Genomic DNA, 57,671 nt, shown 5'->3' with positions numbered 1-57,671 from the left:
TGCCTGCCACAGCAGGCAACCCCAGGGCCAACCCCCTGGCGGAGCTTGGCGCTTTTAAGCGCCCACAAGTCCTGCTGACCTTGCTGACAGGCGCTGTGGGTTTTGGAGGGATGTTTGGCATCTACACCTTCCTCACCACCGCCTTGGAAAACGTGACGGGACTGGGTGTTGGGGCAACCAGCCTGTGCCAGGTTCTGTGGGGTTTGGGGTTGGTGGCTGGCAATGGGGCTGCTGGCCCCTTGATTGACCGCAACCTGGACCAGACTGTGCTCCTTTCCCTGGGCGCAGGGGCAGTCCTGATGCTTAGCCTGACGCTGCTGCTACCCCATGCCGTGCCAACGGCTGTGCTGTGCCTGCTTATCCCAGCGGCCATCATCATGCTGAGCCCAGCGCTGCAAACGCGCTTGATGGATGTTGCAGGCGATGCCCAAACCATGGCCGCCGCCATGAACCATGCTGCCTTCAATGCCGCCAACGCGCTTGGTTCCTGGCTGGCCGCCCTGCTGGTTGGCGCAGGCTTTGGCTTGGGCAGCGTTGGGTGGAGCGGAGCGCTGCTCTCAAGTGGTGGGTTGCTTATCTACCTGCTGGCGTTGGGGCTGGCGCGGCGCCAAGGCGCGCCCCATGGCGGGCGGCTGGACTGAAGAAGCGGTGCCACACGCACCAACCCAGCACCAGCGCCGTCAGCCCCAGCCCTGAGGCCAGGCCGACCCAAAGCCCCGTCACCCCCCAGCCCTGCCGGAAGGCCAGCCAATGCCCAAAACCAAGGCCGAAGACGCCATAGGTGGCAATGCCCGTCAGCATGGGGCGGAGGACATCGCCACAGCCGCGCAGAATGCCTGTGCAAACAGCCTGGATGCCATCAACGATTTGGAACAATCCTGCAATGCGCAGCAGCACCACAGTGGCCGCCATGGTCCCTGCTGAAGCCGTGCCTGCAGAGTAGAACCAGTGCGCCACCACATGGGGGAAGGCCAGCAGAAGCCCCCCTGTGCAGCATGTCCACCCCACCACAAGCGCCAGGGCGGCCAGCGCGCTTTGGCCCGCTTCATGCTTGGTGCCAGCGCCAAGCCAGTAAGCCACCCTGATATTGGCAGCTTGGCTGATGGCCAAGCACACCATAAACAGCAGCGAAGCGGTGTTGAGCGCCACCTGGTGGGAGGCCAGGCTGTCCGTCCCCAGCTGGCCGGCCTCCAGGGTGGTGATTTGGAACATCAGGATCTCAGCCGCCGCTGAGGCCATCATGGGCAGGCCAAGCTTCAGAACAGCCTTGACGCTGTGCCAGCGCGGTAGGGTGGGCAGCATGACGGCGCGCAAGGGGGGGCGTGCTGCGCACAGCGCCATAAGCGCCAAGCTGATGGTCCAGCCTGTCAGCGTCGTGGCCGTGGCTGAACCAAAAAGCCCCATGCGCGGCAAGCCCCAGCGCCCATGGATGAGCGCGTCATTGAGGATGCCGTTGCACACTGCCATCATCGGCATGATCCACAGCAGCAGGCGTTCCGCCCCCAGGGCTGGCAGCGCCACGCGCCACAACCCGATAACGCAGATGTCAGGCAGGAGGGCGCGCAGCAGGATGTCGATGAAGTGGCTGCCTTGCGTGACCACGTCCGCTGGCTCATGAAGCCAGGCGAACAGGAGGCCAGACTGGCTGAGGATCCACCAGCAGGGCACGGTGATGAGAACAGCCACCGCCAAGCCAGCGCTCATCACGGCGCGCCCGTCATGCAAGGCCTCGCGCCCATGGTCAGCCGCACCCTTGCTGTGGGACAGCAGCACGCCAGCGCCCCCCAAGCACGACTGGAACGTGATCATGGTGCTCATGAAGAAGTTGTTAGAGATGCCACCCACAGCCAGCGCCGCCACACCGACACCGCCCAGAAGCATGGTGTCGGTCACGCCCATGGCCATTTCAGAAAGCTGCGACAGCGCCAGGGGCAGCGAAACGCGCACCACAGCCCCCAGATGACTGGCGAAATCTGGTGCTGGGGGTGTGTTTAGCGTGGTGGCGTTCATGGCCGTCCTCCTCTGCCCTTGGCTGGGCCTTCCCTTAAGGTTGCGACCACCGTTGGCCCGCCCCGCCTGGGGGTTGGCGTGGGCAGCGTTCCAAGATGCACCATGGCCACTGCCTGGCCCCTCATGTAAAAGACAAGGCAGCAGGACCAAGCGCCCTGGCCCACCAGGCGCACAAGGGCGCAGCCCTGAGCAGACGCGAAGGCGCCGGCCACTGCCCAGGCCCAAGGAGACGATGATGAGCACGCACGAAGCCAGCGCGGACAACGCGCTGAAACTGTGGAACACGGCCACGCGCCAGCGCGAGGTCTTCACCCCCCTCGACCCAGGCAATGTGCGTGTCTATTTTTGCGGGCCCACGGTTTATGACCGGGTTCACCTGGGCAATCTGCGTTCCATGCTGTGCGCGGACATGCTGGGCCGCGTGCTGCGGGCTTTCTACCCCCATGTGACGTTCGTGCGCAACATCACCGACATTGACGACAAGATCATCAACCGCGCCCGCGAAAACAACGAACCCATCGAGGCCCTGACGGCGCGCGCCACCAAGGCCTTCCATGAGGATTTGGTGGCGCTCAACATCATCCCCCCAGATGTGGAACCCCACGCCACAGACCACATCGCTGAGATGCTGGCGCTCATCGACCGCCTCATCCACAATGGCCACGCTTACGAAGCGGCAGGCCACGTCCTGTTTTCCGTCAGCGCTTTTGAGGGATACGGCGCCCTTTCAGGCCGCACGCCAGAGCAGCTGCTAGCAGGCGCACGGGTGGAGGTGGCTAGCTACAAGCGCGCCCCTGGCGATTTCGTCCTCTGGAAGCCTTCCCGCCCTGACGAACCTGGCTGGGAAAGCCCCTTTGGGCGCGGGCGCCCTGGCTGGCATATCGAATGCTCCGCCATGGCTGGGAAATATCTGGGGCGTAGTTTCGACATCCACGGTGGCGGCAATGACCTGATGTTCCCCCATCATGAGAATGAGCGCGCCCAGTCGCTTTGCGGCGATGGCGGCGATTTCGCCCGTTACTGGGTCCATGCCGGTATGCTGCGCGTCAATGGGGAGAAGATGTCCAAGTCCCTGGGCAATTTCCACACCATCCACGAGGCCCTTGAACGCGCCCCAGGCGAGGCCCTGCGCCTGCTTTACCTAGGCACCCATTACCAGGCCACGCTTGACTTCACTTGGGAGAAGCTGGCTGAAGCCCGCAAAACCATGGATCGCTTTTACCGCGCGCTTGACCATGCGGGCGCTGCAGGGGGTGCTGATGTGCCAAGTGACGTCATGGCGGCGCTGGCTGATGACCTCAACACCCCCTTGGCGCTGGCCAGGCTGCATGGCCTGGCTGACAAGGCCATGGGCGGCGACAGGGAAGCGGGTGCTGGCCTGCTAGCGGCTGGGAAGCTGATGGGCCTGTTCTCCATGACCCCGCAACAATGGTTCAAAGGCGATTTGGAGCAGGGTGCGGACAAAGGCGCAGAGCGCATTGAGGCCCTGGTGGCTGAGCGCACAGCAGCCAAGAAGGCCCGTGACTGGCAGCGTGCAGACGCCATCCGTGACGCCTTGGCGGCAGAGGGGGTGCTTCTTGAGGACGGCCCCCAGGGCACCACATGGCGCAAAGGCTGAAACCATGACAGGACGTGACGGCGGCGCCCCCCTCGCCCCCCTTGGGCCCCATGACCCTGTGGTCATCCTGGTGCGCCCTCAACTGGCGGAAAACATCGGTGCTGCGGCGCGCGCCATGGCCAATGGCGGGCTGTTCCACCTGCGTCTGGTGGCCCCGCGCGATGGCTGGCCGCAGGAGCGCGCCTGGCGGCTGGGCTCTGGCGCGCACCGCATCCTGGAGGAGGCCACCGTCTTCAACACGGTGGAGGAAGCCACCCAGGACCTCCAGCGGGTTTTCGCCACGTGCCCCAGGCCGCGCCATATCATCAAGCCTGTTCTGACGGCGCGCGCAGCAGCTGTGGAACTTGGCACGCTGGCCCAGCGCGGCCTGCGCAGCGGCATTCTGTTCGGGCCTGAGCGCGCCGGGCTGGATAGCGAGGACATGGCGCGCGCCGACACGCTGGTGCGCTACCCCCTCAACCCCGCCTTCATGTCGCTTAATCTAGCGCAGGCCGTAATGGTGATGGCTTATGAATGGTGGATGGCCCAGGAAAACCAGCCTGAGCGTGACCTCCAAACGCACGAGACCCGCGTGGCCACGAAGGGGGAGGTCAATAACTTCATCGCCCACTTGGTCCAGGACCTGGAGGGGACGCGCTTTTTCCGCAACGTTCAGAAAAAGCCAGGCATGACCCGCAACCTGCGCCACCTGTTCGCACGCGGCGAAATCACGGAGCAGGAGCTGCGCACCCTCCACGGCATCGTCTCCGCCTTGAAAGGGCCTGGGCAGCAAATCTCCTGCGCCCAGCCGGGGCCAGGCACACCGCTGGACCCAGGCACACCGCTGGACAATGAGAGCTGATGGACATGCACATGCCAGGCGGCAGACCCTCCTTCCACCTTCGTCACAGGCGCACAGCGTCCGCTTTGCTGACGCAAGAAAACGCCATCCCCAATGTGCGCAAGACCGGCATCCGCCACAGCTTCCTGGGGGACTTGTACCACCAGATGCTGGCCATGCGCTGGACGACCTTCATCGCCTTCATGGCGGGCATTTACCTGGCGCTGAATCTGTTCTTCGGCACAGCCTATTTCATCCTGGCGCCTGGGGGCATATCCAACATCACAGGCAACCGCGCGGCCGGGGACTTCTTCTTCAGCGTCCAGACGCTTTCCACAGTGGGTTACGGCACGGCCTCCCCCATTGGGTGGGTCGCCAACAGCATCATGACGGTGGAGGAGTTCAGCGGCATGATGTTCACCGCCGTGGCCACGGGGCTGGTGTTCGCGCGCTTCTCCCGTCCCACCGCCTGGGTGCGCTTCTCCCGCGATGTGGTAATGTGGGAGGAGCACGGCATGAAGCGCCTGGCGCTGCGCATCGGCAATCTGCGCTCCACAGCCCTGATAGACGTCACGGCCGTGATCGTCCTGGCGCGCACGGTGACCGACCCCAGCGGCAAAAAGGGCCTGGAGGTGGAGAACCTCATGCTGGAGCACGCCCATGTGCCCTTGCTGAACATCTGCCTGCCCATCATCCATGACGTGACCCCAGAAAGCCCCCTTTACGGCCTGACCATGAAGGACCTCCAGGCCCAGGACGCCGAATTCATCGTCACCCTTTCAGCCACAGACGAAGTCTCAGCGCAGACTGTGTTTGCCTGCCACACTTACAAGCCTGGCTCGCTGCGCGATGGCTATGTGTTTAAGGACATCCTGCGCCCTGGCCCAGGTGGGCACATCGTGGCTGATTTCAGGCTTTTCGACATGCTTGTGCCTGTGGAGGAGGCCAAGGCGGCCAAAACCCAGAAGGCCCGCGCCACCATCCTGCCAGACAGCGACCAGGATGCGCGTGATTTCAATGCCGGGGCGGAACTTGCCCGCGAAAGCCTGGAGCCAACCCAGTTGGAGGCCCCCCAGGCAGGCACCCCCAGCACCGTCCACCCAGAGGCCCTGCCTTCAGAGAGAAGCGGCCAGGACAGCACCAGCAGCGACCTCAGCCACCCTGAAGCTGAGGCCTGAACAAAGACCAAGCTACCTGCCCACACCCTGTGGCGCTTCAGGCTGGTGCTGGCATGGGGCCTCTTGGATCCTGCCAACACGCAAGCCTAGCCTAGGGGAGTGGTCCCAGGGGTGGTTGCCTGCCCCTTCAGCTGCGGCCAGCTTCACCAAGGCGCGCCAAAACCCGCGCACGCCCCATCAGGGGCAGGAGGGCGGCGAGCTCCGGACCGCTGTCCTCGCCTGTTAGCGCCAAGCGCAGGGGGTGGTAAAGCGCCTTGCCTTTGCGCCCGCTTTCAGCCTTGAGGGCCTCCGTCCATTCCCGCCACGTAGCGCCTGACCATGGCTCTGGCGGCAGAAGGGCTGCGGCGGCTTCCAGGAAGGGCTTCTCCCCCGCCATGGCTGGCGGCAGGAAAGCGCCTGAAACAACGTCATGCCAATGGAGGACGTCACTCTCCAGCTCCACATTGCCGCGCACAGCCAGCCAGAAATCCTCCCCAGCCCCTTCTGGCAGGAAAGCGCGCGCCGCATCATAATCAAGCGTGCGCAGCAAGTGGCGGTTGAGGCTGAGAAGCTGCCCCATGTCGAAACGCGCTGGCGAGCGTGAAATGCGGCTGATGTCGTACTGGTTTGCCAAGGCATCCTCTGGCAGCACCTGCGGGTCCACCGAACTACCAAGGGCGGCCAGGTAGTTCACCACCGCCAGGGGGGCCAGGCCGTCTTTGCGCAATGTGCCCAGCGAAAGGGCGCCTGCGCGCTTGGAGAGCTTGTGGCCCTCGCCATCCACTAGAAGCGGGAAATGACCGAAGGTGAAATGGCCTTCAGGCAGGCCCAGCGCCGCGGCGATGTCCAGCTGGACACCAGTGTTAGTCACGTGGTCCTCACCACGCAGAATATGGGTGACGGCAGTCTCCACATCATCCACCAAGGAAGCTAGGGTGTAGAGGATCGTGCCGTCAGCCCGCACCAGGATGGGGTCTGAAACAGCGGTAAGCTTCACCTGGCACGGGCCAAGGACCATGTCATCCCAGCGCCGCACAGCGCCGCTAAGCTTGAAGCGCCAGTGGGGTACCTTGCCGTTGGCTTCAGCACGGGCGCGCTGCTCTGGGGTGAGCGATAGCATCTCACGGTCATAAAGGGGCGGTTGGCCAGCCTTAAGGCGCCTTTCCCGCTTGATGGACAGTTCAAGTTCGCTCTCAAAGCAGGGGTAAAGCCTGCCTGAGGCTTTGAGGGCCTCAATCACGCGGCTGTAACGTTCAGCGCGTTCCGACTGGCGCAAGGTCTCGTCCCAATCAAGGCCAAGCCACTTCAAATCCTGCTCAATGGCGCGCACATGCGCCTCTTTCACGCGGGCGCTGTCCGTGTCATCAAAACGCAGCAGCAAACTGCCCTTGTGTTGGCGCGCGAACAACCAATTGGCCACAGCCAAACGGGCATTGCCTACATGAAGGGAGCCAGAGGGCGCAGGCGCGAAGCGCAGCTTCACGCCCTGGGCCGGACGTTCCTGGGTGCCGCTCATGGCTGGGCCTCCTTGCCTTCCTGCCCGCCAGCGCCTGCGCTGCCTGGGCGGTTATGGCGTATGATTTCAATCAGCTCGTCATCATCAAGGTCGTCTTCATCTGCCTGGCCGTCATCAGGGCCACCGGTGAAGGCTGAACGGGCGTCCACCTCGCGCTCGTCAACTAGGCGGCGCGGGTCCAGGGCGCGCCAGTCGCGCTCCATCGGGGTTGCTGGCTCCTTGGCGAAATCGTCCAGCTCCGAACTGGACTTCCAGCCATCATCGCCAGCGTTCTCCACCTCAGCGTTTTCGCCAAAGGCCATCCAGTTGCGCAAGGCCTCCTCAGCCGTGTTGCCAGGGGCGCGGCAGCGTTCCAGGCTGTCGCGCACATAGGCGCGGGCAAAGGCGTTGGCGTGGGCCAAATCGTGAAAGCCCTTAACCTCCTCCACCGTGTCATCATCGTCTGGGCTGCTGCCAGACTGGTCAATAATGCGTACTGTCCAGCCTTCAGGGGCGCCCTCCCCTTCATCAGGCGCTTTCATCTCTGAAAGGGGCAGGGGCATTTCAGGGGCCTGGGCTGCTTGGGTTGGTGGGTTGTCGCCAGCGCCAGCGGGGGTGGTGTCGGTTTTGTCGGTTGTCATGTCAATCCTGATTGCTGCCCTGGCGTGGCGCAGGGTGTTGTTTGGTTGGATGCTGCCCACGTGAAAGGCCAACCATGGAAGGCTAACAAGCCTGCCACCATTACGCCCCCATCCATGGGAAAAGCGGGAAAACGCAAAGCAAGGGGCAGGGCCTGTGGAGCACGCCTTGAGGCTATGGCGCCTTCAGCGTGCTGCTGAAAGCTTGTTGAGCAGGAACTCGCGCCCCTTTTTGACCAAAGGCCTGCCATCATAAGCCACCACATCAGCAGTAGCGTAGGTCTCCCCCCAGGTTTCTGGCAGGAAAGAGCCTGTACCCACCACGTCCAGGGGGGCTTTGGCATCGTTCATCACAACGCATTTGGCCACGGAAAAGCCACTGGAGGCAACGATCTTCACCGCCCCGAAGCCAGCTTCGTCAAGTACCTCACGCAGGCGCCAAATGGCTGCAGCTGAAACGCCAGCCCCCACCAGGTAGCGCAGCTCCTTTTCAGAGCGGTAGCGGCGCAGGGTGCCTGGTACGTGGCGTTCCAGAACCTCATAGGAGGTCTGGGGATCAAGCCCTTCAAAGTAGCGGCTGCCGTGCGTATCCAGGCGCACAGAGATCTGGCCAGCGCGCGCTTTGTCGGCAAAGCGGTTGCAGACAGCCAGGGCGTCTGTGGCTTCCTGGCCGAAATAATCAACCAGGATGGTCAGCGGCTGGTCGGGGAAGCGCTCAACAAACATCTCCGCTGCGCGCAGCGTGCTGCCTGCATAGCCCACAAGGGCGTGGGGCATAGTGCCTAACCCCTGGTTCAGCCCAAAAAAAGGCGCCGTCTGGTCGTTGGCGTTACCGATGAACCCCTTGGCCCCCTCCCGCTGAGCTGCGCGCGAACCAACAGCAGCCGCATAGGCCATCTGCTCCTGCATGGCAGCGCCAGTGCAATGGCGCGCATCCATGGCCAGGAAAGGCACATGCGGCAGGGCCATGGCCATTTGGTAGGCATTGTGGGCAGCAACGCAGGTAGGGCCTATTTTCTGCAGTAGAAGGGTCTCAAGCGGGGCGAGCTTTGAAAAACGCCCCTTGAGGTAGAACAAAGGTTCCCCAGCGCCCACCCAGGCGCCTTCTGAGTAAAGGTCGCGCACCTCCACCTGGAAGCCCTGCCGGCGCGACACGGCCTCCAGCCAACGGTGGGCCAGGCCGCACGCCGCCACCACAGGGCGGCGCAGGAACACGGCATAGGTGACATCACAATCGCCAAAGCGCTCCACGATCTCCCTGGTGCGGATGAAATAAGCATCCGTCAGGTCAAGAATGGCCTTATCGTCCTGGGCAACGGCGTTCAGCAGCGCATGGCCCGTTGGCAGGCTATCCAGCACGGGGGAGGGGGGGAAGGCCCCGTGCCCTGGGCTGCTGGAGGCGTTGGTGGAATGCGCCATCAGCTTTTCCCCCCGCTAGCCACCATGCTGGCCAAGGCCAGGGCCTGGGTGGCGTTCAGGCAAGGGTCGCAATGGCTTTCGTAACGCAGGCCAAGGTCGCTTTCCTGCAAGCCCTGCGGGCCGCCTGTGCATTCAGTGACGTCACGGCCCGTCATTTCCAGGTGGATGCCGCCAGCTGGCACACCGGCTTGGTCCAGAACGGCTTTGAAGCCTGACCACTCCTGGACGATGGCGTCAAAGGGGCGCGTCTTGACGCCACCTTGGGCAGAGATGGTGTTGGCGTGCATGGGGTCACATACCCACGTCACTGGCTGGCTAGAAGCTTTGACGGCCTCCACCAAGGAGGGCAGGAGATCGCGCACCCGCCCAGCCCCCATGCGGGCGATCAAGGTGATGCGCCCAGCCTTGCGGCCAGGGTTCAGGGTGCTGAGCAACGCCAGCAGGTCAGTGGCCGGTGTGGTTGGCCCCACTTTAATGCCAAGCGGGTTCACAAGCCCGCGCAGGAACGCCACATGGGCGCCGTCAGGTTGGCGCGTGCGGTCACCGATCCACAGGAAATGGCCGCTGGCGCCATAATAGGCACCCTGCGCCTGCCCAGGCGCCACGGGGCGGGCGAAAGCTTCCTCATAAGGCAGCAGGAGGGCCTCATGGGCGACAAAGAAACGGTCATCATTCTGGGCGCTAGCCAGGGCGCGGGCGTAGTTCATGGTCGCTGCAGCCTGGTCATAACCCTTCACCATGCGCAAGGGATCGTGGCGGCGCGCAGGCGCCTCAAAGCGGTGACTGTTGACGATGTCCCCCCGGTAGCTGGGCAGCTCCTGTCCATTGCGCCCCTCCACAGCTGAAGAGCGCGGCTTGGCGTACTGCCCAGCCAGGCGCGCCGTGCGCACCACTGGCTTGCCAAGGCCTTTTTCCACGATTTGGGCCATCTGGGCCAGCGTGTCGTAAAGGGCTCTGATGAAATCGGCGCTGAAGGCGTCAAAGCTTTCAGCGCAAGGCCCCCCCTGGAGCAGGAAGGCCTCGCCGCGCCCAGCAGCGGCGATGTGCCCTTCAAGCCGCGCGGCCTCCGGCGCCAGGACGATGGGCGGGCAGCGGCGCAGCTGCTCTTCCACCTCAGCCAGAAGGCGCTTGTCCTCATAATCTGGCACTTGCTTGACGGGGTGCGCGCGCCAGCTTCCAGGGTGCCAGGGCTGTGATGAATCGTGGTTGTTCTGTGCGTTCATGGAAGCTTCCTGAAAATTGCCTGAATTAAACTGTTCACTGCGCACGTCTGGGCATGTCTGGCGCGTGCGGTGGTTAATCGTGGTTGCAGTCAGTATAAGGTAACCCGCAACACATTACATCATTGCCAGCCAACACGCCTTACCCGCACTGTTTTCAGGAGCGCCCCATGATGCGACATCGTTTCTCTGCACCCACCCGCCTGCTGGGAACAGCTTTGCTGGGTGCTGTTTTCACCCTTCCCACTTTGCAGGGGGAAGCTGAAGCCCAGGAAGTGGAGTTCGGCGCCCCTGTGGACGCCACAGCCAACCAGCACGCCGGTGCGCCTGGCAACGCCACGGGCAACAAGCGCGGTGGTGGGGAGCACATTCATGCCCGCGGCCACAGGGCGCCCCCTAAAGGCTACCAGGAGGCCCCCTCCGTTGAGTTTGAGAACGGACCAGACCCAGACCATCTGGCCAAGCAGGAACATGACAAAATCACAGGCACTGACCTGACCCAGTTCGGCACGGCCTACACCAGCCACAACCCCATCCAGCAAGGCAATCTGGGCGATGCCACAGGCAATGGCTGGGTGGCGCCGCGCGGCAACGGCTGGTGAGGGAACGCCCCAGCCCCCGCTCTCGTGGAGTGCTGGGCCTGGTTCAGGCTGCGTTCTGCCAGCCACGCTCAGCCAGTCTGGGTTCAGTCTGCCACAACCTTGCCAGCGCTGATGAAGCGCTGGGGGGCGCGCATGGTCACGAACTCCTCAGCCATGGTGGGGTGCAGCGCCAGCACCCGGTCAAGCTGCGCCTTGGTCATTTGGTTGACCACAGCCATAGCCATGACCTGAATGATATCAGGCGAATCCTCTCCCACCATGTGCACCCCTACAATCGCCCCACTGCCTGCCAAGGCACCATCAGGGCTGCGGCCTGCTTTGACTATTAGTTTCATCAAGGCCTGGCCTGGGCGCTGGGGCACTGATTGGCTCAAGGGGGTGAAGCTTGACGTGAAAATGGCGTAATTACCGCCATCAGCTAGCGCCTCATCCTCACTTATACCCACAGTGGAGAGGGGCTCCTGGAAGAAAACGGCCTTGGGCACGGCTTTGAAATCGCGCTGGTCGCGTGGCCCAGGGCCATAGAGCGTCTCAGCCAGCATCTGCCCTTCCGCCACAGCAACAGGGGTGAGGTTGATGTGGTTGGTGACGTCGCCAATGGCGTAAATGCCAGGGACGCTGGTTTCAAAGCGCGCATTGGTGACGATGCGCCCGCGCTCCAGCGCCACGCCTGCACTTTCCAGGTTCAGCCCAGCCACGGCCGGGTGGCGGCCTGTGGCCATCAGCACACCGCCTGCCTCCAATTCAGTGCCATTGGCGAAATGCGTGACCAGCCCCGCGCCAGAGGAGGCGCGCTCAATGCGCACTGGCTCCAGCCCTGGATAAAGGGTCACGCCAGCCTGGGCCATCAGTTCCTCAAGGCGCCCCACCATTTGGCTGTCGAAGCCGCGCAGCACATGGTCCCTGCGAAAAGCCAGGGATGTTTTCACGCCAAAGCCTGCGAACACACCTGAAAACTCAACGCCTATGTAGCCAGCCCCCAAAACCAGCATGGAGGCTGGGCAGTCATCCATGGTGAACACCTGGTCTGAGGTCAGCGCCAAGTCAGCGCCGGGGATGGCCAGCCTGGTGGGGCTGCTGCCAGTGGCTACCACAACGCGCGCAGCACCGATCACCGTCACAGGGCGTTCAGGCGCAAGGGGGCTGGGGCCAACCTCAACGCGCCAACCACCACCCGCACGCGGGCCAGCCAAGGCAGCATCCCCCCTGAACAGCGCAACGCCGGCATTCTCCAGCAAACGCACATAAATCCCATCCAGGCGCTCAATCACCCTGTCTTTGGAGCGTTTGAAATCAGGCCAGCTGTGTTGCGGCAGCGTGACGTCCCAACCATAAGCGGGGCCATCTGCAATGGCTTTGCCCACCTGGACGCCATAGAACATCAGCTTTTTGGGCACGCAGCCCAGATTGACGCACGTCCCCCCCCAATGGGCGCGCTCCACAATGGCGACACGCGCCCCCAGGCTTGCGGCGATGCGCGCGCACCGCACACCACCAGAGCCTGCGCCGATGACGATGAGGTCAAACTCCCTCTCCAAAGTGGGGGTGGCGTCTGCCGCCTGACTGGAAAGCGTGCCGTTCATGGTGGTGCCTTTCACATGCTCCAAAGTGCCCCAGCCACGCGCCTTGTGCGGGGGCTGGCCTTCAGCGCTTACTCCCTAAGAGCGCCTACTCTCTAATGAGGATCTCAGCGTTCAGCGAAGGCCTTCTCAACAACGTAGGAGCCTTGCTGGCTCATATTGCCTTCCGTGAAGCCGCGCTTCTCCAGCAACGCCTTAGTGTCCGCCAGCATCTGGGGGGAGCCGCAAATCATGGCGCGGTCATGTTCGGGGTCAAGCTCTGGCAAGCCCAGGTCACGGCACATCTGGCCATTCTCAATCAGGGTGGTGATGCGGTCTTGGACAGGAAAGTCCTCACGCGTGACGGCGGGGTAGTATTTCAACTTGGCCGCCACTTCCTCCCCCAGGAACTCGTGGCGGGGCAGGTCGCTTTCAATGAAGCGGCGGTAAGCGAGCTCATCGCTTTCACGCACGGTATGGGTCAGGATGACATTGTCGTAGCGGTCGTAGCTTTCAGGATCCCTAATCAAGCTCATGAAAGGGGCCAGCCCTGTGCCCGTGGAAAACAAATAGAGGTTGCGCCCAGGCTTGAGGTTGTCCAGCAGCAAGGTGCCAACGGGCTTGCGCCCAATCAGGACGGTGTCGCCAGGCTTGACATGGCGCAGGCGTGACGTCAGCGGCCCATCCTCCACCGCGATGGAGAGGAACTCCATCTGCTCCTCATAATTGGCGGAGACGATGGAATAGGCCCGCAGCAGGGGTTTGCCGTCCACCTCAAGACCAATCATGGTGAACTGGCCGTTTTCAAAGCGCAGCCCTGAGTCGCGCGTGGTGGTGAAGCTGAACAGGCGCCGTGTCCAGTGGTGAACTTCCTTCACCGTGGCGGGGTAGAGGTGGCCATATTCCTTGGAGGGGCCAGCTAGGCGCCATTGCTTCCCGGCCTGCTCGCCCGCTTTCTCATGGTCGTGGGGCACAAGGCCCGTCAGCCCCCCGTCATGGGTGGGCATGGGGTGGGTGGAATGGGCCGGGAAAGTTCTCATGGGTGCTCTTGCAATTGCTCTGATAGCTGGGGTGTGGGGTTGGCATGGCCGCCCCATAAGCAAGGGGTGGGGGCGGTTGGGCCAGCTGAAGGGGCCCCATGATAGGCCATGACAGGCCATGCTGAAAGATAGAGGCTGAAAGGTAGGGGACTGAAAGGCGTGGGCTGACTAAGGTGCGGCGCCTTCCAGCCCCGCCGTGCCGTCATAGGCGCTTTGCCCCCGATCTTGCCCACCATGGCCTGGCTGCGCCTGTCAGGAGTTTTAATTGAAGCGTGCAGCCGAAACCTTTATTAAACCCCCATGAACACATTGACACCCCGCGCGCCACTCCACCTGGATGCTGGCAGCGCTGACAGCGAAAACAACAATAATAATGCCCCAGCGCCCCACGCTGAAGCGGCCCTGTCCAGCGCTGCCGCCCAGGCAGTGACTGACGCGGAGCAAGGCTTTGGGGGGCGCCTTGCTATCACCCCCCAGGAGCGGGATAGCCTGACCCAGATGGTCAAAGGCAACCTGCAGGGGCGCGCGGCCGCCCAGGACAGCGCAACGCCCCTGAAAGCCGTGGTGGAGGGGCCGGCCTTCCTGGACATGCTTTGCCGCGTCAGGCGGCGCGGTTGGGCCAATGACCTGCTGACCAACGCCCAGAAGCAGGGCGATGTCTGGGTGCGCCGCGCTGACGCTACAGCCGCTGCCAACCAGGTCAAGGACCCCTTGGCCACCCAGGCCGCCTTGGAGGACGCCTTGGCCGCTGTGGTGGAGAAGCGCTGGCGCACCCTTGGCGACACGCCAGAGGACGTCCAGCGTGAGGCGCGCGGTGAATTCAGCAGCATGGGCCTGTTCCTGACGGCCAAGCAGGGGGAGCGCCTGGCCCAAAGCATTGGACGCGCCTTCGGCGGGGTTGATGGCGGCCTGGCTGACGAAATGCTGGTCGCTGAGGAGAGGCGCGAGCGTGAACGCGCCGAAATCCGCCGCCGCGCTGAGGAACGCAAAGCGCAGGAGCTGGAGCGCCTGCGCCAGTGGGAAGCGACCCTGGTCGATTTTGACGCCCTGCCCGCCATCCTCCACTGTTCCCGCAGGGAGGCGCTGCGCTGGTTCGCTGAAAACCGCCTGCCCATCGCCCAGCGCGAAACCCTGCCTGATGGGCAGGAGGTCTTCCGCTTCGACCCAGCCGAGCTCAAATCCATCAAGCCGCTGGTGCGCCACTGGCGCGAAGGGCGCAACGGCCCAGCCCACGCCCCCATCACGGAGCCAGAGGCCGCCCAGCAGGTGGCAGGCGAAAGCGCCGTGGCCCTGGCTGACGCCGAAGCCAACGCCAGCTCCGCCCCAGCCAACGCGGCCATTGCGCGCGTGGCCTCCATGGACCGCTTCGCTGGCCACTTCACCACAGCGCGCTCCATGAAGCGCCGCATCACGCTGGTGACGGGGCCGACCAACTCAGGCAAGTCCCACACTGCCCTGACCACCCTGGCCAACGCTGAAAGCGGCGTGGCGCTGGCCCCGCTGCGCCTTTTGGCCCATGAATTCCGCGAGGCCCTGGTCAGCCGGGGGGTGCCTGCCTCCCTCACCACGGGGGAGGAGCGCATCATCGACCCAACCGCCAAGCACAACGCTGCAACGGTGGAGATGTGCGGCTTCAACCGTCCCGTTGACGTGGCCTTGATTGACGAAGCCCAGATGCTTTCAGACCAGGACCGCGGCGCCGCTTGGACGGCCGCCATCATGGGTGTTCCAGCGCGGCACATTTTCATCCTGGGCGCTGCTGACTGCATTCCTCACGTCAAGCGCATCGCGGCCTTGTGCGGTGACGAGGTGGACGAGATCCACTTAGAGCGCAAAAGCCCTCTCAAGGCTGGTGGCGCCCTGGCGCTGGAGGAGCTGACGACAGGCGATGCCCTCATCGCCTTCTCTAGGCGGGAGGTGCTGGACTTGCGCGCCCAGCTGATGGCGCAGGGCAAGAAGGTGGCCGTTATTTACGGCGCCCTCAGCCCAGAGGTGCGCCGGGCGGAGGCTGCACGCTTCAACAGTGGGGAGGCGGACGTTCTCATCGCCACGGACGCCATCGGCATGGGGCTGAACCTCTCCATCAAGCGGGTTGTGTTCAGCTCCCTCCAGAAGTTCGATGGGCGCAACACACGCACCTTGACCACGCAGGAGATCAAGCAGATCGGTGGGCGCGCCGGGCGCTACGGCATGCATGAGGAAGGGCTTGTATGCGTTCTGGAAGGCGCCGGCAGCCCGACCTATATCAAGAAGATGCTTGACGCCCCACCGGAACCGCAGGAGGAGCTGCGCCCCTACGTCCAGCCAGACGCCGACATCATCCAGGCCGTGGCGGACGAGATCGGCACAGACAGCCTCTATGGCGTGCTGGCGCGCATCAAGCGCGCCGTCCTGCGCCCGGACGACCCCAACTACCGCTTGGCCGACATGGATCAGTCTATGGAGATCGCCGCTGCGCTGGAGGGGATCGATGGCCTGGACCTGCAGACGCGCTGGACCTACGCCATGTGCCCCGTCAACACGCGCGACAACGACCTGCCCCTGCTGGTGGACTGGGCCGCCCAGCATGCGCGTGGCCAGAAGGTGCCGCCGCCTGGCATGGGCATGTTGCCCCGGCCGGAACTTGCCTCCAACGAGGAGCTTGGCAGGGCGGAGAAGCGCCACCGCCTGCTGGTGACGTGGCGCTGGTTGGCGCAGCGCTTCCCTGAAGTCTATGCCGACATTGAGGGGGCGGAAAAAACCGCAGCCGACCTCAATGAGTGGATTGAAGGCGTTCTGCGCAACCAGAGCCAGATGCGCGAAAGCTCCCGCCAGCGCCAAGGCTACCGCAGTGGCGGCCGTGGCCGCCCTGGTGCTGGTGGCGCTGGCCCCCGCCCAGGGCGTGGGCGCGGCAAGGATACGCCCAAGGCCAAAGGCACCAGCCCCCACCGTGGGCGGGCTGGCGCCGGCACAGGCAAGCGCCCCAAGCGCGGCAACAGTAAGCCCCGCAGCAGGGCCTAAGGGCCTAAAGGCAGCCGCCAGCCAGGCTGGGGCAGGTAGCCTACCAGCAAGGGCGCCTGTGCCCTTGTTGCGGTATCTTGGCCTGGAGGGTGGTGTGGGCCTGTCCTCTTCCTGGCCAGCCTTGGGCGCCTGAAAAGATGACCTGCCCGCAGTAGCTTTTAACGGCCTGGCCTTATCTTAATGGCCTTAATGACAGGCACGCCCTTGAAGCGTGCAGGGCGCAGCCTGAGCCCACAGGCAACATCGCTGTAAGGGGGATGGGGTCCAAGCCTCCCCCCTCTTCATTCTTCCTTCCTGTCCCACACAAAGCACTGTCTAAGGCGACTGCATAAGGCGCTGGCTGCTGGGCGGAGCTGGGCCTCACAAAACAACGCTGAAAGGCCGCATATCCCCCGCGCCAGCCGCACCAGGCACCAAAAAGGGAGGGGAAGGGCTGGGGCCTGCACAACGCGAGCCATGCGCCAAGGGCTTGCTTCGCCTGTCCAAAAGTTTAGGCACGCACTCTAAAAAAAGCTTTAGGGTGGTTGGGAAACATTCCGCCAGCGGTTCCATTGGCCCTGTGACCAGGGGGTTGCCGGCGTTGAATTCGCCCTCCTGAAGGTCTGAAAAGGATCTGCGCCCATGGCCACCGTGCCCCCCCTCCCCGCCTCCATCCTGCGTGCCCAGTCCCCCGAATACACATTCGACTTTGGCCTCAGCGACCCCACCACAGCGCTGAAGGGCCGCATCTCCCCCGCCCCCTATTCCTTCAGCGCCACCTTGGCTGACCAGCTCCAGGCGGAAAAGGGCGGCGATTACAACATCGCCAGCTTCCAGAACAGCTCTGAACGCCATGTCGCGCTCGACATCATGAGCTTCTGCGGCGTGCCAACCCTGACGTTGAAATACGGCTTCTGCACGGATGGGAAAATCACCGCAGGCACGGCCTCCATCCATGCTGACATCAAGCTTGTGGCGGGCTTTGGTCCCATGCTGCGCTCGCTTGACCTCATCTGGCCGTCAGGATTCGGGGCGGACAGCACAGGCACCACCTCCATCATCCCGCACGGCAAGAACGCCAAGCTGTTCACGCCCAATGCGGAAGGCGGCATTTTCAACGTCCCTGACGGCCAGACGCTCATCAACGCGCTGAAAGTCTCCAAAGACCTGGAGGGGTTCTCCCGCTTCAGCTCACGCAACCGCTCCATCACCACAGTGCGCGCCAAGGACAACGACCTGCTGATTGACGCAGCCCGCCGCGGTTCCGAATGCCATTACGCCTTCGCCTTCGGCAATGAGGAAGGCCGCCGCCTGTTCATTGAGATCGCTGACGCCATCTCAGGCAAGCGCTACATCCGCGTGGCCTTCTCTGAAGACGGCGTGCATTTCCATGGCTTCAAGGAAGACGGCAAAACGCTGGGCAGCCGTCTGTTCCTCTGCAACCAGGTGGATGACAACCGCTTCGGCAAAATGGACTTCTTCCCAGGCTGACCCACAGCCAAAGCGCAAAGGCCTGAGCGGCTAAAGTTGCTTTTCATGGGAATGTTTGGTTTAGGGAGGGTGATGATTCATCCTCCTTTTTGTTTGTTAGGAATGTTTAAATGGCAGTCAAAGAAATTGATTCAGTTATTGATTCTGTCGGCAAAGCGCTGGAGATTTGTAAAGAAATCCAGGGAGGAAATTATAGCACTGGTAAATTAAAGTTCGATCAATATAATCCTCTTTACTTTCGTGGCCAAAATAATGAAACATGGGAGCTAACACCTACTGTTTTTAGAGATAGATTTTTATACTATAATGAATCATTTATATATAATGAAGCTCTTTCAGCTCAGCCTGAAGAGTTTCGCGATGATCTCACCATTATTCAAAAATTGGTACGGATGCAGCACTTCAGTATACCCACTCGCTTACTTGACATCTCAGAAGATATGTTAATTGGACTTTATTTCGCTTGTTGCGATGACAATTCCGTAAATGGAAACTCATTTGTTTTTAATCCCAAAACAGATCATATTTGCTTTGAAAGTGACCCATACATCAATGCTCTATCATCATTAATTTTTTCCTCAACCGCGGATAAATTATTCGAAATTGATCCTGATTTTTTGGAGGATAAAATCCTTATTGAAGGATATAAAGAAATATTAATTGAAAAAAGAAGTGAGATTTTCAATAAGATGATTAAAAATAAAATAGGTGAATCTTATGATATTCCAACAAAGTTAAAAAAAGAAATAGATGCGTGCTTTAATAAGCACTTCCTCCTTAGACCCCGCCTTTCCAACAAAAGAATTGTAGCTCAAAAAGGGTCTTTCATCCTTTTTGGGCCTAAAAACAAATCCTTAGATGAAGATTACAGTTACTGGAAAATACCTGTTGCCAGCGCTGCCAAGGAACGAATCCTGGATGAACTGGATACGTTCTTTGGCATCAATGAAAGCACAGTTTTCCCGGATCTGGACCATCTGCGCTCTACGTTACAGAGAAAATATTCTAGCTATTTCTATAGGACTCCAAATTAATTCCCTTTTCAGCCCACTTTCTCCATTCCACCCATATAGGGGCGGAGGGGTTCGGGGATGGTGATGGTGCCGTCCGCGTTCTGGAAGTTTTCCATCACGGCGATCAGGACGCGCCCCACAGCCAGCCCAGAGCCATTGAGGGTATGGAGGAACTGCGGCTTGCCATCCGCCCCGCGGTAGCGCGCATTCATGCGGCGCGCCTGGAAGTCACGCGTGTTGGAGCAGGAGGAGACCTCCCGCCAAGCATCCTGGCCTGGCATCCAGGCTTCCAGGTCAAAGGTCTTAGCAGCGCCAAAGCCTGTGTCCCCAGCGCACAGAAGAACGCGGCGGTAAGGGATGCCCAGCCGCTCCAGGACGGTTTCGGCGGCGCGCGTCATGCGCTCATGCTCCGCCGCGCTGTCCTCAGGCGCCACGATGGAGACCAGCTCGCACTTGGTGAATTGGTGCTGGCGCAACATGCCGCGTACGTCCCGCCCAGCGGAGCCAGCCTCTGACCGGAAGCACTGCGAAAGGGTGGTGAGGCGCATCGGCAGCGCCTCCGCCGGCAGGATGTCCCCCATCACGGAAGCCGTCAGCGGCACTTCCCCTGTGGGGATGAGCCAGCGATCATCTGTGGTGCGGAATGAATCCTCAGCGAATTTGGGCAGCTTGTCCGTGCCCGTCATGGCTGCCGTGTTGACCAGGACAGGCACCGTGGTCTCCTGGTAGCCGAATTCCCCCGTGTGGGTGTCCAGCATGAACTGGCCCAGGGCGCGCTCCAGCCGCGCCAGCGCGCCTTTCAGCATCACGGCACGGCTGCCGGCGATTTTGGCGGCTGTGGGGAAGTCCATCAGCCCCAGCGCCTCCCCCAGCTCAAAATGCTGCTTGGGGGTGAAGGCGAAGTCAGGGCGCTTGCCAACCTGCTTGATTTCGACATTGTCCTGCTCATCGCGCCCATCAGGCACGGCGCTGTCCAGGACATTGGGCAACCGCATGAGGGTATCGTCAATTTCCGCCTGAATAGTGTTGGCGGTTTCCTCCAGCCCCGCGATGCGCTCGCGCAGGGCCACGGCCTCCCCCTCCAGCGCCGTGCTGTCCTGCTTGGCGCGCTTAGCCTGGCCAATCTCCTTGGCCAGGGTCTTGCGGCGCGCCTGAGCTTCCTGCAGTTCGGCCAGGGCCTGGCGGCGTTGGGCGTCTCTCTCCACCAGAAGGGTGGCCACAGGTTCCATGCCGCGGCGCTTCAAGGCCGCATCAAAAGCTTCAGGGGCGGCGCGCAGGGCTTTGATGTCATGCATGGGGTGGTTCCGGTCGGTTTAAACGGTGGGGCTAACTGGGCTGTTCAGGCGACTTCCTGGCCATCTCCGGCAGGGCTTGCGCCCTTGGCGCTGTCGCGCTGCACAAGGCTGGCTGCGATGATGGACACTTCATAAAGCGCCACCAGCGGAATGGCCAGGCTCAGCATGGTGATGGCGTCTGGCGGCGCGATGACGGCCGCCACAGCGAAGGCCGCCACATAAGCGTAACGCCTGAAGCGCTTCAACTGGGCTGTGGTCACCAAGCCGCAGCGCACAAGCAAGGTCAAAACGACAGGCAGTTCAAAGCATATCCCAAAACCCAGGATCATCTTGGTGACAAGGGTGAGGTATTCTGAAACCCGCGCCTGCAGCTCAATCCCCATGCTGCTGTCGCTGCCGCTCTGCTGGAAGGACAGGAAGAAGGCCCAAGCGTAAGGGAACACCACATAGTAGGCCAAGGCGGCGCCAGCCAGGAACAGGACGGGGGTAGCGACCAGGAAAGGCAGGAAGGCCCGTTTCTCGTTCCTGTAAAGGCCAGGGGCGATGAAGATCCAGGCCTGCGCCGCCACCATGGGGAAGGAAAGAAACATCGCGCCGAAAACAGCCACGCGCACATTGGTGAAGAAGGCTTCATAAAGGGCTGTGTAGATCAGGTGCGGCTGCTCGCCGCGCGCCTTCATGATGCGCGCCAGGGGGGCGGCCAGGAAGCGATAGATGTCGTCTGAGAAATGGTAGCAAACGGCAAAGGCCAGGACGAACGTCACCAAGCACCAAAGCAGGCGCCGGCGCAGCTCCACCAGATGGTCAAGCAAGGGCATGGCTTTGTCGCCTGGTGGCTCCCCCAGGAAGGAACGGGCTTGCTCCGCACCAGGTTCGGCAGGGCTTGGCGCGCTGTCTGTGCGCAGGTCAGGGTCGGGATGGTGGCCTGTGGTCGTCATGAAGGGGTGGCCCCTGTTGTTTCCGGATGGGCTGCGTCCTCAAGCCCCACCAGCACGCGCTTGCCATTGTGGTAGGTCACCTGGGGGGGAAGCATGGGGGGGCGGTGGCTTTGGGCGATCTCCCCAGCCAGGCGCTGCGCTGTGCGTGGTGGCAAAATGGTGGGAAGCGGCACAGGCGGCGTTGGCGTTCCGCGTTCCGCTGGCGGCTTAATGGGGGTGGCCCGGGCGTAATCCTCAGCCGCCATGGGTGCAGCGGGGGCGGGCTGCTGCAATGTGCGCAGCGGCGTTTCCGCAAAGGGGGCAGGGCTGTGGCCGCCACCCTCAAGCGCTGCCTCAGCAGGTGGTTGCGGCATGGCTGGCAAGGGCAGGTCCCCAGAAGGTTGGGAGGGCTGCTGGGCTGCCCCGGCGGCAGGGGGTGCCCACGGCGCGGCCGTGGGGCTGGAGGGTTTTGGTGGGGCGCCCGTCATGCTGTCCTTGAGGTCAGCAGCACGCACCAGTTCATCAAGATGTCCCTGGAATTCCGCAGCCAGGCGCCGCAACGCCGCCATGGCCTTGGCCAAGGCGCGCAGCGCGTGGGGCAGGTCCTTGGGGCCGATGAAAATCAGGGCAACGGCCACAAGGATGGCGATTTCCGCCCAGCTGAAGTCAAACATCGCTCCCCCCTGGGGCTGGGCTGGTCAGAAATTGGCCACAGCGCACGTCATGTGGCGCGCTGTGACGCTGGCACAGAACTGGCGCGCCCCCTCCTTAGAAAAGCCGCCCGTTCGCAGCCGCACAAACTGCCTGCCGCCGCGCGTGGTGGTTTGGTAGCGTGGCTCATGCCCAGCTAGGGCTGGGAAGCGCTGCTGGTAACGGCGCCACGTTGCGCGTGCGTCCTCCATGCTGCCAAGGGCCGCCAGCTGCACCGTTACGTGGCCTGTGGCCGGCACGCTGGCGCTTTTAGCAGCGGCAGTCGCCTGGGCTGCTTGCGCTGCGCGTTCCCTGGCCTCCCTGGCCTGGCGTGCGGCTTCAGCGCGGGCTTGGCGGGCCTGCTCACGCGCCTGGGCTGCGCGTTCGGCACGCGCTTGGCGTTCTGCCTCAGCACGTGCTTGGTCATCCTGGCTGGGGGCTGCGTCATCAGGGCCGTCAGGGGCGGTGTCGGCTGGGGCGCCCCCAGCGTTCTCTGCTTCCTCCGCAGCGGCTGGGGCCTGGTCGACAGCCTGCGCCATGCCTTGGGACAGATCGCCAACGGGCCTGTCGTCATGGATGGTGCGTTCAGGCGCAGGGTCAGCGAAGATCGTGCCAGGGGTGCGCGGCGCCGCCGTGGCTGAAGCTACCTGCACCCGCCCAGAGGCACTGCCAGCGGCGCCCTGGGCGGCGGCCACAGCGTCATTGGCAGGGGTTGGAGCAGGAATTGGGGCGCCGTTGGCGGCAAGTTTCACGCCACCTTGCCCTGCGGCTGGCACAGTGGCCTGGGGTGGTGGTGGCGGGTTGAGCAACGCCTGGTCAGGCTCCTCAGGGGCTTCCTGAACATGGACGTGCTCAGGCACGCCCCCTGTGTCCTCACCGCCTTCGTCAGCCATCAGCTGCATGCCGCCAGGGTCGGCTGGGCGGGTTTTGAGGGCGATGTCAGGCGGCGCGATAATGGGGGTGCCACCAGCGGCGCCACTTTGGTAGCGCCAGGCCCCAGCACCCACAACCAGCGTGCCAACCGCCACAAGCCCCATACCCCATGCTGAACGGCGCTGGGCCTTTTCCACCCCGCCTTGGGCGCCACTGCCCAATAGGGCTGCGCAGCCCCGCTTGAAGCGCTGCCAGCGCGTAGGCGGGAAAAAGGCGGCCAGCCCCTCCTCATCCCAGCGTTCCTGGTCAGGCAGGGGCTGGTTGGGGTGGTGTGGCGCAGGGCGCCTTGCAGCGCCAGCCAGCTGGTGCGCCTGCCCTTGCGGGCCGTGCCCTGTTGGGGCCGACATCCTGCCTAGCCTTTCCTGTGGGCCTGTCATCAGCCCTGTCTCACCTGGTTCGCCCAAAACATGCCCCTGTTTTCACCTAAGCCCTTCACGCCCAGCAAGTTGGTTCAGCGCAGCTCCTCAGCGGGTTTGACACCCAGAACGCCAAGGGCCGCACGCAGCCCCACCGCTGTGGCCTCCACCAAGGCCAGGTGTGCCTTAGTGGCCGCCTGGTCGTCCTCCTGGATGAAGCGCAGCGCCGTGTCCTCACGGCCTTTGTTCCACAGAACATGAAAATCAGACGCCAGGTCAACGCAATAAGTGGCCAGGCGGTGCGGCTCGCGCGCGGTGGCTGCGGCCTCCACTTGGCGCGGCCATGCCGCCAGGCGCCGCAGCAGCGCCAGTTCCTCAGGCGCTTTAAGCAGGGAAAGGTCAGCTTCAGCCAATGCCTGGTCGGTGACAGCCTCCGCCCCCAGACGCTCAGCTGCGGTGCGCATGACGGAGCGGCAGCGGGCATGGGCGTAGTTGACATAGAACACGGGGTTGTCGCGCGATTGCGCCACCACGGCGTCCAGGTCGAAGTCCATCTGGGCATCGGCCTTGCGGGTGAGCATGGTGAAGCGCACAGCGTCACGCCCCACTTCCTCCAGCAGGTCGCGCAGGGTCACGAAGGTGCCAGCGCGCTTGGACATGCGCATGGGCTGGCCATCCTTCATCACGCGCACGATCTGGCACAGAACGACCTCGAACCCGGTCTTGCCCTCGCTCAGCGCTTTGACGGCGGCACGCATACGCGAAACGTAGCCGCCGTGGTCAGCGCCCAGAACGTCAATCAACAAGTCGCTGCGGCTGGCCTTATCAGCGTGGTAGCCAACATCGTTGGCGAAGTAGGTGTTGGTGCCATCTGCCTTGCGCAGGGCGCGGTCAACGTCATCGCCAAAATCAGTGGCGCGGAAAAGGGTCTGCGGGCGCGGCTCCCAGTCGTCAGGCAGCTTGCCCTTAGGGGGTTCGAGAACGCCTTGGTACAGCAGGCCCTTGCCTTCCAGGCGCTTGATGGCTTCCTCCACCGTGCCGCCCTCCAGCATGGCGGCTTCGCTGGTGAAGCGGTCATGCTTGATGCCAAGGTCTTCCAGGTCCCGCTTGATAGCGGCCATCATGGCGTCCAGGACAACGGGCTTGACCTTGTCGTACCAGGTTTCAGGCGCAGCTGGCGCGCCGTCTGGCCCAGCCAAGCTGGCGCCGAAGCGCTCGCGCAAAGCCTGCCCGACAGGCACGAGGTAGTCGCCCTGGTACTGAAGGCCGTTGGGCGCCAGCGCACCGAAGGCCTCGGCCTCCACAGGGTGGCCGATGGCCTCCAGGTAGCGCCAGTAAGCCGCCCAGGTCAGCGCGCGCACTTGGGTGCCTGCGTCATTGATGTAGTACTCACGCGTGACGTCATAGCCAGCTGCCTCCAGCAGGCCAGCCAGGGCGTCACCCACCACGGCGCCGCGGCAATGGCCAACATGCATGGGGCCTGTGGGGTTGGCTGAGACGTACTCGACATTGGCGCGCACACCGCGCCCCATGGCGCTGCGGCCAAAGCGGCCCTCCCCCTGGCGCAGGACGGTGGCGGCCACCCCCTGCCACAGAGCAGGCTTGAGGGTGATGTTGAGGAAACCAGGCCCTGCCACTTCCATGCGCTCAATCCAGGGGTCCTGCGCCAAGGCGGCCATCAGGCCTTCAGCGATGTCACGCGGCTTGCGGCGGGCGGCCTTGGCTGAAAGCAGGGCGGCGTTGGTGGCCATGTCGCCATGGGATGGGTCACGCGTTGGGGTGACCTCGATGCGCTCCATCACGGTATCGTCAAGCACGGGCACAACTTGGCGCAGGGCCTCTGTCACGCGCCCCCTCATGGCTTTGAAAAGGCAGTTGTCCTGGGGGTTCGTGGTCTTGGTCATGTCATGCACCAGTGTGGTAAAGGGTAAGGCCAAAGGTGGGGCGGCGTGGACAGGTACGCACGCTTATAACGGCCCTCAGCCCAATGTGGAAAGGTCGGTGAGGCGCTGGTGCTCCGTCATGGCGGAACGGTCCGTCATGCTGGTGATGTAATCAGCCACCACGCGCTTGGCCGCCCTCTCCTGCCCGTGGGCTTCGGCCATCAGGGCACGTTCACGCCATGGCGGCGGTAGCAGGCGCGTGTCACCTGCTAGGATGGTGAACACATCCCCCAAGGCGCGTTTGGCCTTGCTGCCCATGCGCGCCACCGTCCAGTGGCGGTACATGTGGCCGTAGAGGAAGGTGCGGATTTCCTTGTTGCGCTGGGCCATGGCGGGGCTGAACCCCACCAGGGCCTGTCCTGCGCGGCGCACGTCATCTGGGCTTTGCGGGTTGAGGCGCGCTAGGTTGGTCTGGGTGGTGGCTATAACGTCCCCCACCAGCGCATTGATAACGCGGCGCACCGTTTCATGGCGCAGGCGCTGGCTGCGGTCCAGCGCGCTGAAGCGCGACCAGTCAAGCGCACGCGCCCCTTCCAGGCATTGCTTGAGGAGGGGGACCTCCTCAATGTCCTCAAACTTCAGCAGGCCTGCGCGCAGCCCGTCATCCAGGTCATGACCGTGGTAGGCGATGTCATCGCAGAGGGCGGCTATCTGCGCCTCAAGGGAGGCATGGGTGGTGAGCTCCAACGGGTAGCGCTGGTTGAAGGAAGCCAGCCAGGGGTGCGGGACGCTGACAGGGCCATGGTGCTTGGCGAGCCCCTCCAGGGTTTCCCATGTCAGGTTGAGGCCATCAAAGGCCTGGTAGCGGTTTTCAAGCTCCGTCACCTGGCGGAACGACTGCACGTTGTGGTCAAATCCGCCCCAAGGGGCCATAGCCGCTTCCAAGGCGTCCTCCCCAGCATGACCAAAAGGGGTGTGGCCCAAATCATGCGCCAGGGAGATGACCTCCGCCAGGTCTTCATTGGCTTGAAGGGTGCGGGCGATGGAGCGGGCGATCTGCGCTACCTCCAGCGAGTGCGTCAGGCGGGTGCGGAAAAAATCCCCCTGGTGGTTAAGGAACACCTGGGTTTTGTACTGCAGGTTGCGAAACCCGGTTGAGTGGAGGACGCGGTCGCGGTCACGCTGCCAAGGGGTGCGGCTGGCTGATTCCGCCTCCGCGAACTGGCGCCCGCGCGCATGCTTGGCCTGCACGGCATAAGGTGCCAGGACATTGGCCACCACAGGCGTGGCTGGTGCTGGCGCCGTCATGCCCAGCCCCCTGCCAGGAGGGCTTTGGGGTTTGCCAGCTTGAAAAACCTGTTTGTCCTGTGTGGCGCGTGCTGCAAAACTGACCCCCCTTAGTCTTTCTGAAAGAACTGCCCCATGTCATTGACCCTGGCAAGCTGGAACATCAACTCTGTGCGCGCCAGGGCTGGCCTGGTGGCAGGCTGGATGGACCGCCACCCTGACTGCGCCTTGCTGGGGCTGCAAGAAATCAAGTGCACGGAAAGTCAGTTTCCAACCACATTTGCGCAAAGCGGCCACAGAACAGCCGTCAAAGGCCAAAAAGCCTATAACGGTGTGGCCATTCTGGGGCGGCAGGACATGGTGGTGGTGCAAGACCACTTGGCCGCCTTTGTGGACAGCACCACCCAGGATGGCAGCCCAGCTGCCCGCTACCTGGAAGTGGAAAGCGCTGGCATCCACATGGCCAGCCTCTACGTGCCCAATGGCAATTCAGGGGGTGAGGCGGGGCTTGCCACTAAACTTTCCTTCCTGGAAGCGCTGGCTGCGCGCGCCAAAGCCCTTTTGGACAAGCACGTGCCCTTTGCCCTGATGGGGGATTTCAACATCTGCCCCACCCCCCTTGACCACGCCCCTGGCACCTTAGCGCCTGAGGACGCGTTGCTGCTACCATCCGTACAGGCCGCTTACAGGCGCCTGGCCAATCTAGGCCTGACGGATGCCTACCGCGCTTTGCACCCCCAGGAAGCTGGCTACACTTTTTGGGATTACCAAGGGGGCGCGCGTAAGCGGGGCGCTGGGCTGCGCATTGACATGGCCCTGCTTTCCCCCCGCTTGGCCGACAGGCTTGAAAGCGCTGAGGTGGACGCTAAGCAGCGTGACACCACCTTAGGTGGGGAGAAGCCAGAAAAGCCCTCAGACCACGCGCCCTTGGTGGTGAAGCTGCGCTGAGGGGCCACGTTCCGCTTAGGATGTTCCGCTTGGGAGAAGCCCATGACTACAGCCATTCCACCCCAAACCATTAAGGCGGAAGGCCCCGTGCCCCTTCACATGGGCGTGAAAACCACCCCTTGGCGCACAGAAGGTGAAAAGCGTCAGCTGCAAAGCGCCGCCTGGCGCCAAACGCGGGCGGCCATACTGAAACGCGACAAGGGCACGTGCCAAGGGTGCGGGCTGGCGCAACCCACCTACCAGGAGGTGCACCACCGCAACCACGACCACGCTGACATGGACCCAAGCAACCTGACCACGCTCTGCCCCTGGTGCCACCAGGTTTTCCACATAGGGCGCGCTGCCCAGCGTGGTGCCGTGCTGGCCTGGCTGCCTGAGCTAACCCAGGCGCAAATCAACGCTCTGTGCCAGGGGGCGTCCTGGGCGCGGCAATGTGGCGATGCGCAGCAGAAAACCCAAGCCGGGGCCGCCAAACACTGCCTAGCCCAAGCCAGCGCGCAAGCCAGCGCCATGCTGGAGGGCACCCCTGCCCCCTTGCTGGCTGTCGCCAATGCCCTTCTCAAGCGGCCAGGCACAAACGCCAGCCAGCTTCTGGCGCCCATCACCCCCCATGGCAGCCAAGGTCAGGTGGTGGATGGCTGGCGCCTGGTGGCCACGCGCAGCCCCATGCCGGCCAAAAACGTGGCCCAATGGGGGGCAAGCGCGGTTTGGCCCCGTTTTGAGCACGCTTGGCACCAATTGCAGGCAGCTAAGGCTGGCGCCAACCAGCCTTAACGTAACAACCTGGAGGGGGCTTCAGCCTGCCTGGTTGGTCTGGGGGGCAGGCTTGGTGGCAGTACTTTTGCCAGCTGTGGCCTTGGGCTTGGGCAGGTCAAGCTTGATGGAAAGCTCCTTGAGGCGCTCTGGCTCCACAGCAGCAGGCGCCTCCATCATCAAATCCTGCCCACTTTGGTTGAGCGGGAAGAGGATGACCTCGCGAATGTTGGGCTCATCAGCCAGCAGCATGACGATGCGGTCAACGCCAGGGGCGGCGCCACCATGGGGGGGCGCGCCATAGCGGAAGGCGTTCAACATGCCGCCAAAGCGCTCCTCCACCACTTCGGGACCATAGCCTGCGATTTCAAAGGCGCGCAGCATGACTTCAGGCAAATGGTTGCGGATGGCCCCTGAGGAAAGCTCAACACCATTGCAGACGATGTCATACTGGTAAGCTTTGATGTCCAGCGGGTCCTTGCCGTTGAGGGCCTCCAACCCGCCTTGCGGCATGGAGAAGGGGTTGTGGGAGAAATCGACCTTGCCCGTCTCTTCATTGAGTTCATACATCGGAAAGTCCACCACCCAGCAGAAGCGGAAAGCGTTCTTCTCAATCAGGTCCAGCTCCTCCGCCACTTTGGTGCGTACCTGGCCAGCGAATTTGGAGGTGGCGTCGTTTTTGTCACTGCCAGCGGCGAAGAAAACTGAATCGCCATTCTTCAAGCCGCACGTCGCCACGATCTGGGCGATGCGCGCAGGCTCCAGGTTCTTGGCGATGGGTCCTTTAGGGGTGCCGTCCTCAGCGATGGTGATGTAACCAAGGCCGCCAGCGCCCTGCTCACGCGCCCAGCTATTGAGCTTGTCGAAGAAGGCGCGTGGCTTGCTGGCGGCGCCAGGCGCCGGGATAGCCTTCACCCGCCCACCCTCAGCGGTGATGCGCGCAAACAGCCCGAATCCCGAATCCTTGAACGCCTCTGTGACGTCCTTGATGCGCAGGGGATTACGCAAGTCCGGCTTGTCGGAGCCGTAATCAGCCATGGCCTGTTCAAAGGGAATGCGCGGGAAGGCGCCTTCAGTGATGTTCCAGCCCTCTGGCGTGAATTCCTGGAACAGGCCTGTCAGAACTGGCTCCAAAACGGTGAAGACGTCCTCCTGCGTGGCGAAGGCCATTTCGAAGTCGAGCTGGTAGAACTCCCCAGGGCTGCGGTCAGCGCGGGAGGCCTCGTCACGGAAGCAGGGGGCCACCTGGAAGTAACGGTCAATGCCAGCCACCATGGCAAGCTGCTTGAACTGCTGGGGGGCCTGGGGCAGTGCGTAGAACTTGCCAGGGTGATTGCGTGAGGGCACCAGGAAGTCACGCGCCCCCTCAGGGGAGGAAGCCGTGAGGATGGGAGTTTGGAATTCCGTGAACCCCTGCTCAACCATGCGCCGGCGCATGGAGGCGATGACCTTGCTGCGCAGCTGGATGTTGCGGCGCATCTTGTCGCGGCGCAGATCAAGGTAGCGGTACTTCAGGCGCAAATCCTCAGGGTAGCTCTCCTGCCCCGCCACCTGGAAAGGCAGCACAGCAGCGCTTGACTGAACCTTGATGTGCTCAGCGCGCACCTCGATCTCGCCCGTGGGCAGGTTGGGGTTGAACTGCCCCGCCTCGCGCACAACCACCTTGCCTGTAACGGTGATGACGCTTTCAACGCGCAGATGGGCCATGTCCTTGAACTGGCTTTCCTCCACAGGCACCACGATCTGGGTGATGCCGTGGCTGTCACGCAAATCAATGAAAAGCAGCCCGCCATGGTCGCGCTTGCTGTGAACCCATCCGGAAAGGCGCACCGTTTCACCAGCATCCTTGGCGCGCAGATCATTGCAGGTGTGGGTGCGGTACTCGTGCATGGGTCAGGGCTTTCAACAGTGAAATGAGACGTGAAAAGGAAAAAGCCAGGGAAACGCAAGTGCCCTGGCCGCAGGGTGGCTCAGTCGTGCCAAAGGTTAAACCTTGGCCCTAGTGGGCGTGAACGCCATGGGGCGCAGGAAGCCTGCAGGGGGTGCAGCTGTCAAGGTGCCAGCCATACCACCATACCGCAACAGCCCTGGGATGGGCCCTAGTGGAGCCCTGGGCGCTTTATTCCCCCCCCACCGCCCCTGGGTTGGGCAGAAGCGTGGGGGGAGAGGGTGGCGCGCCATCACCGTGCCTTTGGCCAGCCGTGGCGCTCTGGCCACCTTCTGCTTGCGCGTCAGTGATTACAGGGTTTGCGGGGCGCAAATGGGGTGGCTGGGGGGCTTCGTCACGCACAAAGCGGTCAAAATCCACCACCGCTTGGCACATGGCGCGCGTGTGACCGCACGCCACCAGGCCCACAACACGGCTGCCCTGCCAGCAGAAGGCCATGAAATCGAAGCTTTCCAAGCTTCCCCTGACCTCCACCGCATCAAAAGGTTCCCCCCAACCGCAATATTCAACGCGCCTGCCATATTGTTGTGTCCAGAACCAGGGCACTGGCAAATCACGCACAGGGCTACCCATGATAGAAAGCGCTGCCACGCGGCCGCCAATTTCAGCTGGTCGCCAATGGCCTGGGCTGAAAAGCCCTCCTTCACTGCCCCTTCGAATGCTCGCCATATCGCCAACAGCGTAGACATGGCTGGCGGCCTTCATGGATTCGTCAACTACAACGGCGCCCTCTGGGGACTTCTCTACCCCTGCCACGGCCTCTGCCTGAGGCAGTTCGCCAGCCCCCACCAAAACATGGGTGCAGGGAATGCGCATACCATCGCTCAACTCAACGCCAAAAACGGAGCCAGCGCCGTAAATGGCTTTCAAGTCAGCGTCAAACACAAAAGCAACGCCGTTCTCCTCATGCAGGCGCACCAGGCGATTGGCCACCGCTATGGTGAAGGTGGCCGCCACCGGCAGGGGATGGGGGGCCACAACCGTCACGCCAACGCCTTTCTGGCGCAGTGTAGCGGCCACCTCCAGGCACACCAGGTCGCCGCCAACCAGCACAACGGCCTGGTCGGGCGTCACTGTGGCGGCGATGCGCCTGGCCTGGGCCTGGTTGTGCAGAACATAGACACCTTCCAGGGTGCAGCCTGGCACAGGCACCATGCGTGCCTGCCCCCCCATGGCCAGGATGACGTGGCTGGCCGTCAGCTGCAGGCCGTCATCCAGGCTGGCCCTACGCGTTTGCGCGTCAAAACGGGTGACATGGCCATGGACGCACCGCACGCCATGGGCAGCGTACCAGTCCTTGTCCAGCAGCAAAGGCGCCTTGATGCGCTTAGGGTCAGCCAAAAGCAGCGACTTGCACAGGACGGTGCGGTCGTAAGGCAGTTCCGGCTCATCATGGACCAGCGTCACTGTGCCAGCGAAACCCAGCTCCCGCAGGGTGTAGAGCGCACTAGCAGCCGCAGCACCACCCCCCAACACCAGAACGGACTGCCCCCCCCCCGTTGGCGGGGCCTCAGGCACGGGCAGGGGCACAGGCCGCACCTGAACACGCCCCACCTGAACGCGCACTGGGTAGCGTGGCAGGGGGGCGAAGGCCGGTGGCTGCTCCAGGGCGCCTGTGGCGGCGCTGAACACGGCTTTGTGCCAAGGGCACACCACCACAGGGCCATGGTCCAGGCTGTGGCAGGCTGCGCCCTGGGCCATGGGGGCGCCCCTGTGGGGGCATTTGCCGCCAAGGGCGTGCACCTCCCCCCCCAGCAGCACCAGCACCATGGACACGCCATCAACAGTGAAGGGGGCCATTTCACCCTCCTTCAAATCCCCCAGGGCCACCACATCCTTGAAGCCTGGCTCCTCAAGGGGGCCTGCCCCCGCGGCGGGCGGGCTTTCATGGGGCCCCTCGAAAGTCAGCAGGGCAGGGGCCGCCTCCTCCCCAGGTTTTTTATTTGGGGCGGTGCTGGCTGAAGGGGTGCTTTGGGGTTGTTCTGGGGTGCTCAAAACACGTCGTCAGCGCTGCTGCCGCCATCATCACCGCCCCAGCCACCATCAGAGCTGGCGTCAGAACCACCATCGCTGCCCCATGAGCCCCAGGAGGAATCACCACCACTGGCGCTTTCATCAGGTGCTGGGGCGCTTTGGTCAGGGACGCTTTGATCGGAGAAATCCTGATTGGAAAAACCCTGGTCAGACGTGGTGGAAGGCTCGCCCCAACCTGTGGCGGCTGCAGGGTCGGGGGCAGCGCCACTGTCCTGGGGTTGAGCGTCCTGGGGCTGGGCAAAATCGCTGCCACTGAAACCAGAGGCCGCAGCACCTTCACCGCTAAAGGGGTCACTGCCATCCACAGCATTGGAGGAGGCGTCACTGTTGGCGCCCGCCATGGCACCACCAGCAGCCCCTGCAGCGCCAGGCACGCCCTGGCTTGCGCCTGAACCAATGCCCCCGGACCCGATGCCCCCCTCAGTAGCGCCGCTGTGGTGGAACAGGCCGCTCAACGCGTTGGCCGCCATCATACCACCAGCCACGCCGGCAGCTGTGGACAGGGCAGACCCCAGGAAGCCACTGCCCCCACCACCCATGGCGGGTGCACCATAAGCCATGGCTGGCCCTGATGGCGCGGCATAGGTGGGGGTGGGGCCGCCCATGGGTTGCTGGGGCTGAGGGGCTTGGCGCGCCGGCCCCCAGCCTGGCGGCATGGCGCTTGGCTGGGCACGCCCCGGCTGGGGGGCTTGGCTGTGGCCACCAAACAACCCTGAAAGGAAGCCGCCCTTGGCTGCGGGCGCGCTGGCAGCCTGGTTTTGGTTTTGCTGCAGTTGCTGGACTGCTTGGTTCAAGCGCGTGTTCTCCTGCTGGAGTTGACGGACGGCCTGCTCCAGCTGGTTGATGCGGGCCTGGGCACGGTTGAGGGCCATTTCCTCCACAATTGCCATTTGCGTGATGCGGTAAGCGGCCGTGGGGTCAGCCTTGAGGTTTTTTTCAATCAAGGCGTTGGCGTCTGGATCAACGGGCGCCAAAGCGTGCCCTTTGGAGCCAGCGTCACTCACACGGGTGAAAAACTGGTTGATGACGTCGCGGTCTTCATTGTTCATGAGAAGCCTCCCTCAAATGGCCGAACTGGCCCGTGCGCTGCACCTTGCCCAGGCAAGGCGCCCGGCCAGGCGGTTTGGGCCACCAGGCCTGCGCCCATCCTGCCATGGGAAAGGCCGCTGCACCATCCAGCTTTGGCAGGGCACCCCTTGGCAATCAATCCGCAGGCACGTGAGGTGGGCGGTCTTTGGTGCTTTGCCCTGCGTCAAGCTTGGCCCTGCGTCAAGTCAGCCATCCACCCTAGCAACCGCCTGTGCTGGCAGCGCACAGGGCAAGGGCGGCGTTCAACCCCCCACCCTAAACCCGGCCACAGCGCCTCCTTGAACCCTGACCACCAGGATTGGCCCTGCACAGCAAGGCGTTAATGGTTTATGGAAGGGCGGCCTGGCACAGTTCCATGCCCTGTACTGGCTTCCTCTTCCTTGCCGGCCAGGCCAGGTGCCAGCCACGCCACCGTTCCACCCTTGCTGGAGTGCCCCCCTTGTCTGCCACGCGCCCACCGTCCTTTCAGGAACTCATTCTGCGGCTCAACCACTTCTGGAGTGACCAAGGCTGCGCGCTGTTGCAAGGTTATGATAGCGAGGTGGGGGCAGGCACCCTCTCCCCCTTCACAGCGCTGCGCGCGCTGGGGCCAACGCCCTGGAAAGTAGCCTACGTCCAGCCCTGCCGCCGCCCTTCAGATGGGCGCTACGGGGAAAACCCCAACAGGCTGCAGCATTACTACCAGTACCAAGTGTTGCTGAAACCCACCCCTGAAGACAGCCAGAAGCTGCTTTTGGACAGTTACCGCGCCATTGGCATCGACCCAGATAAGCATGACATCCGCTTTGTGGAGGACGACTGGGAAAACCCCACCATCGGCGCCTGGGGGCTTGGCTGGGAGGTTTGGTGTGACGGCATGGAGGTAACGCAGTTCACCTATTTCCAGCAGGTTGGCGGCATACCCACCGTTGTCCCCTCCGTGGAGCTGACCTACGGTCTGGAGCGCTTGGCGATGTACGTCCAAGGGGTGGAGAACGTCTACGACCTTGACTACAACGGGCGCGGCCTCAAATACGGCGATGTTTTCCTGCGTGCTGAGCGCGACTACTCCCGGCACAATTTCGAACTTGCCGACACGGCCATGCTGCTGCGCAACTTCAACGCAGCCGAAGCTGAAAGCCAGCGCCTGGCTGCGGCAGGGGTGGCCCAGCCAGCCTATGACCAGTGCCTGAAGGCCTCCCACCTGTTTAACCTGCTTGACGCGCGCGGGGTGATTTCCGTTGCTGAGCGCGCCTCCTATATTGGGCGCGTGCGCAACCTCGCGCGTGCCTCCAGCGAGGCCTGGCTGGCTGGCGACAGCGCCCCAAGCACCGCTTCACCCAACACCCAGCCCCCAACCAGCGCCGGAGCCTGAACCGTGGCAGAACTCCTTCTTGACCTTTTCAGCGAGGAAATCCCAGCCTACCTCCAGGAAAGCGCCGCCGCAGACTTGCTGAAGCTGCTGCAAGCGGCCCTGGCCCCCCTTAACCCGCGCCAAGGGCAGGCCTTCTCCACGCCGCGCCATGTGGCTGCCGTGCTGGAAGTGGACGAAGGCGTGCCAGAGCGGCTGGAGGAGCAGCGCGGCCCCCGCCTGTCCGCCCCGCCCAAGGCCTTGGCCGGATTCCTGCGTAAGCATGGCGTTGCTGAAGCCACCCTCCCCCCAGCGGCGGAAGTGGCTGCCCAAGGCGCCGCTGGCTACGATCTGGGCCGGGGCCTAACGCTGCGGGTGGAAAATGATTACTGGGTGCTTGCCAAGCGCCTGCCCGCTGTGAATGCAGCGGCGTTAGTAGCTGAGCACGTGCCTGAAATCCTCTGGAACTTCCCCTGGCCCAAAACCATGCGCTGGGGCCAGGGGACGGCCTTTACCTGGATTAGGCCATTGCGGCGCATTGCCTGCCTGCTTGATGGGCAGACCGTACCTTTCAGCTTGGAGCGCGCAGGGGACAAGGCCCACGGCCTTGCCGCCTCCAACCAGACGGAAGGGCACCGCTTCATGGCGCCAGGCCCCTTCACAATCAGCAGTGCAGAGCAATGGCGCACTGAGCTGGCCAAGCGCTTTGTGCTGGTGGACCCGCAAGAGCGCCAGCGCCTTGTGCGTGAGGGCGCCCAGAAGCAGGCCAGCGCCAAGGGGGCCGAACTTGTGCCTGATGAAGGGCTGGTGCGGGAAGTGGCTGGCCTGACGGAATGGCCCGTTCCCCTGGCTGGCGCTATTGAAGCGCAGTTCATGGATTTGCCGCCAGAGGTCATGCAGGTCTCCATGCGCGTCAACCAGCGCTATTTCGCCACCCGCCAGCCTGGGCAGGACCAGCAGGCCGCGCCCTGGTTTGTGGTCATCGCCAACAAGGCCTTTGATGATGGCGGGGCGCTGTGCATTGCTGGCAATGAGCGTGTGCTGCGCGCCCGCTTTGCTGACGCGCGTCATTTCTGGAACTTGGACCGCAAGCGCACCCTGGCCAGCCGCGTGGATGACCTGGGCGCGGTCACCTTCCATGCCAAGCTGGGAACGCAGAAAGCCCGCGCTGAGCGCATCAGCCGCCTTGCTGGTGCTGTGGCCGCGGCCATGGGCCTGCCCCCCCAGCAGCAGGCCCAGGCTGAACGAGCAGGGCTGCTGGCCAAAGCCGACCTCACCACGGGCATGGTGGGGGAATTCCCTGAAGTGCAGGGCGTCATGGGAGGGCACTATGCCCGCCATGATGGTGAGGGCGAAGCCATCGCAGACGCTGTGGGCGAGCACTACATGCCCCGCGGCGCCCAGGACAACGTGCCTTCTAAGCCGGTTTCCGTGGCGGTGGCCTTGGCGGACAGGCTGGACATGCTGGCTGGGTTCTTCGCCATGGGCGAAACCCCCACAGGTTCTGGCGACCCTTACGGCCTGCGCCGCGCTGCCATCGCCGTCATCCGCCTGGTGCGTGACAATGGCCTCCACATTAACCTTGATGACCTCCTGACCAAGGCTGCCGCTCCTTACGCAGCCATTGCCAAGGCGGCGGGGGACAAAAGCGCCCTCCAGGCCTTGGAAGGCTTCCTGGCTGAGCGGTTGAAAGTCCAGCTGCGCAGCGAGGGCCAGCGCCATGACGTCCTGGACGCCACGCTGGCCAGCAGCCAGCCACGCCCAGGCGCGCTGTTCAGCCAAGGGCTTGATGGTGACCTCACGCGCCTGCTTGCGCGTGTGGCAGCCCTGGCCGCCATGCTGGAAACTCCAGCTGGCGCGCAGCTACTGCAAGCTTACAAGCGCGCTGGCAACATCTTGCGCATTGAGAACAAAAAGGACGGCCCCCACAAAGGCGCTGTGAATGAGGGGCTTTTCCAGCAGGGGGAAGAGCGCAGGCTTGCCCAGGAACTGGCCCAGGCCAGCCAGGCAGCCGAAGGGGCCTTGGGGCAGGGGGACTTCCAGGGCGCCATGAAGGCCCTTGCCCCCCTCCAGGGCGTTATGGAGGACTTCTTTGGCGCTGTTACCGTCAATGCTGACGACCCAGCCTTGCGCCGCAACCGCCTGCGCCTGCTGCAAGGCTTCGTCAGCAATGTGGACAGGGTGGCTGACTTCTCAAAACTCACAGGCTGAGGGGCGCCCTGGCACCCTTGCAAGGGTGGCGCCACCAAGTGCCACCTGGTTGGGGCTTCAACTTTTTATCAATGCCTCACCCCTCCAGCTTTTCAGCGGGGCGGCCGCCCAGATGTCCTCAGTGGTAATCGAGCTTGTGCTCGATTTTGTCAGTTTGGTTGCGGTGCACCCAGGAGGACATCAGCAACCCAAAGCCAAACATCATAGTCAGCATGGCAGACCCACCATAGGATATCAGCGGCAGCGGCACGCCGCCCACCGGAATGGCCCCCATAACCATAGACAAATTGACAGCGCAGTAGAGGAAGAAATCCATGGAAATGCCAAGCGCCAGCAACCGGCCAAAACGGTTGCGGCAGCGCACGGCCATGACCATGCCACTTAACGTGACCAGCCCCAGAAGCAGAATAACAATCAAGGCACCGCTGAACCCCCATTCCTCCCCAATGGTGGTGAAGATGAAGTCCGTCTGCTTTTCAGGCAGAAAGTTGAGCTGCCCCTGGCTGCCGTGAAGGTAGCCATTGCCCCACATGCCACCAGAACCCAGCGCGATGCGTGACTGAAGGATGTTGTAGCCAGCGCCCAGCGGGTCATGCTCAGGGTGGAGGAACGTGTCGATGCGCGCTTTTTGGTAATCGTGCAGATGGTCGTAAATGAAATTGCCCAGGAACGGCACAGGTGCCACCAGCAGGATGATCTGCCACCAGCGCATGCCTGCCCCAAAGAACATCACCGCGCCGAGGACGGCCACGATGGTGCCAGTGCCCAGGTTTGGCTCCTTCAAAATCAGGACGACAGGCACCAAGGTCAACACAGCAGGGATGATAAGGTTAAGCGGATTGCCAACGCGCTTCCAGTTCACCCTGCTGAACCATGTTGCCAGTACCAGGACGAGGGCGATTTTGGCGAATTCTGAAGGCTGGAACTGGAACCCACCCAGGTTAATCCAGCGTTCAGCCCCTTTGCCCACATGGCCCATGCGCAGCACAAGGGCCAAAAGAGTGATGGAGGCAGCGTAAATCGGCCAGGACAGCACCTTGAGCACGCGTGGGCTGAGCAAAGCCGTGCCCAGCATCAGCACCACTCCCCCCATGAATCGGAGAAGCTGCGGCCCTGCGAAAGGCTTTGCCGACCCACCCCCAGCTGAATAGAGCGCAATGTAGCCAACGCCAGCTAAGGCGCAGACCAACAGCACGAAAAACCAGTTGATCTGCCTGAGGTAGGAAAACAGGTGAAAAGACGGTTCACGGCGGCGCAGGCGCCTCATGGCGGAAGGTCTCATCAGCGTCCTCTCATCAGGGTGGCAGCAGGTCGCCGCCAAGGCTGCGTTGGGGCACGCCCTGCTTCAAACCATAGAGGCGCTGCGCATGACGCTGCGCCCCTCACCAAGGCTTGGCATGTTTTAGCCTTCAGCCATTGACAGGGCCAGCCTGCGCCACGAAGCCTTCTGTTTTCTGGCCACGGCGCGCAGGGTCGCGCCGCAGGGTGTCTGCCATGATATCACGCGCAAGGGGTGCTGCCTCCTTGCCGCCAGCATTGCCGTGCTCAACAATCACGGCCACGGCATAGCGCGGGTTTTTATAAGGCGCATAGCAGATGAATAGCGCGTGGGGCCTGTATTCCCAAGGCAGCTTCATGGAATTGAAGTGCCCGCTTTCACGCAGCGCGCGGGAGACGTGGCGCACCTGGGCGGAGCCCGTTTTGCCAGCCAACTGAATGCCTGGCATGTCCAGCCGCGCACGCGAGCCAGACCCATAGGGCTCATTCACCACCGCGTACATGCCGCCCCGCACCACAGAGAGCTGCTCCTCGGTGAAGGGCAGCTTTTTGGGCTGGGCTGGGGGCACCAAGCGCCCTTCAATGGAGCGCACAAGATGGGGCTGCACCAAATTGCCGCTGGCCAGGGCGGCTGTGTAAGTGGCAAGCCCCAACGGGGAAACCTGCACATAACCCTGGCCAATGCCCGCATTGACGGTGTCGCCCGTGTTCCAGTGGCCACCGTGGCGCTTGCGCCATGCAGGGGTCGGGATGACGCCAGCATGAACGTGGGGCAGTTCAATTGGCAGCTTCACCCCCATGCCCATGGCGTTAGAGGCCTGCTCGATGGCATCCATGCCGCAACGCCTGGCCACTTGGTAAAAATAGCAGTCACAGGAAAACTTCAGCCCAGCGCGCATGTTGACCATGCCATGGCCATGGCGGTTCCAGCAGTGGAAACGCACACCGCCAACATCATAATAGCCAGGACAATGGAAGCGGTCCTTGGGGCTGACCTTACCTGTGGAGAGCGCCGCCAGCGCCACAGCAGGCTTGAAGGTGGAACCCGGGGGGTAAAGGCCACTCACCACCTTATCGGTCAAGGGGGCGCGCGGGTCGCTCATCCAGGCTTGCCACTGCGCATGGCTGACGCCTGAATCAAACAGCCCCGGCTGGAATGAAGGCGTGCTGACCATCGCCATGATCTCGCCATTGCGGCAATCCATCACGACAGCGCTGGCCACGCGGCCGCCGATACGGTCGCGCACCTGCTTTTGCAAAACGCTATCGAGCGTGAGGCCAAGCGTGCTGCCCGCCACGCCATCCACCCGCTCCAACTCACTGATGACGCGCCCAACGGCGTTCACCTCTGAGGAGACATAGCCAGGCTTGCCGTGCAGGACCACTTCCTGGGTCTGCTCAATGCCAGCGCGCCCCACCCTCATGCCAGGCAGGGCCAGCATGGGCTCCTTCTGGACGTCTTTCTCATTAGGGGGTGCCACATAGCCCACGATGTGCGCCATCAACTCATCAAAGGGGTATTCGCGCGTTGTCCCCACATCCACCAATACCCCTGGCAAGGAAGGCGCATTGAGGCTGATGGCCGCCATGTCGTCCCAAGTTAGGAACTCCTTCAGGACCAGGGGGACGAAGCGGCGCATACGCTTGCGGTCACGCGCAATACGGGCGCGGTCGTGGTCATCCAGCGGCACAATGGCCGAAAGCTTCGCCAGCGCCGCATCAAGGCTGCCCAGATCCTCAATGGTGATGACAGCCCGCCAATTAACGCGGTTGCCCGCCACCGTGACCCCGGCCCTGTCCACAATCAGCCCGCGCGGCGGGGCCAGGTAGCGCTTGCTTGTGCGGTTGCGGCGCGCCTTCTCTTTAAGGGCGTCCCCCTCCAGCAGCTGCAAGTTGTAGAGGCGATTGCCCAACAAACCCAGAATGCTGCCCTGCGCCGCCATGACCAAAAGGGCGCGGCGGGTGAATACATTGTGCCCGTGGCCCTGGCCCTCCAGAAGTTCGGTCTGGTGGGTCGTGCCGCTGGCATCGAAGGAAGGGCGGGAGCTACCCCAGCGGGGCAGGAGTGCGAAAAGGCGTTTAAACATCATAGCAGGCCGTCACGGACAGGCCGGAAGACACCGGCAGGATAACACAGGGCAGCTGGCAACCAAGCAGGCAGGGGATTGGTTGGCCAGTGGCCGGTTTGGCATGCAGGGCTGGTTTTTCAGGAACGCATCCTTTGAGAGGGCCGGCGCTGCTCCCACATGAAAAAAGCATAAAGCAGGGGGTAGATGCCCGCCCCCAGCGCAAATTGGAACATAACCGGCAGGAATGAAAAAATCGTTAGGGCATGAAGCGAGGCCAAGCACCATTCCGTCACGGCCCCACCCGCCACCAGCAGCATGAAGGTAACCCAACTGGCCAAGAATCCAGCCTGGGGCTGCCCAACATGTGTGCTGCCTATAGCATATGTGACCAACATCCAGAAAAACAAGACGCCTGGCGGTCCACCCAGCAGCAGTTCAGCTGCCAACCCACCCAGCACGACAGACCAAAGCGCCATAGCATCTGGCCGGTAAAGCGCCCACAACCAAACCGTACCCAAAATAAGCACATGGGCCAAACTGTCCTGGCCAGGCAGCCCAAAAGGCGCTGACAGCACCAGGGCGAACAGAACAACCAGGCACAAAGGCCCCAAGCACATCAAGAAACGTCTCAAAATGATCCTTCCCCTGTCAGGGGCTGACTATGGGCCCCCTTGCCGCACACCAGCAACCCACCCTGGAAGTCAACCAGCGCCATGTGTCCATAGAGGGGGCGCCCCCTGCACATCAAGCTTGGCCCTACCATAGTAGCACAGCCTCAGCCCATCATGTCCCCATACCCAGGTGCTTCAGGGGCTAGGGGGAGCAGGCTTGGCCAAGGCCGAGAACGGCCAGACATTCTGCAAGTTTTTCAACACATTGTCCCCAGCAGGGCGTTTGTAGGCCAGGGGGACCACATCCCTGCGGCTGTGGGTGCGCCCATCAGGGCTGGCCAGAGGGGCCAAGGCCGGGCCAGCGTAAAGCACCACATCGTTAAGATGGCTGAGGTCAGCATCCAGCACCACTTGGGGGTGACCTGGGGCAGCGTAATGCACATGCCCCACGGGAACGCCCCCCGTCAGCCCCACTTGATGGCGGGTTACCACCTGCTCGCCTTCGCGCGGCAGTCGCGTCTGCGAATAAAACTGCAGGCGCGGCGCCGCTGTGCCGTCCCCCCCCATAATTGCCTGGCCACCGCTTTCCATCAGCGTCACGGGAATGTGGCTGGCTGGGTCCGTCACCAGGATGACCTGGCCCAAGGGGCCTTGCACAGCACTGACGCGGCCTGCCAGACCCATGCCATCCACCATGATGCTGCCCACCTGCCATGGTGCCTGGCCTGGATCGGCCTCCACTATAACAGCATGCTGGTAAGTGCCGCCTTCCTCCCGCACCACTTGCGCCGTTGACCAGGAAGAGGGGGCGACCAGGTCATCAGCGCCTTGGCCACGCCAATGCAACAAGCTTTTAAGGCGCGCATTCTCCGCTGCCATGGCCGCGTTGAAGCGGTTCTCCCGCTGCAGCGCCATGTTCGCCAACCGCAACTGGCGGTTTTGTTGCTCCAACTGGGTGAAGTCAGAGAACGTTTCAGCCCAGTGCCGCACAGCATGAACCGGCCACACAATCATCCTCTGCACAGGCGCTGTGCGTGACGCCACGGCTATGCGCAATTGGTTGATGGGGGCTGGCACCATCTGCCCTGCCGCCATGAGCGCCACTGCCCCCAGCAGGCAAAGGGGAAGCAGGATTCCCTGCACGACATGCCGGCCCTGAATGATTGACATTACACCTCCCGCTTGCCCTGCCAAGCAGGGCGCGCCTTCCTTGCCACAGGGCACGCACGCAAGCGCGAGCCCACCCCCACTCAATACATGGTGCTCAGAACGCTTTTGAGGGTGTTGATTTCCTCAAGGGCGCGCCCTGTGCCCAACGCCACACAGGAAAGCGGATTCTCAGCCACAATCACAGGCAGGCCTGTAGCTTCGCGCAGCACTTCATCCAAGCGCGCCAGGAGGGCCCCGCCGCCAGAAAGGACAATGCCCTTCTCAACAATGTCAGCAGCCAGCTCTGGTGGCGTGTTCTCCAAAACCCCTTGAACAGCCTCGATGATCTCATGAACGGGCATTTCCAGGGCCTCAGCCACCTGGGCTTGGCTGATGGTGATTTCACGCGGCACACCCGTGATGACATCGCGCCCTTTGACTGAACGCAGCGGGCCGTCACCGCCATCAGGCGGCATGGAGGCCGCGCCAAGCTCTATCTTGATGCGCTCTGCTGAACTTTCGCCAATCATCAGGCTATAATGGCGTTTGACATAGGCCATGATGGCTTCATCCATCTGGTCGCCGCCCATGCGCACAGAACGCGCGTTGACCAAACCACCCAGCGAAACAACCGCCACTTCTGTTGTGCCGCCGCCGATATCCACAATCATGCTGCCCGAAGGCTCCGTCACAGCAAGCCCCGCCCCGATGGCCGCTGCCATAGGTTCCTCAATCAAGTAGACCTTGCGCGCGCCGGCGCTTTCAGCGCTTTCCTGGATGGCGCGCCGCTCCACCGCAGTGGAGCCAGACGGCACGCAGATGACGATCTGGGGGCTGAACCAGGAACCACGGTTGTGAACCTTGCGGATGAAATGCTTGATCATTTCCTCCGCGCTTTCAAAGTCAGCGATGACGCCATCACGCAAGGGGCGTATGGCAGTGATGCTGCCTGGTGTCCGCCCCACCATGCGCTTGGCTTCATGGCCTACTGCCAAGGTCTGCTTGCCACGGCCGCGCGCTTCCGTCATGGCGACAACGGAAGGCTCATCCAGCACGATGCCACGCCCTTTCACATAGACAAGGGTGTTTGCGGTGCCCAAATCAATCGCTATGTCAGACGACATGAGCCCCAGCAGACGTGAAAACATTCGGCGCTCCTGCATGGTGGCCTTTTGGCAGCTGCCTCAGTAGGCAGGGCGAGGCCAGCAGATGAAACAGTGACGGGACAGTGCGCGTAGGCGCTGTTCCAGTCCTACAGGATGAAAGCGCTGTCCAGCAAGCATGGCAGGGCCATGCTGTTGCAGAGGCGCACCTTAGCGTCCTTTCTTGAAAACTTGCTTAACGCGCTGCCAACACCGCCTCAGGCCAGCCCTTTGCTAGCGCTGTACTGCTCAAGCGCTTGGGCGAGGGCTGCTGCGACCTGGCGGCGGAAAAGCGGTTTGAGCAGCAGCGCCTCATCGTGGATATTGGAGAGGAACCCCATCTCCACCAAGGCTGAGGGTACCATGCCAGAACGCAGGACGGCAAAGCCAGCTTGGCGCGCAGGGTGGTGCAGAAGCTGCATTTTCTGCCCCAGCCCCCCCACAAGGCTTTCCTGCAGTTGGCGCGAAAGCCTACGCGTGCCATCGCGTTCAAGGCTGGAGAGGATGTGCCGCAGCACCAAAGGCACAGAACGCGCACTGAAAGAGGCCAGGCCGCCATCAACAGCGTTCTGGCTGGTGGCGAGCCACGCTGACTGCGGGTCTGACGCACGCCCTGAAAGCGTGTAGACGCTCGCCCCCCGCACAGACTGCGCCGCTGCCTCAGGCGGGAGGGCGTCAGCATGGAGGGAAAGGAAGATATTGGCGTGGTGCGCCTGGGCGAAGGCCACGCGCCCTTCCAGGGAAACATAGCGATCGGTGGTGCGCGTCATCATCACCCTGAAGCGCTTGCCAGCTTCCAAGCGCCGCCTGAGCTCATGGGCCACAATGAGGGTAATGGCCTTCTCATGGATGCCTGTGCGGCCAGTGGCGCCTGGGTCGTGGCCGCCATGGCCTGGATCCAGCACAATCAAGGGCAGGTGAGGGGTGGGTTGGTGCCGCCCATGGACTGCGACTACTTTCCCATGGCCAGCCTTCAAGGCCACCACCTGGGGCTTACCATGTTGAATGTGGCCCTGTTGGCCAGGGTGGGCCAGGGCCAGATGCTTGCCCCGCCCAGCCATGGTGGTTGGGTTTTTATAGGCCAGAACTGGGGCGCGTTGGGGGTGGATGGCTGGTGCGTGATGAGCGTGGTTGGCAGGGTGATTGCTGGCCAGGCGCGCCCCGCGCCCTGGGTGCGCTGGCGCTCCGCGCAGTTCCTGCAAAGCGCTCTCCAGCGTGGCGCTTTGATGGCGCGCAGCCTTGGGGGCGCCAGAATGGTTAAAGCTGGCTGAAGAATTGGCGCGCGTGGTTCTGCCCAGCCTGGCAGGCAACTTCAGAACGCCTGCAGGATGGGCCGCCCCTTTGTGCACAGCCCCCTTGTGCACAGGCGCAGCCACAGCACCCCCCAAAAGGCCCCGCCCCGCCAGCGCAGCCCCCAACAGGCGTGCGCCCCACAGCCCCGTGCTGGCCATGAAGGCCCTGCGCCCATGGCGTGGTCCCCCACCAGGGGTTGAGCCTTTCAGAATGGGGGGAGGGGGGGACATGCTTACCAAAACTCCCTTATGCCGCAGTCTTCACCTTTGCCATATGCCAGGGGGCACCCACGGTGCTGGGCAGGCACACTGTGCCAGGACCATAGAATTCAAGACCACAGAATAGCGCATGAAACGAACACTTGCACGGGGAAAGGGTTTAAGTCATTCTTCCCAGCGCAAGCTTCCATGTCCCTGTGCCCTTTCAACATCAGGTGCGGGGAAACACCCAGCCGGGCTCCAGGCCAGCACAGCCACCCCACCGCACGCGCAAGGGGCAGGCTTCTGGCGCTGGGCAGCGGACTGCCGGCAGGAAGCGACCGTTTTCATCTCCGGCTGCTTCCGGACGACGATATTTCAGGGAACCCGATGCAACCCAGCATGGCTATGACGAGATGACGCAGGCACGGGGCCTTCTCTCGCCACACCAGCTGCGTGGGTATGCTGCCCAGTCCATGCGCGCACTGCCCAAGGCGCAGTGGCGCAGAGCGCAGCGGCAGCCGGGTTCAGTTCCGCACGATAACCGGCACACCGGCAAGGCCTGGGGCCACGCCCCGGCGCGGTGCGCCCCGGAGTCCACCCTTTCATGACAAAACATATGCTCATCGATGCCACCCACGCCGAGGAAACGCGCGTGGTGGTGATGGACGGCAAACGCATTGAGGAATACGACGTTGAGACGGCCTCGCGCCGCCAGCTTAAAGGTAACATCTACCTGGGGCGTGTCATCCGCATTGAGCCAAGCCTGCAGGCGGCCTTTGTGGATTACGGCGGCAACCGCCACGGCTTCCTGCCTTTCAGCGAGATCCACCCCGATTATTTCCAGATGCCCGATGCTGACCGTGCCATGCTGGCTGCCCTCCAGGCGGAGGACCGGCGTGAGGCTGAAGACCAAGGCAATGCTAGCGACAATGACGAAGGGCCAAGCCGGGCTGCGCGTTTCCTGCGCAACTACAAAATCCAGGAAGTCATCAGGCGCCGTCAGCCCATGCTTGTGCAAATCGTCAAGGACGAGCGCGGCAACAAGGGCGCCTCGCTGACCACATGCTTGTCGCTGGCGGGGCGTTACTGCGTATTCATGCCCAATGCTCTCAAGCCTGGCGGGGTGTCGCGCAAGATCTCTTCTGAAAGCGACCGCCGCCGCCTGCGTGATGCCATCAGCAGCCTGGAACTGCCCGACAGCATGGCCATGATCGTGCGCACCGCTGGCGCAGGCCAGCCTAGCCCAGAGATCGTGCGTGACTGCGACGTCCTCCTGCAGCTGTGGGAGGACATCCGCCAGCGCGCCTTGGAGGAAACAGCCCCTGCGCTGATCTATGAGGAGGCCAGCCTGGTCAAGCGCGCCGTGCGCGACATGTTCACCCCAGATGTGGCGGATGTAACGGTAGATGGCGAAGAAGCCTGGAATCAGTGCCGCGCCTTCGCCCAGGTTCTGATGCCCAACCAGGCAGCCCAGGTGAAGCTGTGGCCACAGGAAGGCAACCAGCCCCTGTTCGCCCACCACAATGTGGAAAGCCGGCTGGACGCCATGTTCTCCCCCACTGTGCAGCTGGAGTCTGGTGGCTACATCGTCATTAACCAGACAGAGGCGCTGGTAGCGATTGACGTCAACTCAGGCAAGTCCACCTCGCAGCGCAATGTGGAGGACACGGCCATTTCCACCAACCTGGAAGCCGCTGACGAAATCGCCCGCCAGCTGCGCCTGCGCGATTTGGCTGGCCTTGTGGTGATTGACTTCATCGACATGGAGAGTAGCCGTCACCGCACCCAGGTGGAAAAGCGCCTTAAAGATGCGTTGCGCAACGACAAGGCGCGCTTGCAGGTGGGCAAGATCTCCAGCTTTGGCCTGCTTGAAATGTCGCGCCAACGTTTGCGGCCTTCCTTGGCGGAGAACGTCTTCTCCACCTGCCCGCGCTGCAGTGGGACCGGGCGGGTCCGTTCCGTTGAAAGCGCAGCGCTTCATGTGCTGCGTGCGTTGGACAAGGATGGCGCAGCCAACCAGGGGGGCACAGTCACGGTCTCCATCGCTCCAGATGTGGCCCTTTACCTGCTGAACGCCAAGCGCGACCACCTTGACGAGATTGAGCAGCGCCATGGCCTCCATGTGATTTTCGCCGCTGATAGCGGGCGCTTTGGGGAGAGCATCCAGATAGAGCGCGGCGAGGATGAAATCGTCGTCCAGCTTGACGGCACCAGTGCCGCTGCCAGCCCGCGCGCTGAAAGCGCTGGCACGCCGCAGGAAGGGCGTAGCAGTAGCCACCGCACCGCGCCTGCAGCCCATGAGCGCATCATTGACGTTGAAAACACCTTCAATGATGCACCCCCCAAACCGTCCCCAGCGCCTGAGCCAACACGTGGGAAAACGTCTGAAGCCCCCTCCCCTGCTCAGGCAGAGGGAGCAGATGCTGAGCCCCCCCGCCAGCGTGAGCGTGGTGGCAGGCGCCGCAGGTCAGAACGCCAGGAACGCCCCCAGGAACGTTCTGAACAACAGCCTGCTGAGCAGCGCCCTAACCGCCTGCAGGAGCGCCCTGAGGGCCGTGGTAGAACCGCCCCCACACCAAGCGCTGACAATGGCTACCTGATGCCAGGCATGAAGCGCACACGCACGCGACGCCTCAATGATGCGCCACCTGCTGAAGAGGTTGCCAGCAAAGCCCCTGCAGCTGAAGCAACCAACCCAGCAGCCCAGCAACCGGCGCCGCAACCGCAAAGGGCGCCAGCTGCCCCTGTGAACACAGCAGCGCCCAAGCCCCAGAAAGAGGAGAAAGCAGCAGCACCAGTCACGCCTGAAAACCTGGCTGCGCCCAAGCCACTGGATGTTGATGACGTTCAGCCAGCCCAACGCCGTAAAGGCTGGTGGTCACGCTAAGGGCCCATCCAATGCCTGCTTGAGGGCTGACGCCCCAAGGGGCAGCGGCACAACTGTGAAACGCCCCAACTGGCCAGACCGGTTGGGGCGTTTTGGGTTGCAGGCTGCTTTGGTCTCAAAAACCCATGTGAACCCTGCTGCCCCAATCCCGCCCTGGAAGGGCAGAGGGGCCCCACTTCAAGTGACTTTGCTGTGCTGGCGCTGTTTCAGTGTAGGGGAACAGGGAAACTGATACCGGGGAGTTAAACGGGATTAAACGGGATCAAGCGGGACGTGGTGGGATGAAAGCGGCTGAAGACGGCCGCTTTTTTGATGCGCACTTCCTGCCTGGGTCTGAACGGCTGGTTCACGGAAAGTGAACCCATAAAGCCTTAATGCGGGGTGTTGGGACAGTGAAAGTGAACCCACCCTAGAATAGTTCAAAACGCGTTCGAAAGACGTTCGAACGTTTAGACCTTATGGCACGCAGTTAAGGGGTTACCAGGGTTTCTAAAAGTTCGAACGTTCGTTGAACGGGGGTTGAATGAAACGGCTGAGAGGGCATCAAGGGTAATAGTTCAGGCGCCAAACTATTACCCTGAGCAGTTTTAAAGGGTTTTTGAACCTATCCTTAGTTAACAGCCATTTTTTAAGAAAATCCCTCTGCCGGCTAGGCACTGGAACTTTTACCCATTGAACCTGTCTGACCGGCCGTTCATGGGTTGGATGAGATGTGCGACTTCACCAAGAATGCCGACTTCATCACTCTCCCTTGGAGCACCCCAGACCAGTTTAGCGTCCGGGACTTCAACCGTCCCGTAAAGTGGGTTGTCTGATGTGATGAGAACTTTGCCAGGCGCACGGACAAGGCGCTTGACGTACAGATCACCATCATAAGTTAGGGCAAAGATGCCTTCCAGGCGGCTGCGTGGACGGGTGTCTAGGATAAGGCGAGCGCCCGATTTGATGGTTGGTTCCATTGAATCACCCCGCACACTGATGATGAGTGAGTTTTGCTCCCCTAGGCCTAGCACAGTGTTCAGAAAATGCTGGCTCATCAACATGGGCGTGCAGTTAACGCGCTCATGCGGTGTGAGGCCGTGGCCCATTGAGGCTTCAACATCAAAATAAGGGACCGTCACCATACGTTCATGGCCGGATGACAACGGCTGTGTAGGAAGAAGTTCAGTGTGCCTGGTGCCTAGTTCAAAAGCCTGATTATCAGCCGTCCCTTGTGAAGGCCGCCTGGCCTGATGGGCGTTGGAGCTTTTGTCCTCTGGTACTGGTCCTTGACCGACACCAAAAAGCAACCAGCTGGGATGCACCCCACAAGCTTCAGCCACGGCTAAAACGGCTTCAATCTTTGGGATATGTCCATCCAAACATTTGGCCACCCATACATCCGACTTACCAACTTTTTGCGCAAACTGTCGGTTATTGTCATTTCCAACCAATTGTTTGAACCGCTCTCGAAAACCATTCAAACCGGCTTTAGATGCTAGGTTATCTTGTGCTGTTGTCATCATGACCTCGTAGAATGTGAACGTTTGTTCCAAACTTTTGCTTGATAATTTCCAAACATTAGTTCATCTAAGAGAAAGAGCGCGGCGCGCTTTCGCGTCTGGCGATGCCAGAAAAAACCCGGCGCCAACCGGGTCCACGAAAATGCACAGCGCTCTAGGACAACAACGGAGGCTATATGAACCCCGAAGACGTAAGGGCAGAAGTCCGCAAACGTTTTGGCAGTATGTCAGAGCTTTCACGGCAGCACAATCTGAACCCCAAGGCTGTCAGCAGTGCCATCAGCCGCGCAGGCTATTCACGCCGCGTTGAAAAGATCATAGCGCGTGCAATCAATAAGCGCCCGCAGACCATCTGGCCTGCCCGCTATGACCCCAGAACCGGCCAGCCACTGTCCTTCCAAGCGCGTGTGCAGATGAAGCGCAGCCGGGCCGGTGTGTGATGGGCAGGCAGGAACTGGCCCTGGCCTGGGCCGGGACTGTGCAGTGCCAGCGTGAAGCGCGGCATGTCAGTCTTGAAATGTTTGCTGTGCACACATGTTTGAGCGTTGAAACGCTGCGCGCCATCGAAAACGGCACCAAAGTGCCATCTTGGCTGGAAATAGGCGTTATCAAGTCAGCGCTAAGGCGGCTGTCATGAACAGACAATTCTATGGCCTGCAAGAATTGGCCGACTTAGCATTGCCTGGACTTGCCAGCGCTAAAAAGAATGTGTGGAAAAAGGCACAGCGGCAAGGGTGGCTTTCCCCCAACCAGAAGGGAATCACGTGGCGTGAACGCCAGGGACGTGGTGGTGGCATTGAACTTGCAGTGAGCTGCCTGCCACGCCCTGCCCAGCTTGCCCTGGCCATGCGTGAAGCGCGTGCAGCCACCAAGGACAACACGCCTGGTAAAACAGAGGACTTTGGAGAGTTATGGCAGGCTTACAGCCAGGCCAGCGCAGCCAACAAAGAGCGTGCGCAGATGAAGCTGCAAGCGGTGACAGCCATTGCCTTGTTGCGTGAAGGCGGCACGCCTGTGCGCCAATCACTGGAGATGATCGCGCAGGAAACTGGTAGGTCCGTTGCCACCTTAAAGCGCTGGCGACAGCAGGTGCACAATGTGCCACGCCCGCACTGGCTGCCGTGCCTGCTGCGCGTTGCCGGCAGCGGCGGGGTGGAAGCCGTGTGTGACGCTGACGCGTTCGCTTTTTATGTTGCAGACTACCTGCGCCCAGAGAAACCAGACCATGCGGCCTGTTACCGGCGCCTGAAAGCGGTGGCAGCAGTTAAGGGGTGGGTCATACCAACGGCAATCACCCTGCGCCGCCGCCTGCAGCGCGAGGTGCCGCGTGAAGTGGTGCTGTTGAGGCGCGAGGGCCTGGACGCCGCCAAACGTGTTGTGCCCGTGCAAGAGCGTGACCGTGCCGTGTTCCATGCCCTAGAAGCAGTGAACGCAGATGGCCACCGCTGGGACGTTATGGTGCGCTGGCCAGATGGCACCACAAGCCGCCCCTTGATGGTGGCATGGCAAGACCTCTATTCAGGCATGATCCTTGGCTGGGCTGTGGACAAAACAGAGACCACAGACGTTATTCAGCTGAGTTACGGTCGCATGGTTGAGCGTTATGGCATTCCCGCCCACGCTTACCTTGACAACGGGCGAGCGTTCGCAAGCAAGCGCATGACTGGCGGCGCCAAGACAAGGTTCCGCTTTAAGCACAAAGTGGGTGACCCGGTGGGCGTGATGGGCCTGCTTGGCACAGAAGTGCATTTTGTGCAGCCATACAGTGGCCAGTCAAAACCGATTGAACGCGCCTGGCGGGATTTTGCGCGGGACACAGCAAAGCACCCAGCCTTTGCGGGTGCCTACACAGGCAACACTACAGCCACCAAACCCAGCAACTACGGTGAAGCCGCTGTGCCACTTTCTACATTCATCGAGGTAGTGGGGCAGGCGATTGACGAGCACAACGCACGGGAGGGGCGCCGCTCCACCGTGTGCGGCGGTGTTAAGAGCTTCAGGCAAGTGTTTGAAGAGAGCTGCGCCGTTTCCCCCATCACCAAACCCACCCATGCGCAACGGCATTTGTGGCTGTTGGCTGCCGAAAATGTGGCTGTCAACCAACGTGAAGGCAGCTTCCGCCTATTTGGGGCGCGCTACGCTGCAGCGTTCTTGAGCCAGCATCTTGGAAGCAAGGTTGTGGTGCGGTTTGACCCAGACAACCTTGCCCAGGCTGTGCACGTTTATGATCTGCAAGGGCACCACCTTGGTGATGCTGGTCTTGTGAGCCAGATTGCATTCAACAGCACGACAGAAGCACGCGCCCATGCCCGCCGACAAAAAGCGCACTTGAAGCTGGTGAAAAGCCGGGCGCGTGACTTCGTTGAGCACACGCCGGCTGAAATCGCAGCCATGCTGCCAAGTGCCCCTCAGCAGCCCCACCCGGAAAGCACAGTGGTGCGCCCGCTGCGGCCCAGGGCACTGACGGTTCAGAAGCAAAACCCAACCCCCTTCATGGAAGATGAAGAGGCCGACACGCGCCGTGACGCGCGTATTTTCCACTTATTGCGCGCGGCGCAGGGTTGAGGAGACGACATATGACCATGGAAACCATGAACCTACCACCAACCCATGAAGAGCTTGTGGCCCGTGTTGCGGAGCGCATGAGCACGCTGGGCCTCACCCTTGCGCAAGTTGCGGCACAGTCCGCCATCCCAAAGTCCACGTTGGCTGAATGGCGTGCAGGCAAATACCGTGGGGACGTGCAGGGCGTTGACGTCAAGGCCCAGCGTTGGCTTGATGCCTGCGCTGCCGGTGACGAAGTGCGCAGCGCGTTGCCGGCTGTGCCTACGTTTCTGCCACTTCCCACAAGCTTGGCTTGGCAGACAGTGTTTGAATATGCCAGGGCAGCGGCGGACATCGGCTTGATTGCTGGCGCACCAGGCACAAGCAAGACCATGACAGCGCGCCACTACAGTGAGACCACACCAAGGGTGTGGCTGGTGACGGCGGACGCAAGCGTTGCCAGCCCGCGCGGCATCCTTAAGCGCCTTGGCGAGACGTTGGGCATGGAAGGGCGCGTGACGTTCACAGCCCTTGTTGCACGCCTGCGCGGGACAGGTGGGCTGGTGATTGTTGATGAAGCGCAGCATTTGAGCGTGCGCGCGCTTGACCAGCTGCGAGCCGTCAATGACCTTGCAGACTTGGGCATGGTCTGGATGGGCAATGAGCCCCTGCGCGCAGCCATTGAGGGCCTGGGCCAGAAAGGCAGCACGGCCCAGATTTCGAGCCGTGTCGGGATGTTCAAAAGCCGTTCACGGCCGAGCGTGCACGATCTGAACAAAATGATAACCGCTTGGGGCGTGGATGACAGCGCGGTGCGCCAAGCACTGCAATGGATTGGCCTGCGTGAAGGTGGACTGCGTGAAGTGACAAAGACCCTGCGCTATGCGTGCCTGCTTGCCTTGACGGACGGCCGTGACAAGCCGGCCTTGCAAGATATTGAAGCGAGCTGGACAGAGCGGCGCAGTGGCAAACTCCCCAAGGAGGCCCTTAAGAACAGCCCCAAAGTGCAGGAGATGGCGGCGTGACCGGCCCGCTGCGCGTTGTGCCCTGTGACGTGTGCCTAATGGAGGGTGTTTTGGATGACGGGCAGATCTGCCCAGCTTGTCTGGGCATGGAGCACTTGCTGGCGCCACAGCAGGTAGACTGCCCCGCGTGTGAAGGATGGGGCGTGACGGATGATGGCCTTGCCTGCACTGCCTGCCGCGGGCGTGGCAGTGTTTCCCAATTGCCCTGAAACACCTAAAATCAAGTCATGAACTGGCCCGCTTCCCTTAACAGGGGGGCGGGCTTTTTTGCGAAATGGTATTATCGTTGATAGGAGGGTTTTGTGGCGTTCATCAATTCAAGCGCATTTCTGTGGCTATGCCTGGCGGTGGGCATCATCGCCGGCACCATGATAGGATGCATGGTCTGAACCTGCTGACCGCCACCACCTGTATCCAAGTGCGGGTTTTGGCACTTATGCCTTAAGCTTCATGAACTTTGATAAGGAGTTTAAGCGTCAATGGCACTTCCTCCCAATGCCATCAAAGCTGGTGTGACTGAAAAACTGGTCAGGGATTTCCAACATGCCCTTCAAGACTGTTTGGAAAACGGTGAGACATTCCGCACGTTTCTTAAGTCTTTTGACACTATCGTGAAAAAACATGACTGGACTTACCAAGGTGAAACTGAAGCGCGAGCAGAGCTTATTTACAACCTTAACACGTTTGCGTTTTATGATCAGCGCCGACACAAACAAATGACGGAATCCATGGCGCTAGAGCTTTATCCCTTCTGGCGCTATAGATGTGGCCCTTGCATTCCACCGTGTAATCATGACCAGTGGGAAGGCATTCTTCTACCTACTGCCCACCCTTGGTGGTCTAGTCATTTTCCCGCAAACAATCGTTACTGCCATTGCCATGTTGAAGTGATTTCCATTGGGAAAATGGAACGCGAAAAACTAACTGTTTCACCTGTTCCGGGGGAGGGGCTGCAAACTGCCACTGATCCCCTTACTGGAGAAGTCATCCGTGTGCCAGCGGGTGTGGAAGCAGGTTTTGAAGACAGTCCTGCTCATCCTGGCAAGCTTAAACGCATTTTGTTGCTAAGCTTGGTTCTGCCGCTGCCTGCGGGGTGAGGTTCCCTGCCACGCAGGCAGTCCAGAACGTTTTCTAGTTATGAGGTTTTGGAAGCTTCAGGCGTTTGACTGCAAAATAATGCAACCTTCAGCGCGCAGACCCTGCTCAAGTAAGCGGCGCACAGCTTCGGGGCGAGAAATCCCATTCTGGTCAGCCCAACTGTAAAGCGCCTCTGCCAAGGGGACAGACATTGTAAAATGTTGTGCAACCGTGTCTTTTCGCGGCCTGCCACGTCCCCGCTTTTTTCTGTAGATTTTATTCTTGCGTCAGTCATGATTAAGAACCGAGCTAACCCCAGCTGAGCTGTCAGGAACACCACGCCCCCATCCCCACAAGGGTGGGGGCGTATTTATGTTAAAACCCTTAAATTAAATCCCAAGAACACTACTTGGCACGCACTCCAGTGGTAGTGAACGATTTAAAAACATTATAAAATCACACTCCCTTAAATGAAATCATGAAAAATGAGCCACTGCCATGACTGTGCCCGTTACCCATCCCCCTGTGCCTGTTCCCGGCACCTTGGCCTGGCTGGTGGATGAAGCTGGGGAAGACACAGTTTTCACGTTCATAGAAAGCCTGGCGGGGCAGCGAATTTGGGTGCCGGCGCAGCACATTGCAGACAGCCAGCTTGCACGCTTGTGGGGGCATCCTCTGGCGCAAGCGCTAGCCGCCCGCCATGGCGGTTGTTACATAGAAATACCGCTGTGCCGACCCTGGCGCGTGCGCAAGCTGCTGGCGCAGGGCTGTTCACACAACGAGATCTGCGCACGTGTTGGTGTGAGCCGGCGCTATGTCGCCAAGCATTTGCTGCGCGGGATGCCTGCTTAACCGTGGACGGTGAACAGTGGCACCCTGAAAGCCAGCCCCCTGACCCGCTAGTCCTGGGGCATGAAAGCGAATCTGGAAACCTCATTGCAGTTCACAGCCCATTGGGAAGGGGGCTACCAGTGCCTGCGCGCAGACGCCGGTAACTGGACTGGCGGCCGCTGTGGCAAGGGGATGTTGGTGGGCAGCTGCCGCGGCATATCAGCCCCGGTCCTTTCCGCCTACCTGGGCAGGCCAGCGCTCCCTGCGGAGATGTCTTGTCTTTCCGAAGCCACTTTTGCTGACATTGCTGAGCGCCACTATTGGCGCGTGCTGTGCTGTGATGCACTGCCGACCGGTGTTGACTTGCTGCAGTTCGATTTTGGCTTCAATGCCGGCGCCAAGACGGCGGTTAGGGTGTTGCAGGATGTGCTTGGCGTGAAAGCTGATGGCGCGATGGGCAAGAAAACCCTGGCTGCTGTGCAGTCCTTTCAAGATATCCATGGCTCCCTGCTGCAGGGATACAAGAGCCGCTTGGCGCTGGAACTGAAGTCCGGCCATGGTGATGGTCACTGGAAAGCCCTGGCAACGCTGTGCGCTGCCCTGGCGAGCGCCCAGGAGAGCCACTACAGGCACCTGCCAGCGTTTAAAACCTTTGGCCAAGGCTGGATAACGCGCACTGAAGCGCGCCTTGATGCGGCACTGGATTTGCTGCGCCAGGCTGGGGCAGGGGCCAGCGCATGAAGCCTGAACCCCAAATGCCCTTCATGATGCGTTTCAAGCACTGGCTGGGTCAGACAACGACCCTGCAGGGTCTGGCTGTGCTTGTTGCCGCCACCATCGGCCTGTTCACCGCTGCTTTGCCAGATGATCTGGGGCTGTCTCTCATCGGCGGGGCGGTTGTGCTGCTTTTCCCTGAAAACCCCAGCCTGCGCCTGTTCGCCCAGGCCATGGCGCCTGTTGCGGCGCGTAGCCTGCACCGTGCTGGGCACAGTCTGGGCGTTGATAACCAAGGCCTGCCAGGGCAGGCGCCCCCTTTTTCTCCAAACAACAAGGAATGACTTTTTTTATGGACATGACCACTGATAGCGCCGCCATGGCAGCTGCCCCTGCTTCAGCTGCAACCATCGGCGCGCAGCTTGAAAAGCTTATCACTGGGGCGGGTGTGAAACTGCCTACCAGCGTGCAGACAGGTGCCGCCATGGCTGCCCTTATCGTTGACAGGCTGCTTTCTTTGCCCAGTGTCCAGCAGGCTGCTGACATTCCAGCCCTGGAAGAAGGGGTGGGGGAAATACTGGATGGGGCACTGAAGCAGGAATCAGGCACGTTGAAGATTCTGGCGGCACTGAAACATGCCGCTGCTTAAAACCTATTGGACCGCCCTTGGGGTGCTGGCGTGCCTGGCCGTGTTCGCGGCAGGGCTGGGGGTTGGCCTGAAAGCCGGTTGGAAGGCGGCGCTTGATGACGGCGCCTGGGCCTGCTTGGCCATGGCGCCCTCCGTGGGAGTGAGTGATGCCCGCTAAATCTGTGACTGACGCACACATTTTGAGGCGGTGGCGCGTGCTTGATTTCCTGCGCCGCGCTTCAGGACGGAGCTTGAACGAAGACGTTTTGCGCATGTGTTTCAGGTCAGCCGGGTTTCCGGTGGACGTTCAAGCGCTTTCATCTGACCTGGACTTCCTGGCGGGTGCTGGCTGCATTCTATGCCACCGCTACTATTTAGGTAGGGGTGAACACCTTCTGGTGGCTGAGCTGACGCGTGAAGGCATGCAGGCATGGCGCTGTGAACGTGCTGTCACCGGCTTGCCAACTCGCCGCCCGCTGGATGAATGACTGTGGGCCGACCTTCCACAATTGACCGGCTGCCCGCAGAACTGCGCGAAAAAATCGGGCGATTGCGTGACGCTGGACACACCCTTGATGAAATCATGCAAGCACTCGAGGGGGTGGCGGTTAGCCGCTCCGCCATGGGGCGCCATTTGAAGGCGCGGGACGCGCTTGGGGAGCGCCTGCAGGCCTCCCGCCAGATTGCTGAAAGCCTCACAGCGCGCTTTGGAACGGCACAGCCGGGACGAATGCAGAACTTGAACATAGAACTGCTTCACAGTGCCATCATGAAGCTGTGGCTGAACGCTGGCGGCCAGGATGGCGGTGAACCGCACTTTGACCCCAAAGACCTGATGATGTTGGCAAGTGCCTTGGCCAACACCGCCAGGGCAAGCAAGACGGATGCCGAATACAGGGAACAAATGGAAAGCCTGGTGCGACAGAAGCTTGAGGAGGAAATGGCCCAGAAACTGGACGCTGTTGCCCAGGACAAAAGCCAGGGCCTTTCTCCCCACACCATCCAAGCCATACGCCAGCGACTTTTGGGAACAGAGACATGAAACAAGAACCCGTTTTGCTGCCCTACCAGTCGGCCCTGCTTGACGCGACCATGAACCACAGTGTGGTGGTCATGGAGAAATCCCGCCGCACGGGCATTTCCTGGGCAGAAAGCTGGGATGCTGTCGTGACGGCATCCGCCACCAAGGCGGCGGGTGGCATGAGTGTCTACTACATGGGCTATGAAAAGGAGATGACGCGCGAGTTTATCGACTACTGCGCGCACCATGCCAAGCTGCTTTCCTTGGCGGCTTCTGAAGTGCGTGAAGAGGTGTTCCATGACGATCACGCGCCTGACAAAGACATCAAGGTCTTTCGCATCGATTTTGCCAGCGGCTTCCACATCACCGCCTTGCCATCTGTGCCCAGGGCGCTGCGCGGCAAGCAGGGCATGGTCATCATTGATGAGGCGGCGTTCCACAAGGACCTGAATGAGGTTTTGAAGGCGGCGCTGGCGCTGCTGATGTGGGGTGGGCGTGTGGCGGTGATTTCCACCCATAACGGTGACCGCAACCCCTTTGCCGAACTGGTGAACGATGTGCGCGCGGGGCGCAGGCCGTATCATTTAATGCGCTTGACGCTTGATGATGCGTTGGAAGATGGACTTTACCGCAAGATATGCGAGGCCCAGGGAAAACCGTGGAGCCAGGAAGCCCAGGCCGTATGGCGTGCCGAACTTATGAAGCAGTATGGCGATGCGGCGGGGGAGGAACTGTTCTGCGTGCCCAGCCAGGGCAAGGGCGCCTTCATTCCCCTGGCGCTCATTGAAGCGCGCACAGACAAAGCGGCGCCAGTGGTGCGGTGGGGCTGTGATGACGCCTTCACGCTGCTGAGCGACAGCCTGCGCCATGCTGAGGCCCAGACATTCATAGAAGGAGAGCTAGAGCCCATTTTGGCGGGGCTAAACGCCAAATCACCGCACGTGTTTGGCATGGATTTTGCGCGC

49 protein-coding genes (2 of these 49 only partly in view) are annotated in these 57,671 nt (G+C 61.9%); 26 read left to right on the top strand and 23 right to left on the bottom strand.

Annotated elements, in window-relative coordinates:
• Positions 1-641, top strand: partial view of an MFS transporter gene (locus E3E12_RS06420; protein WP_141443571.1) — the 3' portion only. It extends 595 nt beyond the left edge of the window; only the last 641 of its 1,236 coding nucleotides appear in the window; its start codon lies off the left edge, out of view; its stop codon occupies positions 639-641.
• Here E3E12_RS06420 and E3E12_RS06415 read toward each other — a convergent pair.
• The gene (locus E3E12_RS06415) at positions 574-2,010 is read right to left on the bottom strand and encodes an MATE family efflux transporter (protein WP_141443570.1); all 1,437 of its coding nucleotides are present in this window, start codon (positions 2,008-2,010) and stop codon (positions 574-576) included. The two genes, E3E12_RS06420 and E3E12_RS06415, sit on opposite strands and share 68 nt — an antisense overlap.
• 232 nt (positions 2,011-2,242) lie before the next feature.
• Here E3E12_RS06415 and cysS point away from each other — a divergent pair, with 232 nt between their 5' ends.
• From cysS to E3E12_RS06400, 3 genes are read left to right on the top strand one after another with little or no spacing between them, the layout of a single operon-like run.
• On the top strand, positions 2,243-3,628 hold the full coding sequence (cysS, locus tag E3E12_RS06410; RefSeq protein WP_240810460.1) for a cysteine--tRNA ligase: 1,386 nt from the start codon (positions 2,243-2,245) through the stop codon (positions 3,626-3,628).
• A gap of 4 nt (positions 3,629-3,632) precedes the next feature.
• The gene (locus E3E12_RS06405) at positions 3,633-4,469 is read left to right on the top strand and encodes an RNA methyltransferase (protein ID WP_141443569.1); all 837 of its coding nucleotides are present in this window, start codon (positions 3,633-3,635) and stop codon (positions 4,467-4,469) included.
• Positions 4,469-5,626: an ion channel gene (locus tag E3E12_RS06400; protein ID WP_141443568.1), complete on the top strand. Its 1,158-nt coding sequence runs from the start codon at positions 4,469-4,471 to the stop codon at positions 5,624-5,626. The genes E3E12_RS06405 and E3E12_RS06400 overlap by 1 nt, the downstream gene beginning before the upstream one ends.
• 127 nt (positions 5,627-5,753) lie before the next feature.
• Here the strand turns inward: E3E12_RS06400 and gltX are convergent, their stop codons facing one another.
• The 4 genes from gltX to E3E12_RS06380 form a co-directional block, all read right to left on the bottom strand.
• A complete protein-coding gene (gltX, locus tag E3E12_RS06395; RefSeq protein ID WP_141444143.1) occupies positions 5,754-7,088 on the bottom strand; it encodes a glutamate--tRNA ligase in 1,335 nt (444 codons plus the stop codon).
• 29 nt (positions 7,089-7,117) lie between these two features.
• Positions 7,118-7,642 carry a hypothetical protein gene (locus E3E12_RS06390; protein WP_141444142.1) on the bottom strand — a complete coding sequence of 175 codons (525 nt, stop codon included), beginning with the start codon at positions 7,640-7,642 and terminating at the stop codon, positions 7,118-7,120.
• 282 nt (positions 7,643-7,924) lie between these two features.
• Positions 7,925-9,157, bottom strand: a complete 1,233-nt coding sequence (locus tag E3E12_RS06385) for a beta/alpha barrel domain-containing protein (protein WP_240810459.1) — start codon at positions 9,155-9,157, stop codon at positions 7,925-7,927.
• Entirely contained in the window at positions 9,157-10,380 is a 1,224-nt protein-coding gene (locus E3E12_RS06380; protein WP_141443567.1) for a 3-deoxy-7-phosphoheptulonate synthase class II, read from the bottom strand. Before E3E12_RS06380 ends, E3E12_RS06385 begins: the two co-directional genes overlap by 1 nt.
• A gap of 167 nt (positions 10,381-10,547) precedes the next feature.
• On the opposite strand from E3E12_RS06380, the gene E3E12_RS06375 reads away from it, so the two are divergent.
• Positions 10,548-10,979 (top strand): hypothetical protein, encoded by a 432-nt coding sequence (locus E3E12_RS06375; RefSeq protein WP_141443566.1) that lies wholly within the window; start codon positions 10,548-10,550, stop codon positions 10,977-10,979.
• Positions 10,980-11,062: 83 nt separating this feature from the next.
• Here the strand turns inward: E3E12_RS06375 and E3E12_RS06370 are convergent, their stop codons facing one another.
• Together E3E12_RS06370 and E3E12_RS06365 are read right to left on the bottom strand one after the other, a co-directional pair.
• Positions 11,063-12,577: an FAD-dependent oxidoreductase gene (locus E3E12_RS06370; protein ID WP_240810458.1), complete on the bottom strand. Its 1,515-nt coding sequence runs from the start codon at positions 12,575-12,577 to the stop codon at positions 11,063-11,065.
• An 89-nt stretch (positions 12,578-12,666) separates the two neighbouring features.
• On the bottom strand, positions 12,667-13,578 hold the full coding sequence (locus E3E12_RS06365; RefSeq protein WP_240810457.1) for a ferredoxin--NADP reductase: 912 nt from the start codon (positions 13,576-13,578) through the stop codon (positions 12,667-12,669).
• Positions 13,579-13,878: 300 nt separating this feature from the next.
• On the opposite strand from E3E12_RS06365, the gene E3E12_RS06360 reads away from it, so the two are divergent.
• The 3 genes from E3E12_RS06360 (at position 13,879) to E3E12_RS06350 (ending at position 19,082) form a co-directional block, all read left to right on the top strand.
• The gene (locus E3E12_RS06360; RefSeq protein WP_141443564.1) at positions 13,879-16,578 is read left to right on the top strand and encodes a helicase-related protein; all 2,700 of its coding nucleotides are present in this window, start codon (positions 13,879-13,881) and stop codon (positions 16,576-16,578) included.
• 621 nt (positions 16,579-17,199) lie between these two features.
• Positions 17,200-18,048, top strand: coding sequence for a hypothetical protein (locus tag E3E12_RS06355; RefSeq protein ID WP_141443563.1), 849 nt, complete (start codon positions 17,200-17,202; stop codon positions 18,046-18,048).
• A 110-nt stretch (positions 18,049-18,158) separates the two neighbouring features.
• Positions 18,159-19,082 carry an FRG domain-containing protein gene (locus E3E12_RS06350; RefSeq protein ID WP_141443562.1) on the top strand — a complete coding sequence of 308 codons (924 nt, stop codon included), beginning with the start codon at positions 18,159-18,161 and terminating at the stop codon, positions 19,080-19,082.
• 8 nt (positions 19,083-19,090) lie between these two features.
• On the opposite strand, the gene serS is transcribed toward E3E12_RS06350, so the two are convergent.
• The 6 genes from serS to E3E12_RS06320 all read right to left on the bottom strand — a co-directional run bounded on the left by serS (position 19,091) and on the right by E3E12_RS06320 (position 26,443).
• Entirely contained in the window at positions 19,091-20,356 is a 1,266-nt protein-coding gene (gene serS, locus E3E12_RS06345; RefSeq protein WP_141443561.1) for a serine--tRNA ligase, read from the bottom strand.
• Positions 20,357-20,400: 44 nt separating this feature from the next.
• Positions 20,401-21,174: a twin-arginine translocase subunit TatC gene (gene tatC, locus E3E12_RS06340; protein WP_141444139.1), complete on the bottom strand. Its 774-nt coding sequence runs from the start codon at positions 21,172-21,174 to the stop codon at positions 20,401-20,403.
• Between the two features lie 116 nt (positions 21,175-21,290).
• Positions 21,291-21,947, bottom strand: a complete 657-nt coding sequence (gene tatB / locus E3E12_RS06335) for a Sec-independent protein translocase protein TatB (RefSeq protein WP_141443560.1) — start codon at positions 21,945-21,947, stop codon at positions 21,291-21,293.
• Positions 21,948-21,971: 24 nt separating this feature from the next.
• Positions 21,972-23,243: an SPOR domain-containing protein gene (locus tag E3E12_RS06330; protein ID WP_141443559.1), complete on the bottom strand. Its 1,272-nt coding sequence runs from the start codon at positions 23,241-23,243 to the stop codon at positions 21,972-21,974.
• Positions 23,244-23,347: 104 nt separating this feature from the next.
• The gene (gene argS / locus E3E12_RS06325; RefSeq protein ID WP_141443558.1) at positions 23,348-25,156 is read right to left on the bottom strand and encodes an arginine--tRNA ligase; all 1,809 of its coding nucleotides are present in this window, start codon (positions 25,154-25,156) and stop codon (positions 23,348-23,350) included.
• A gap of 75 nt (positions 25,157-25,231) precedes the next feature.
• Entirely contained in the window at positions 25,232-26,443 is a 1,212-nt protein-coding gene (locus tag E3E12_RS06320) for a deoxyguanosinetriphosphate triphosphohydrolase (protein WP_141443557.1), read from the bottom strand.
• 114 nt (positions 26,444-26,557) lie between these two features.
• Between E3E12_RS06320 and E3E12_RS06315 the strand changes: the two genes are divergently transcribed.
• Positions 26,558-27,370: an exodeoxyribonuclease III gene (locus E3E12_RS06315; RefSeq protein WP_141443556.1), complete on the top strand. Its 813-nt coding sequence runs from the start codon at positions 26,558-26,560 to the stop codon at positions 27,368-27,370.
• A 42-nt stretch (positions 27,371-27,412) separates the two neighbouring features.
• Complete coding sequence (locus E3E12_RS06310) at positions 27,413-28,144, top strand: HNH endonuclease (protein ID WP_141443555.1); 732 nt, start codon at positions 27,413-27,415, stop codon at positions 28,142-28,144.
• A 21-nt stretch (positions 28,145-28,165) separates the two neighbouring features.
• Here the strand turns inward: E3E12_RS06310 and aspS are convergent, their stop codons facing one another.
• From aspS to E3E12_RS06295, 3 genes are all read right to left on the bottom strand, one after another.
• A complete protein-coding gene (aspS, locus tag E3E12_RS06305; RefSeq protein ID WP_141443554.1) occupies positions 28,166-30,013 on the bottom strand; it encodes an aspartate--tRNA ligase in 1,848 nt (615 codons plus the stop codon).
• A 229-nt stretch (positions 30,014-30,242) separates the two neighbouring features.
• Positions 30,243-32,066 carry an FAD-dependent oxidoreductase gene (locus E3E12_RS06300; protein ID WP_141443553.1) on the bottom strand — a complete coding sequence of 608 codons (1,824 nt, stop codon included), beginning with the start codon at positions 32,064-32,066 and terminating at the stop codon, positions 30,243-30,245.
• Entirely contained in the window at positions 32,063-33,154 is a 1,092-nt protein-coding gene (locus E3E12_RS06295; protein WP_141443552.1) for a DUF2076 domain-containing protein, read from the bottom strand. The genes E3E12_RS06300 and E3E12_RS06295 overlap by 4 nt, the downstream gene beginning before the upstream one ends.
• Positions 33,155-33,633: 479 nt before the next feature.
• On the opposite strand from E3E12_RS06295, the gene E3E12_RS06290 reads away from it, so the two are divergent.
• Both E3E12_RS06290 and glyS read left to right on the top strand, forming a co-directional pair.
• Complete coding sequence (locus tag E3E12_RS06290; protein WP_240810456.1) at positions 33,634-34,548, top strand: glycine--tRNA ligase subunit alpha; 915 nt, start codon at positions 33,634-33,636, stop codon at positions 34,546-34,548.
• Positions 34,549-34,551: 3 nt separating this feature from the next.
• Positions 34,552-36,735, top strand: coding sequence for a glycine--tRNA ligase subunit beta (gene glyS, locus E3E12_RS06285; protein WP_141443550.1), 2,184 nt, complete (start codon positions 34,552-34,554; stop codon positions 36,733-36,735).
• Between the two features lie 118 nt (positions 36,736-36,853).
• Here the strand turns inward: glyS and rodA are convergent, their stop codons facing one another.
• The 6 genes from rodA to E3E12_RS06255 form a co-directional block, all read right to left on the bottom strand.
• Positions 36,854-38,017 carry a rod shape-determining protein RodA gene (gene rodA / locus E3E12_RS06280; RefSeq protein ID WP_141443549.1) on the bottom strand — a complete coding sequence of 388 codons (1,164 nt, stop codon included), beginning with the start codon at positions 38,015-38,017 and terminating at the stop codon, positions 36,854-36,856.
• Between the two features lie 127 nt (positions 38,018-38,144).
• Positions 38,145-40,103 (bottom strand): penicillin-binding protein 2, encoded by a 1,959-nt coding sequence (gene mrdA, locus E3E12_RS06275; RefSeq protein WP_286206885.1) that lies wholly within the window; start codon positions 40,101-40,103, stop codon positions 38,145-38,147.
• A 116-nt stretch (positions 40,104-40,219) separates the two neighbouring features.
• Positions 40,220-40,714 carry a hypothetical protein gene (locus E3E12_RS06270; protein WP_141443548.1) on the bottom strand — a complete coding sequence of 165 codons (495 nt, stop codon included), beginning with the start codon at positions 40,712-40,714 and terminating at the stop codon, positions 40,220-40,222.
• Positions 40,715-40,888: 174 nt separating this feature from the next.
• Positions 40,889-41,863 (bottom strand): rod shape-determining protein MreC, encoded by a 975-nt coding sequence (mreC, locus tag E3E12_RS06265; RefSeq protein ID WP_141443547.1) that lies wholly within the window; start codon positions 41,861-41,863, stop codon positions 40,889-40,891.
• A gap of 80 nt (positions 41,864-41,943) precedes the next feature.
• A complete protein-coding gene (locus E3E12_RS06260) occupies positions 41,944-42,990 on the bottom strand; it encodes a rod shape-determining protein (protein ID WP_141443546.1) in 1,047 nt (348 codons plus the stop codon).
• Between the two features lie 212 nt (positions 42,991-43,202).
• Positions 43,203-44,507, bottom strand: coding sequence for an N-acetylmuramoyl-L-alanine amidase family protein (locus E3E12_RS06255; RefSeq protein ID WP_141443545.1), 1,305 nt, complete (start codon positions 44,505-44,507; stop codon positions 43,203-43,205).
• Between the two features lie 574 nt (positions 44,508-45,081).
• On the opposite strand from E3E12_RS06255, the gene E3E12_RS06250 reads away from it, so the two are divergent.
• Positions 45,082-47,364 (top strand): Rne/Rng family ribonuclease, encoded by a 2,283-nt coding sequence (locus tag E3E12_RS06250; RefSeq protein WP_141443544.1) that lies wholly within the window; start codon positions 45,082-45,084, stop codon positions 47,362-47,364.
• A 665-nt stretch (positions 47,365-48,029) separates the two neighbouring features.
• On the opposite strand, the gene E3E12_RS06245 is transcribed toward E3E12_RS06250, so the two are convergent.
• The gene (locus E3E12_RS06245; protein ID WP_149498270.1) at positions 48,030-48,899 is read right to left on the bottom strand and encodes a S24 family peptidase; all 870 of its coding nucleotides are present in this window, start codon (positions 48,897-48,899) and stop codon (positions 48,030-48,032) included.
• 143 nt (positions 48,900-49,042) lie between these two features.
• Between E3E12_RS06245 and E3E12_RS06240 the strand changes: the two genes are divergently transcribed.
• The 13 genes from E3E12_RS06240 to E3E12_RS06185 all read left to right on the top strand — a co-directional run.
• On the top strand, positions 49,043-49,306 hold the full coding sequence (locus E3E12_RS06240; RefSeq protein WP_141443542.1) for a helix-turn-helix domain-containing protein: 264 nt from the start codon (positions 49,043-49,045) through the stop codon (positions 49,304-49,306).
• Between the two features lie 193 nt (positions 49,307-49,499).
• The gene (locus tag E3E12_RS06235) at positions 49,500-51,431 is read left to right on the top strand and encodes a transposase domain-containing protein (RefSeq protein WP_141443541.1); all 1,932 of its coding nucleotides are present in this window, start codon (positions 49,500-49,502) and stop codon (positions 51,429-51,431) included.
• An 11-nt stretch (positions 51,432-51,442) separates the two neighbouring features.
• Positions 51,443-52,435 (top strand): AAA family ATPase, encoded by a 993-nt coding sequence (locus tag E3E12_RS06230; protein ID WP_141443540.1) that lies wholly within the window; start codon positions 51,443-51,445, stop codon positions 52,433-52,435.
• Positions 52,432-52,644: a hypothetical protein gene (locus tag E3E12_RS06225; RefSeq protein ID WP_141443539.1), complete on the top strand. Its 213-nt coding sequence runs from the start codon at positions 52,432-52,434 to the stop codon at positions 52,642-52,644. Before E3E12_RS06230 ends, E3E12_RS06225 begins: the two co-directional genes overlap by 4 nt.
• Positions 52,645-52,914: 270 nt before the next feature.
• Entirely contained in the window at positions 52,915-53,532 is a 618-nt protein-coding gene (locus E3E12_RS06220) for a phage head morphogenesis protein (protein ID WP_141443538.1), read from the top strand.
• A 478-nt stretch (positions 53,533-54,010) separates the two neighbouring features.
• Positions 54,011-54,364: a hypothetical protein gene (locus tag E3E12_RS06215; RefSeq protein ID WP_141443537.1), complete on the top strand. Its 354-nt coding sequence runs from the start codon at positions 54,011-54,013 to the stop codon at positions 54,362-54,364.
• Positions 54,365-54,424: 60 nt separating this feature from the next.
• Entirely contained in the window at positions 54,425-55,084 is a 660-nt protein-coding gene (locus E3E12_RS06210; protein ID WP_141443536.1) for a glycosyl hydrolase 108 family protein, read from the top strand.
• Positions 55,081-55,401 carry a hypothetical protein gene (locus E3E12_RS06205; protein WP_141443535.1) on the top strand — a complete coding sequence of 107 codons (321 nt, stop codon included), beginning with the start codon at positions 55,081-55,083 and terminating at the stop codon, positions 55,399-55,401. The genes E3E12_RS06210 and E3E12_RS06205 overlap by 4 nt, the downstream gene beginning before the upstream one ends.
• An 8-nt stretch (positions 55,402-55,409) precedes the next feature.
• A complete protein-coding gene (locus E3E12_RS06200) occupies positions 55,410-55,706 on the top strand; it encodes a hypothetical protein (protein WP_141443534.1) in 297 nt (98 codons plus the stop codon).
• Positions 55,693-55,863 carry a hypothetical protein gene (locus tag E3E12_RS08890; protein WP_168194409.1) on the top strand — a complete coding sequence of 57 codons (171 nt, stop codon included), beginning with the start codon at positions 55,693-55,695 and terminating at the stop codon, positions 55,861-55,863. The genes E3E12_RS06200 and E3E12_RS08890 overlap by 14 nt, the downstream gene beginning before the upstream one ends.
• A 73-nt stretch (positions 55,864-55,936) precedes the next feature.
• Positions 55,937-56,173 carry a hypothetical protein gene (locus E3E12_RS06195; RefSeq protein WP_141443533.1) on the top strand — a complete coding sequence of 79 codons (237 nt, stop codon included), beginning with the start codon at positions 55,937-55,939 and terminating at the stop codon, positions 56,171-56,173.
• Between the two features lie 2 nt (positions 56,174-56,175).
• Positions 56,176-56,727, top strand: a complete 552-nt coding sequence (locus tag E3E12_RS06190) for a DUF3486 family protein (protein WP_168194408.1) — start codon at positions 56,176-56,178, stop codon at positions 56,725-56,727.
• A protein-coding gene (locus E3E12_RS06185) for a hypothetical protein (RefSeq protein WP_240810455.1) crosses the window boundary here: on the top strand, positions 56,724-57,671 show its 5' portion. 615 nt of this gene lie beyond the right edge of the window; 948 of the gene's 1,563 nt are visible here — the first part of the coding sequence; the start codon lies at positions 56,724-56,726; its stop codon lies off the right edge, out of view. Before E3E12_RS06190 ends, E3E12_RS06185 begins: the two co-directional genes overlap by 4 nt.

The organism is Formicincola oecophyllae (assembly GCF_006542395.2).
Classification (GTDB): Bacteria; Pseudomonadota; Alphaproteobacteria; order Acetobacterales; family Acetobacteraceae; genus Formicincola; species Formicincola oecophyllae.
Note: the sequence above shows the minus strand (reverse complement) of the source record. Positions and strands in the feature narration are given on the sequence as shown.

What these genes read in the sequence shown, in the direction of transcription:
- E3E12_RS06415 (WP_141443570.1), bottom strand. Translation starts at nt 2,010, where the DNA reads ATGAACGCCACCACGCTAAACACACCCCCAGCACCAGATTTCGCCAGT.
- cysS (WP_240810460.1), top strand. Translation starts at nt 2,243, where the DNA reads ATGATGAGCACGCACGAAGCCAGCGCGGACAACGCGCTGAAACTGTGG.
- E3E12_RS06405 (WP_141443569.1), top strand. Translation starts at nt 3,633, where the DNA reads ATGACAGGACGTGACGGCGGCGCCCCCCTCGCCCCCCTTGGGCCCCAT.
- E3E12_RS06400 (WP_141443568.1), top strand. Translation starts at nt 4,469, where the DNA reads ATGGACATGCACATGCCAGGCGGCAGACCCTCCTTCCACCTTCGTCAC.
- E3E12_RS06390 (WP_141444142.1), bottom strand. Translation starts at nt 7,642, where the DNA reads ATGAAAGCGCCTGATGAAGGGGAGGGCGCCCCTGAAGGCTGGACAGTA.
- E3E12_RS06385 (WP_240810459.1), bottom strand. Translation starts at nt 9,157, where the DNA reads ATGGCGCATTCCACCAACGCCTCCAGCAGCCCAGGGCACGGGGCCTTC.
- E3E12_RS06380 (WP_141443567.1), bottom strand. Translation starts at nt 10,380, where the DNA reads ATGAACGCACAGAACAACCACGATTCATCACAGCCCTGGCACCCTGGA.
- E3E12_RS06375 (WP_141443566.1), top strand. Translation starts at nt 10,548, where the DNA reads ATGATGCGACATCGTTTCTCTGCACCCACCCGCCTGCTGGGAACAGCT.
- E3E12_RS06365 (WP_240810457.1), bottom strand. Translation starts at nt 13,578, where the DNA reads ATGAGAACTTTCCCGGCCCATTCCACCCACCCCATGCCCACCCATGAC.
- E3E12_RS06360 (WP_141443564.1), top strand. Translation starts at nt 13,879, where the DNA reads ATGAACACATTGACACCCCGCGCGCCACTCCACCTGGATGCTGGCAGC.
- E3E12_RS06355 (WP_141443563.1), top strand. Translation starts at nt 17,200, where the DNA reads ATGGCCACCGTGCCCCCCCTCCCCGCCTCCATCCTGCGTGCCCAGTCC.
- E3E12_RS06350 (WP_141443562.1), top strand. Translation starts at nt 18,159, where the DNA reads ATGGCAGTCAAAGAAATTGATTCAGTTATTGATTCTGTCGGCAAAGCG.
- serS (WP_141443561.1), bottom strand. Translation starts at nt 20,356, where the DNA reads ATGCATGACATCAAAGCCCTGCGCGCCGCCCCTGAAGCTTTTGATGCG.
- tatC (WP_141444139.1), bottom strand. Translation starts at nt 21,174, where the DNA reads ATGCCCTTGCTTGACCATCTGGTGGAGCTGCGCCGGCGCCTGCTTTGG.
- tatB (WP_141443560.1), bottom strand. Translation starts at nt 21,947, where the DNA reads ATGTTTGACTTCAGCTGGGCGGAAATCGCCATCCTTGTGGCCGTTGCC.
- E3E12_RS06330 (WP_141443559.1), bottom strand. Translation starts at nt 23,243, where the DNA reads ATGTCGGCCCCAACAGGGCACGGCCCGCAAGGGCAGGCGCACCAGCTG.
- argS (WP_141443558.1), bottom strand. Translation starts at nt 25,156, where the DNA reads ATGACCAAGACCACGAACCCCCAGGACAACTGCCTTTTCAAAGCCATG.
- E3E12_RS06320 (WP_141443557.1), bottom strand. Translation starts at nt 26,443, where the DNA reads ATGACGGCGCCAGCACCAGCCACGCCTGTGGTGGCCAATGTCCTGGCA.
- E3E12_RS06315 (WP_141443556.1), top strand. Translation starts at nt 26,558, where the DNA reads ATGTCATTGACCCTGGCAAGCTGGAACATCAACTCTGTGCGCGCCAGG.
- E3E12_RS06310 (WP_141443555.1), top strand. Translation starts at nt 27,413, where the DNA reads ATGACTACAGCCATTCCACCCCAAACCATTAAGGCGGAAGGCCCCGTG.
- aspS (WP_141443554.1), bottom strand. Translation starts at nt 30,013, where the DNA reads ATGCACGAGTACCGCACCCACACCTGCAATGATCTGCGCGCCAAGGAT.
- E3E12_RS06295 (WP_141443552.1), bottom strand. Translation starts at nt 33,154, where the DNA reads ATGAACAATGAAGACCGCGACGTCATCAACCAGTTTTTCACCCGTGTG.
- rodA (WP_141443549.1), bottom strand. Translation starts at nt 38,017, where the DNA reads ATGAGACCTTCCGCCATGAGGCGCCTGCGCCGCCGTGAACCGTCTTTT.
- mrdA (WP_286206885.1), bottom strand. Translation starts at nt 40,103, where the DNA reads ATGATGTTTAAACGCCTTTTCGCACTCCTGCCCCGCTGGGGTAGCTCC.
- mreC (WP_141443547.1), bottom strand. Translation starts at nt 41,863, where the DNA reads ATGTCAATCATTCAGGGCCGGCATGTCGTGCAGGGAATCCTGCTTCCC.
- E3E12_RS06260 (WP_141443546.1), bottom strand. Translation starts at nt 42,990, where the DNA reads ATGTTTTCACGTCTGCTGGGGCTCATGTCGTCTGACATAGCGATTGAT.
- E3E12_RS06255 (WP_141443545.1), bottom strand. Translation starts at nt 44,507, where the DNA reads ATGTCCCCCCCTCCCCCCATTCTGAAAGGCTCAACCCCTGGTGGGGGA.
- E3E12_RS06250 (WP_141443544.1), top strand. Translation starts at nt 45,082, where the DNA reads ATGACAAAACATATGCTCATCGATGCCACCCACGCCGAGGAAACGCGC.
- E3E12_RS06240 (WP_141443542.1), top strand. Translation starts at nt 49,043, where the DNA reads ATGAACCCCGAAGACGTAAGGGCAGAAGTCCGCAAACGTTTTGGCAGT.
- E3E12_RS06235 (WP_141443541.1), top strand. Translation starts at nt 49,500, where the DNA reads ATGAACAGACAATTCTATGGCCTGCAAGAATTGGCCGACTTAGCATTG.
- E3E12_RS06230 (WP_141443540.1), top strand. Translation starts at nt 51,443, where the DNA reads ATGACCATGGAAACCATGAACCTACCACCAACCCATGAAGAGCTTGTG.
- E3E12_RS06220 (WP_141443538.1), top strand. Translation starts at nt 52,915, where the DNA reads ATGGCACTTCCTCCCAATGCCATCAAAGCTGGTGTGACTGAAAAACTG.
- E3E12_RS06215 (WP_141443537.1), top strand. Translation starts at nt 54,011, where the DNA reads ATGACTGTGCCCGTTACCCATCCCCCTGTGCCTGTTCCCGGCACCTTG.
- E3E12_RS06210 (WP_141443536.1), top strand. Translation starts at nt 54,425, where the DNA reads ATGAAAGCGAATCTGGAAACCTCATTGCAGTTCACAGCCCATTGGGAA.
- E3E12_RS06205 (WP_141443535.1), top strand. Translation starts at nt 55,081, where the DNA reads ATGAAGCCTGAACCCCAAATGCCCTTCATGATGCGTTTCAAGCACTGG.
- E3E12_RS06200 (WP_141443534.1), top strand. Translation starts at nt 55,410, where the DNA reads ATGGACATGACCACTGATAGCGCCGCCATGGCAGCTGCCCCTGCTTCA.
- E3E12_RS08890 (WP_168194409.1), top strand. Translation starts at nt 55,693, where the DNA reads ATGCCGCTGCTTAAAACCTATTGGACCGCCCTTGGGGTGCTGGCGTGC.